Annotated in this window: 60 protein-coding genes and 1 pseudogene (1 of these 61 only partly in view); 27 read left to right on the plus strand and 34 right to left on the minus strand. The window is 57.2% G+C overall.

The window, feature by feature from the left end; translation table 11 throughout:
* Positions 1–262: 262 nt before the first annotated feature.
* Genes ACIQZK_RS05090 through pdxH form a run of 4 tightly spaced genes read right to left on the minus strand, consistent with a single transcriptional unit; the run spans position 263 to position 2,930 of the window.
* Positions 263–544: a hypothetical protein gene (locus tag ACIQZK_RS05090; protein ID WP_397575182.1), complete on the minus strand. Its 282-nt coding sequence runs from the start codon at positions 542–544 to the stop codon at positions 263–265.
* 35 nt (positions 545–579) lie between these two features.
* The gene (locus ACIQZK_RS05095) at positions 580–1,377 is read right to left on the minus strand and encodes a PhzF family phenazine biosynthesis protein (RefSeq protein ID WP_397575183.1); all 798 of its coding nucleotides are present in this window, start codon (positions 1,375–1,377) and stop codon (positions 580–582) included.
* A complete protein-coding gene (locus ACIQZK_RS05100) occupies positions 1,370–2,323 on the minus strand; it encodes a cation diffusion facilitator family transporter (RefSeq protein WP_397575184.1) in 954 nt (317 codons plus the stop codon). The genes ACIQZK_RS05095 and ACIQZK_RS05100 overlap by 8 nt, the downstream gene beginning before the upstream one ends.
* Positions 2,324–2,333: 10 nt before the next feature.
* Positions 2,334–2,930, minus strand: coding sequence for a pyridoxamine 5'-phosphate oxidase (gene pdxH / locus ACIQZK_RS05105; protein ID WP_397575185.1), 597 nt, complete (start codon positions 2,928–2,930; stop codon positions 2,334–2,336).
* 51 nt (positions 2,931–2,981) lie between these two features.
* Here pdxH and ACIQZK_RS05110 point away from each other — a divergent pair, with 51 nt between their 5' ends.
* From ACIQZK_RS05110 to ACIQZK_RS05135, 6 genes are all read left to right on the plus strand, one after another.
* Positions 2,982–3,449: an ABA4-like family protein gene (locus ACIQZK_RS05110; protein ID WP_397575186.1), complete on the plus strand. Its 468-nt coding sequence runs from the start codon at positions 2,982–2,984 to the stop codon at positions 3,447–3,449.
* A 56-nt stretch (positions 3,450–3,505) separates the two neighbouring features.
* A complete protein-coding gene (locus tag ACIQZK_RS05115) occupies positions 3,506–4,423 on the plus strand; it encodes a DnaJ C-terminal domain-containing protein (RefSeq protein WP_397575187.1) in 918 nt (305 codons plus the stop codon).
* Positions 4,416–5,378 (plus strand): YihY/virulence factor BrkB family protein, encoded by a 963-nt coding sequence (locus tag ACIQZK_RS05120; protein ID WP_397575188.1) that lies wholly within the window; start codon positions 4,416–4,418, stop codon positions 5,376–5,378. Before ACIQZK_RS05115 ends, ACIQZK_RS05120 begins: the two co-directional genes overlap by 8 nt.
* A 7-nt stretch (positions 5,379–5,385) precedes the next feature.
* Positions 5,386–6,216: an enoyl-ACP reductase FabI gene (gene fabI, locus ACIQZK_RS05125; RefSeq protein WP_306063637.1), complete on the plus strand. Its 831-nt coding sequence runs from the start codon at positions 5,386–5,388 to the stop codon at positions 6,214–6,216.
* 66 nt (positions 6,217–6,282) lie between these two features.
* Entirely contained in the window at positions 6,283–7,359 is a 1,077-nt protein-coding gene (gene aroC / locus ACIQZK_RS05130) for a chorismate synthase (RefSeq protein WP_397575189.1), read from the plus strand.
* 9 nt (positions 7,360–7,368) lie between these two features.
* Positions 7,369–7,833 carry a cupin domain-containing protein gene (locus ACIQZK_RS05135; protein ID WP_397575190.1) on the plus strand — a complete coding sequence of 155 codons (465 nt, stop codon included), beginning with the start codon at positions 7,369–7,371 and terminating at the stop codon, positions 7,831–7,833.
* Here ACIQZK_RS05135 and ACIQZK_RS05140 read toward each other — a convergent pair.
* The 7 genes from ACIQZK_RS05140 to ACIQZK_RS05170 form a co-directional block, all read right to left on the minus strand.
* The gene (locus ACIQZK_RS05140) at positions 7,826–8,488 is read right to left on the minus strand and encodes a glutathione S-transferase family protein (protein WP_397575191.1); all 663 of its coding nucleotides are present in this window, start codon (positions 8,486–8,488) and stop codon (positions 7,826–7,828) included. The two genes, ACIQZK_RS05135 and ACIQZK_RS05140, sit on opposite strands and share 8 nt — an antisense overlap.
* Before the next feature lie 11 nt (positions 8,489–8,499).
* The gene (gene yihA, locus ACIQZK_RS05145; protein WP_333568955.1) at positions 8,500–9,141 is read right to left on the minus strand and encodes a ribosome biogenesis GTP-binding protein YihA/YsxC; all 642 of its coding nucleotides are present in this window, start codon (positions 9,139–9,141) and stop codon (positions 8,500–8,502) included.
* Positions 9,138–10,907: a membrane protein insertase YidC gene (gene yidC, locus ACIQZK_RS05150; RefSeq protein WP_397575192.1), complete on the minus strand. Its 1,770-nt coding sequence runs from the start codon at positions 10,905–10,907 to the stop codon at positions 9,138–9,140. The genes yihA and yidC overlap by 4 nt, the downstream gene beginning before the upstream one ends.
* A 32-nt stretch (positions 10,908–10,939) precedes the next feature.
* The gene (yidD, locus tag ACIQZK_RS05155) at positions 10,940–11,152 is read right to left on the minus strand and encodes a membrane protein insertion efficiency factor YidD (RefSeq protein ID WP_397575193.1); all 213 of its coding nucleotides are present in this window, start codon (positions 11,150–11,152) and stop codon (positions 10,940–10,942) included.
* Positions 11,149–11,484 (minus strand): ribonuclease P protein component, encoded by a 336-nt coding sequence (gene rnpA, locus ACIQZK_RS05160; protein ID WP_397575194.1) that lies wholly within the window; start codon positions 11,482–11,484, stop codon positions 11,149–11,151. Before rnpA ends, yidD begins: the two co-directional genes overlap by 4 nt.
* 23 nt (positions 11,485–11,507) lie before the next feature.
* Positions 11,508–11,642 (minus strand): 50S ribosomal protein L34, encoded by a 135-nt coding sequence (gene rpmH, locus ACIQZK_RS05165; RefSeq protein WP_125230634.1) that lies wholly within the window; start codon positions 11,640–11,642, stop codon positions 11,508–11,510.
* A gap of 115 nt (positions 11,643–11,757) precedes the next feature.
* Positions 11,758–12,099: a hypothetical protein gene (locus tag ACIQZK_RS05170; RefSeq protein WP_397575195.1), complete on the minus strand. Its 342-nt coding sequence runs from the start codon at positions 12,097–12,099 to the stop codon at positions 11,758–11,760.
* Positions 12,100–12,233: 134 nt separating this feature from the next.
* On the opposite strand from ACIQZK_RS05170, the gene ACIQZK_RS05175 reads away from it, so the two are divergent.
* On the plus strand, positions 12,234–12,635 hold the full coding sequence (locus tag ACIQZK_RS05175) for an acyl-CoA thioesterase (protein ID WP_397575196.1): 402 nt from the start codon (positions 12,234–12,236) through the stop codon (positions 12,633–12,635).
* Positions 12,636–12,648: 13 nt separating this feature from the next.
* On the opposite strand, the gene ACIQZK_RS05180 is transcribed toward ACIQZK_RS05175, so the two are convergent.
* The 6 genes from ACIQZK_RS05180 to ACIQZK_RS05205 all read right to left on the minus strand — a co-directional run bounded on the left by ACIQZK_RS05180 (position 12,649) and on the right by ACIQZK_RS05205 (position 18,064).
* The gene (locus ACIQZK_RS05180; protein WP_397575197.1) at positions 12,649–13,419 is read right to left on the minus strand and encodes a phosphoadenylyl-sulfate reductase; all 771 of its coding nucleotides are present in this window, start codon (positions 13,417–13,419) and stop codon (positions 12,649–12,651) included.
* On the minus strand, positions 13,412–13,834 hold the full coding sequence (locus ACIQZK_RS05185) for a DUF934 domain-containing protein (protein ID WP_397575198.1): 423 nt from the start codon (positions 13,832–13,834) through the stop codon (positions 13,412–13,414). The genes ACIQZK_RS05180 and ACIQZK_RS05185 overlap by 8 nt, the downstream gene beginning before the upstream one ends.
* Entirely contained in the window at positions 13,827–15,455 is a 1,629-nt protein-coding gene (locus tag ACIQZK_RS05190) for a nitrite/sulfite reductase (protein ID WP_397575199.1), read from the minus strand. The genes ACIQZK_RS05185 and ACIQZK_RS05190 overlap by 8 nt, the downstream gene beginning before the upstream one ends.
* 1 nt (position 15,456) lies before the next feature.
* Positions 15,457–15,753, minus strand: coding sequence for a DUF2849 domain-containing protein (locus tag ACIQZK_RS05195; RefSeq protein ID WP_397575200.1), 297 nt, complete (start codon positions 15,751–15,753; stop codon positions 15,457–15,459).
* Entirely contained in the window at positions 15,750–16,517 is a 768-nt protein-coding gene (gene cobA, locus ACIQZK_RS05200; RefSeq protein WP_397575201.1) for a uroporphyrinogen-III C-methyltransferase, read from the minus strand. The genes ACIQZK_RS05195 and cobA overlap by 4 nt, the downstream gene beginning before the upstream one ends.
* Positions 16,518–16,678: 161 nt before the next feature.
* A complete protein-coding gene (locus ACIQZK_RS05205; protein ID WP_397575202.1) occupies positions 16,679–18,064 on the minus strand; it encodes a protein adenylyltransferase SelO family protein in 1,386 nt (461 codons plus the stop codon).
* A gap of 37 nt (positions 18,065–18,101) precedes the next feature.
* Between ACIQZK_RS05205 and ACIQZK_RS05210 the strand changes: the two genes are divergently transcribed.
* The gene (locus ACIQZK_RS05210) at positions 18,102–19,250 is read left to right on the plus strand and encodes a glycosyltransferase family 4 protein (protein WP_397575203.1); all 1,149 of its coding nucleotides are present in this window, start codon (positions 18,102–18,104) and stop codon (positions 19,248–19,250) included.
* Between the two features lie 62 nt (positions 19,251–19,312).
* Positions 19,313–20,719: an NAD(P)H-dependent flavin oxidoreductase gene (locus ACIQZK_RS05215; RefSeq protein ID WP_395634705.1), complete on the plus strand. Its 1,407-nt coding sequence runs from the start codon at positions 19,313–19,315 to the stop codon at positions 20,717–20,719.
* 128 nt (positions 20,720–20,847) lie between these two features.
* Here the strand turns inward: ACIQZK_RS05215 and ACIQZK_RS05220 are convergent, their stop codons facing one another.
* Both ACIQZK_RS05220 and ACIQZK_RS05225 read right to left on the minus strand, forming a co-directional pair.
* Entirely contained in the window at positions 20,848–22,158 is a 1,311-nt protein-coding gene (locus tag ACIQZK_RS05220) for an ammonium transporter (RefSeq protein WP_397575238.1), read from the minus strand.
* A gap of 101 nt (positions 22,159–22,259) precedes the next feature.
* Positions 22,260–23,258 carry a 2-hydroxyacid dehydrogenase gene (locus ACIQZK_RS05225; RefSeq protein WP_397575204.1) on the minus strand — a complete coding sequence of 333 codons (999 nt, stop codon included), beginning with the start codon at positions 23,256–23,258 and terminating at the stop codon, positions 22,260–22,262.
* Positions 23,259–23,354: 96 nt separating this feature from the next.
* Here ACIQZK_RS05225 and ACIQZK_RS05230 point away from each other — a divergent pair, with 96 nt between their 5' ends.
* Complete coding sequence (locus tag ACIQZK_RS05230) at positions 23,355–23,840, plus strand: SH3 domain-containing protein (protein ID WP_397575205.1); 486 nt, start codon at positions 23,355–23,357, stop codon at positions 23,838–23,840.
* Between the two features lie 17 nt (positions 23,841–23,857).
* Here the strand turns inward: ACIQZK_RS05230 and ACIQZK_RS05235 are convergent, their stop codons facing one another.
* The 5 genes from ACIQZK_RS05235 to ACIQZK_RS05255 all read right to left on the minus strand — a co-directional run bounded on the left by ACIQZK_RS05235 (position 23,858) and on the right by ACIQZK_RS05255 (position 28,803).
* Positions 23,858–24,118: an ATP synthase F1 subunit epsilon gene (locus ACIQZK_RS05235; RefSeq protein WP_183941657.1), complete on the minus strand. Its 261-nt coding sequence runs from the start codon at positions 24,116–24,118 to the stop codon at positions 23,858–23,860.
* 6 nt (positions 24,119–24,124) lie between these two features.
* Entirely contained in the window at positions 24,125–25,705 is a 1,581-nt protein-coding gene (atpD, locus tag ACIQZK_RS05240) for a F0F1 ATP synthase subunit beta (protein ID WP_324479430.1), read from the minus strand.
* Between the two features lie 27 nt (positions 25,706–25,732).
* Complete coding sequence (locus ACIQZK_RS05245; protein WP_397575206.1) at positions 25,733–26,614, minus strand: F0F1 ATP synthase subunit gamma; 882 nt, start codon at positions 26,612–26,614, stop codon at positions 25,733–25,735.
* An 84-nt stretch (positions 26,615–26,698) separates the two neighbouring features.
* Positions 26,699–28,228, minus strand: coding sequence for a F0F1 ATP synthase subunit alpha (atpA, locus tag ACIQZK_RS05250; RefSeq protein ID WP_397575207.1), 1,530 nt, complete (start codon positions 28,226–28,228; stop codon positions 26,699–26,701).
* Positions 28,229–28,236: 8 nt separating this feature from the next.
* Positions 28,237–28,803 carry a F0F1 ATP synthase subunit delta gene (locus ACIQZK_RS05255; protein ID WP_333568970.1) on the minus strand — a complete coding sequence of 189 codons (567 nt, stop codon included), beginning with the start codon at positions 28,801–28,803 and terminating at the stop codon, positions 28,237–28,239.
* Positions 28,804–29,025: 222 nt separating this feature from the next.
* Here ACIQZK_RS05255 and ACIQZK_RS05260 point away from each other — a divergent pair, with 222 nt between their 5' ends.
* Positions 29,026–29,703 (plus strand): dienelactone hydrolase family protein, encoded by a 678-nt coding sequence (locus ACIQZK_RS05260; RefSeq protein WP_397575208.1) that lies wholly within the window; start codon positions 29,026–29,028, stop codon positions 29,701–29,703.
* Positions 29,704–29,711: 8 nt separating this feature from the next.
* Positions 29,712–30,263, plus strand: a pseudogene (locus tag ACIQZK_RS05265) (methylated-DNA--[protein]-cysteine S-methyltransferase); the annotation flags it as partial.
* Positions 30,264–30,278: 15 nt separating this feature from the next.
* Here the strand turns inward: ACIQZK_RS05265 and truA are convergent.
* Complete coding sequence (gene truA, locus ACIQZK_RS05270) at positions 30,279–31,019, minus strand: tRNA pseudouridine(38-40) synthase TruA (RefSeq protein ID WP_395637794.1); 741 nt, start codon at positions 31,017–31,019, stop codon at positions 30,279–30,281.
* Positions 31,016–31,921, minus strand: coding sequence for a methionyl-tRNA formyltransferase (gene fmt / locus ACIQZK_RS05275; RefSeq protein WP_397575209.1), 906 nt, complete (start codon positions 31,919–31,921; stop codon positions 31,016–31,018). The genes truA and fmt overlap by 4 nt, the downstream gene beginning before the upstream one ends.
* Positions 31,922–31,963: 42 nt before the next feature.
* On the opposite strand from fmt, the gene recR reads away from it, so the two are divergent.
* Positions 31,964–32,560, plus strand: a complete 597-nt coding sequence (gene recR, locus ACIQZK_RS05280) for a recombination mediator RecR (protein ID WP_397575210.1) — start codon at positions 31,964–31,966, stop codon at positions 32,558–32,560.
* Between the two features lie 31 nt (positions 32,561–32,591).
* Positions 32,592–33,149 (plus strand): peptide deformylase, encoded by a 558-nt coding sequence (gene def, locus ACIQZK_RS05285; protein WP_397575211.1) that lies wholly within the window; start codon positions 32,592–32,594, stop codon positions 33,147–33,149.
* A gap of 40 nt (positions 33,150–33,189) precedes the next feature.
* Here def and ACIQZK_RS05290 read toward each other — a convergent pair whose 3' ends face one another.
* Complete coding sequence (locus ACIQZK_RS05290; RefSeq protein ID WP_397575212.1) at positions 33,190–34,359, minus strand: penicillin-binding protein activator; 1,170 nt, start codon at positions 34,357–34,359, stop codon at positions 33,190–33,192.
* Between the two features lie 33 nt (positions 34,360–34,392).
* Between ACIQZK_RS05290 and rsmI the strand changes: the two genes are divergently transcribed.
* The 4 genes from rsmI to ACIQZK_RS05310 are packed head-to-tail and all read left to right on the plus strand — an operon-like array spanning position 34,393 to position 37,193.
* A complete protein-coding gene (gene rsmI, locus ACIQZK_RS05295; RefSeq protein ID WP_397575213.1) occupies positions 34,393–35,223 on the plus strand; it encodes a 16S rRNA (cytidine(1402)-2'-O)-methyltransferase in 831 nt (276 codons plus the stop codon).
* Positions 35,220–35,570 (plus strand): YraN family protein, encoded by a 351-nt coding sequence (locus ACIQZK_RS05300; RefSeq protein WP_397575214.1) that lies wholly within the window; start codon positions 35,220–35,222, stop codon positions 35,568–35,570. Before rsmI ends, ACIQZK_RS05300 begins: the two co-directional genes overlap by 4 nt.
* A gap of 10 nt (positions 35,571–35,580) precedes the next feature.
* The gene (gene gshB / locus ACIQZK_RS05305) at positions 35,581–36,543 is read left to right on the plus strand and encodes a glutathione synthase (RefSeq protein WP_397575215.1); all 963 of its coding nucleotides are present in this window, start codon (positions 35,581–35,583) and stop codon (positions 36,541–36,543) included.
* Positions 36,543–37,193 (plus strand): DedA family protein, encoded by a 651-nt coding sequence (locus tag ACIQZK_RS05310; protein WP_397575216.1) that lies wholly within the window; start codon positions 36,543–36,545, stop codon positions 37,191–37,193. The genes gshB and ACIQZK_RS05310 overlap by 1 nt, the downstream gene beginning before the upstream one ends.
* On the opposite strand, the gene ACIQZK_RS05315 is transcribed toward ACIQZK_RS05310, so the two are convergent.
* From ACIQZK_RS05315 to rph, 4 genes are all read right to left on the minus strand, one after another.
* On the minus strand, positions 37,150–38,034 hold the full coding sequence (locus tag ACIQZK_RS05315) for a tyrosine recombinase XerC (protein ID WP_397575217.1): 885 nt from the start codon (positions 38,032–38,034) through the stop codon (positions 37,150–37,152). The genes ACIQZK_RS05310 and ACIQZK_RS05315 overlap by 44 nt on opposite strands.
* A 15-nt stretch (positions 38,035–38,049) precedes the next feature.
* Positions 38,050–39,210: a radical SAM family heme chaperone HemW gene (hemW, locus tag ACIQZK_RS05320; protein ID WP_397575218.1), complete on the minus strand. Its 1,161-nt coding sequence runs from the start codon at positions 39,208–39,210 to the stop codon at positions 38,050–38,052.
* Between the two features lie 163 nt (positions 39,211–39,373).
* Positions 39,374–40,000, minus strand: coding sequence for an RdgB/HAM1 family non-canonical purine NTP pyrophosphatase (gene rdgB / locus ACIQZK_RS05325; RefSeq protein ID WP_397575219.1), 627 nt, complete (start codon positions 39,998–40,000; stop codon positions 39,374–39,376).
* 74 nt (positions 40,001–40,074) lie between these two features.
* Positions 40,075–40,788: a ribonuclease PH gene (rph, locus tag ACIQZK_RS05330; RefSeq protein WP_395634623.1), complete on the minus strand. Its 714-nt coding sequence runs from the start codon at positions 40,786–40,788 to the stop codon at positions 40,075–40,077.
* Between the two features lie 81 nt (positions 40,789–40,869).
* Here rph and hrcA point away from each other — a divergent pair, with 81 nt between their 5' ends.
* From hrcA to ACIQZK_RS05345, 3 genes are all read left to right on the plus strand, one after another.
* A complete protein-coding gene (hrcA, locus tag ACIQZK_RS05335; protein WP_397575220.1) occupies positions 40,870–41,913 on the plus strand; it encodes a heat-inducible transcriptional repressor HrcA in 1,044 nt (347 codons plus the stop codon).
* An 88-nt stretch (positions 41,914–42,001) separates the two neighbouring features.
* Positions 42,002–42,577, plus strand: a complete 576-nt coding sequence (gene grpE / locus ACIQZK_RS05340; protein WP_395637593.1) for a nucleotide exchange factor GrpE — start codon at positions 42,002–42,004, stop codon at positions 42,575–42,577.
* Between the two features lie 70 nt (positions 42,578–42,647).
* On the plus strand, positions 42,648–44,045 hold the full coding sequence (locus ACIQZK_RS05345) for an MATE family efflux transporter (protein ID WP_397575221.1): 1,398 nt from the start codon (positions 42,648–42,650) through the stop codon (positions 44,043–44,045).
* A gap of 184 nt (positions 44,046–44,229) precedes the next feature.
* Here ACIQZK_RS05345 and ACIQZK_RS05350 read toward each other — a convergent pair whose 3' ends face one another.
* The gene (locus tag ACIQZK_RS05350) at positions 44,230–44,703 is read right to left on the minus strand and encodes a copper chaperone PCu(A)C (RefSeq protein WP_395634620.1); all 474 of its coding nucleotides are present in this window, start codon (positions 44,701–44,703) and stop codon (positions 44,230–44,232) included.
* 211 nt (positions 44,704–44,914) lie between these two features.
* Between ACIQZK_RS05350 and dnaK the strand changes: the two genes are divergently transcribed.
* Both dnaK and dnaJ read left to right on the plus strand, forming a co-directional pair.
* Complete coding sequence (gene dnaK, locus ACIQZK_RS05355) at positions 44,915–46,819, plus strand: molecular chaperone DnaK (protein ID WP_395637714.1); 1,905 nt, start codon at positions 44,915–44,917, stop codon at positions 46,817–46,819.
* Between the two features lie 68 nt (positions 46,820–46,887).
* Entirely contained in the window at positions 46,888–48,012 is a 1,125-nt protein-coding gene (gene dnaJ, locus ACIQZK_RS05360) for a molecular chaperone DnaJ (RefSeq protein WP_397575222.1), read from the plus strand.
* A gap of 23 nt (positions 48,013–48,035) precedes the next feature.
* On the opposite strand, the gene ACIQZK_RS05365 is transcribed toward dnaJ, so the two are convergent.
* On the minus strand, positions 48,036–50,375 hold the full coding sequence (locus tag ACIQZK_RS05365; protein ID WP_397575223.1) for a patatin-like protein: 2,340 nt from the start codon (positions 50,373–50,375) through the stop codon (positions 48,036–48,038).
* A gap of 93 nt (positions 50,376–50,468) precedes the next feature.
* Between ACIQZK_RS05365 and radA the strand changes: the two genes are divergently transcribed.
* The 4 genes from radA (at position 50,469) to ACIQZK_RS05385 (ending at position 54,693) form a co-directional block, all read left to right on the plus strand.
* The gene (gene radA / locus ACIQZK_RS05370) at positions 50,469–51,833 is read left to right on the plus strand and encodes a DNA repair protein RadA (protein WP_397575224.1); all 1,365 of its coding nucleotides are present in this window, start codon (positions 50,469–50,471) and stop codon (positions 51,831–51,833) included.
* A gap of 117 nt (positions 51,834–51,950) precedes the next feature.
* Positions 51,951–52,475: a CvpA family protein gene (locus ACIQZK_RS05375; protein ID WP_397575225.1), complete on the plus strand. Its 525-nt coding sequence runs from the start codon at positions 51,951–51,953 to the stop codon at positions 52,473–52,475.
* Positions 52,472–52,906 (plus strand): iron-sulfur cluster assembly scaffold protein, encoded by a 435-nt coding sequence (locus tag ACIQZK_RS05380; RefSeq protein WP_395637640.1) that lies wholly within the window; start codon positions 52,472–52,474, stop codon positions 52,904–52,906. Before ACIQZK_RS05375 ends, ACIQZK_RS05380 begins: the two co-directional genes overlap by 4 nt.
* Positions 52,906–54,693 carry a monovalent cation:proton antiporter-2 (CPA2) family protein gene (locus ACIQZK_RS05385; protein ID WP_397575226.1) on the plus strand — a complete coding sequence of 596 codons (1,788 nt, stop codon included), beginning with the start codon at positions 52,906–52,908 and terminating at the stop codon, positions 54,691–54,693. Before ACIQZK_RS05380 ends, ACIQZK_RS05385 begins: the two co-directional genes overlap by 1 nt.
* Here the strand turns inward: ACIQZK_RS05385 and aroB are convergent.
* Positions 54,684–55,353: the 3' portion of a 3-dehydroquinate synthase gene (gene aroB / locus ACIQZK_RS05390; protein ID WP_397575227.1), read on the minus strand. 437 nt of this gene lie beyond the right edge of the window; the window shows 670 of its 1,107 coding nt (coding positions 438–1,107); the start codon falls outside the window, past its right edge — the gene reads right to left on this strand; it ends in the stop codon at positions 54,684–54,686. The genes ACIQZK_RS05385 and aroB overlap by 10 nt on opposite strands.

Raw genomic sequence — 55,353 nt, forward strand, 5'->3', positions numbered from 1 at the left:
TGAGGCCATATTGTTCAGTGCAAGGCGGTAAGCGCCGGACTTAGTGGTTCTAAGTCCAAGCTTGCCAACGCAGCAATGGACAATATGGGTCAAATCCGAAGGACGCCAAAATGGCTTCGATCTCAAAGCAAAATGCCCTTGCAGGCAGAATAACTGCCTGCGGCGGACATTTTACTTCGATATCTTTGCCATTTTGACGCCGCGACGGTGCATTTAATAGGTCCTGACCCTAATATTTTAGGATAGTTTATTTGCCTTGGGCCTAGCCTTGCGTAGGCTCGGGCGGACGCATTGCTTCCATGGCGGTCTTTAGCTCTGCCATCGAAATCTTGTCGTCCTTATCGGTATCGATCATCCCGAAATACTGGACCAATGGTCCCTGTGCTTCGTCCTTAGCGATGAAGCCGTCTTTATTTGCATCGAGAAAAGCAAAGATTTGCTCGGGCTGCGGCACACCACCGGCGGGTGGCGGCGGAGGCGCGTCCTGAGCCATCGCAACTGGGGACAGGACGAGTGCAGCCAGTATGGCCAATGATTTACGCATGAATAATCCTTTGAACAATGGAATGCCTGTGATGGTCAGCCCAAGCTGAACATTCCCTTTACTACCGTAAAACAATGGCCTGACAACCACACACGTTCACCATCAAGACGGCAACCAAGATAACCGCCGCGCGCCGATGCCTGATAGGCAGTAAAATTGTCACGGCCCAGCTCGGCAGCCCAATAAGGCGTCAGTACCGCATGGGCACTGCCGGTAACGCTGTCTTCGTCAACGCCTGCACCTGGAACAAAAACGCGGCTGACAATGTCGGTGTCCTCCCCGCGCGCCGTGGCGGTGAAGCTGTCATCGCCAAGTGTCGCAAGCGCCTTCATATCGGGCTTCAGTGCCAAAATTTCTGCCGCCGTTGCGTACACGAACATATTATAGCTGTCGGGGTTGCTGCGCATCGACAGGGGATTGCCGCCCATGGCCTGCATCATTTCGGGGTTATTCACCGGCTCCGTCGGGATTGCCGGCAATGCAACGGCATAACCATCACCTTCGCGGCGCACTTCCAATATGCCCGCTTTGCGCGTCCGGAATGTCACCCGGTCAAGCGCAGGGTTTTCGCTCAGCACGATATGCCCGCTCGCAAGCGTCGCATGGCCGCAGAGGCGGATTTCAACCTCTGGCGTGAACCAGCGCAATTCATAATCGGCAGCGCCCGTTTCATCGGGCACGTAGAATGCCGTTTCCGCGAAGTTGTTTTCCTCGCCAATCGCCTGAAGCACGGCGTCATCCAACCAGTGCGTGAGCGGCATGACGGCGGCCTGATTGCCCGTGAATGGCCGATCGGCAAAGGCGTCTACGTGATAATAAGGCAAGTCAGTCATGCGTATGCTCGTGATGTTCGATGGTTTCGGATGGGATATAACCCATTTCGTCTTTATGGCCTTCGGGATCGGGGTGGATCAGCACTTCGACGCCGGGGAATTCATCCATCAACGCTTGTTCGACTTCGTCCATGATATGGTGCGCCGCTGCGACCGTCATGTCGGGGTCGACCCAGACATGAAACTGGCAAAAGTCGTGCGCGCCGCTGGAACGCGTGCGCATATCGTGAATGCCGCGCAGTTCCGGGTGGCGCATCGCAACGTCTATGAAGCGCTGGCGCTTTTCCTGCGGCCATTCGCGATCCAGCAATTGGTCCAACGCCAGACGCGCTGCGTTGTAAGCGCCCCACAACAGCCACGCTGCAATCGCGATGCCGAACAATGGGTCTGCTCCGCGCACACCCAACATTGTATCCAGAACGATTGCGACAATGACGGCAATGTTGAGCAACAGGTCGCTCTGATAATGCACATGATCCGCTTGGATCGCGACCGAACCGGTTTTGCGGACAACATAACGCTGATAGGCAAGCAGCCCGAGCGTTGCCACAATCGCGATGAGCGAGACCCCAATGCCATATTCGGGGTGGGATGTCGGCTCCTGCGTTCCGAGCCGGACAATTGCGCGCCATGAAATCAGAATGGCCGACAGTATGACGAGCACAACCTGTACCAAAGCGGACAATGCCTCCGCCTTGCCATGGCCGAAACGGTGGTCGTCATCGGCGGGCATCGCGGCGTAACGGACGCTGAACAGCGTGAGCAACGAGGCAAGAACGTCAAAGCCTGTGTCCGCCAATGACCCAAGCAGGGCAACGGACCCGGTTTCCGCAGCTGCAAACACCTTAAGCGCAAGCAGGAACAGCGCCATCGATACGCTGGCGATGGCCGCACGTTTGGTCAGTTCACCATGCGCCTGGTGATGGTCGCTATGCCCAAGGCTCATGCGCGGCCCTTCATGGATATAACATGCCCGTCGTCCAGCCGTCGCCGTCGCGTTCATATAGCCAGCGTTCGTGCAGGCGGAATTCGCGGTCTTGCCAGAATTCGATGCGGTGCGGGCTGACCATCCAACCCGACCAATGCGGCGGGCGCGGAACATCTTGCCCTTCAAAGCGGGCTTCTACCTCGGCAAAGCGCGCTTCAAATGTCGCACGGTCTGCAAGCGGACGCGACTGGTCCGAAGCCCATGCACCCAGCTGCGAATTGCGTGAGCGGGTGGCGAAATAGGCATCGGCGGTCGCGTCGTCGACGGGGTTCGCTTCCCCCTCAATCCGGATTTGCCGGCGCAACGATTTCCAGTGAAACAGCAGCGCCACCTGCGCATTGTCAGACAATTGCATCGCCTTGCGGCTTTCGAAATTTGTGTAGAAAACAAATCCGCCATGGTCGCCAAGGTCGGGGCCATGACCTTTCAACAGCACCATGCGGACCGAAGGTTGCCCATCCGCGCCCGTGGTCGCCAATGCCATTGCGTTGGAGTCGTTGATTTCGGTGGTCCGCGCTTCGGCAAACCATGCGTCGAACAGGCTAAAAGGATCAGGTCTTTCCATAGCCAACCGATAGGCTAGACTGATGCGCGTTAAAAGGGGCTAGAATATAAAATGAACTGGGAAATGATATTCGGTGTCGCAAATGCGTGGGCGCTGCTCGCTTGGGTGGTGTTGGCGGTCACGCCAAAGCGCGAACGGGTTGTGCCATATGTATTTTCCGCAGGAACGGTGTTGCTCGCATGCCTGTATGCGGGCCTTATCATCCCGCTGATGGCTGGATGTATATCCGATGGCGGTCCCGCAGGCCGCCCGCCTGCGGACTTCACGACGTTAGCGGGGGTCATGGCGTTGTTTGGCTCGCCGGGCGGTGCAACGATCGGCTGGATCCATTATTTGGCGTTCGATTTGTTTGTCGGCACGTGGATTGCGCGAAATGCCGACCAGCACAAAATTGCGCGCTGGCTTCAAGTGCCCATACTCTTCTTCACGCTGATGGCGGGGCCCATTGGCCTGCTGCTATATCTTCTGTTACGCCAGATTACCGGTAAAAAACAGGATGACGCCCTGCTTCCGAGTTGACTTGGGGCACTGTAATACCAATGTAAGACGGATAAGCAGGGTAAACAGGGACAAGAATGGCTGATCCTTATTCGATTTTAGGCGTTTCCAAAGGCGCGGATGAGAAAGCGATTAAATCCGCTTATCGTAAGCTTGCGAAGGAATTGCATCCCGACAAGAACAAGGACAATCCGAAAGCTTCGGAGCGCTTCAGCGAAATTACGCAAGCGTATGATTTGTTATCGGACCCCAAAAAGCGCGGGCAATTTGACCGCGGCGAAATAGACGAAAACGGCCAACCGCGTTTTACCGGTGGCAACCCATTTGGCGGCGGCGGATATAGCCAAGGCGGACCCGGCGGTGGCAATTTCGACTTTGTCAGTGGCGGCATCGACCTTGGCGACATTTTTGATGGCTTGTTTGGCGGCGGCGGTGGCCGTCCCGGCGCTGGCCCACGTCCGCAGCAAGCGCCGCCACCCAAGGGCGCGAATATTGCGTACGAGCATCTGGTGTCCTTCACCGACGCGGCAACGCTTGCGCCGCAGCGCATTATGCTGGGCGATGGCAAGACCGTTGAGTTCAAACTGCCTGCAGGCCTTGTTGCCGGACAACAGATCCGCATTCCGGGGCGTGGTCAGCCGGGGCCTGGCGGCAATGGCGATGCCATGGTCACGTTGAAGCTTGGCAAGCACCCCGATTTGGTGCGCGACGGCGACCATATCCGGATTGATCTGCCGATCTCGATCAAAGAAGCCGTCGATGGCGGCAAGGTGAAGGTTCCGACCGTCGATGGCGCAGTCATGCTCACCGTTCCGCCGCGTACCAATTCAGGTGCCGTGCTGCGGATAAAGGGCAGGGGCTTCACAACCAAATCGGGTGCACGCGGCGACCAGTTGGTCACGCTGATGATTCACTTGCCATCGGACCCTGTGGAACTGGCGCGTCTGGCTGGCGTCCTCTCGGACAGCAGTGTCCGGGACAATCTTAGTGTCTGAAATTTCGCCTCTGTCACCGGAGGCACGGGCACATCTTCCTGCGGCGACACATGCCGATGAAAGCGAAGCGACATGGTTTGCGCACCTTGGGCTGACGGGTCAGGTTGTGGAAGTGACCAAGCGTGTTGCCGTTGGTGTGTATAGCGACGGCTTCATTCATGCGGGCAATTTCGCATATCTGTCGTTGTTGTCACTTTTCGCATTCTGCATTGTCGCCGCGGCCATCGCTGGCGCAGTTGGACAAACCGAGTCCGGGCTGGCGCTGATTGAGGCGTTTTTCGTGACGGTCCCGCCAAGTGTCGGAGCCGCGCTTAAAGAACCCATCGAGTCCGCCATGACCGCGCGTTCGGGGCCATTGCTATGGCTCAGTGCTGCCGTCAGTCTTTGGACTGCGGCCAGCCTAATCGAAACCTTTCGCGATGTGCTCCATCGGTCTTATGGTGCGGCGCCCAGCCGTGCGTTCTGGCATTATCGATTGGGTTCGCTCGGCGCGATCATCGCGTCGGTTATTCTGGCGATGGTCGCTTTTTCGGCGCAGGTTGTGGTGACCGCAGTTGAGGATCTGGTGTATCGCTTCATTCCCACCGCGCAGATGGTTTCAGGCTATTTCGCGTGGGGCCGTATCATTCCATTCATTACATTGTTCGTCGCAATCTATGTCATTTTTGTCGGGCTAACCCCGTCCAAATATCGGTCATCCGCATTTCCCAAATGGCCAGGGCCAGCCTTGGTGAGCATGTGGTGGCTTGGTCTCACGGCGCTTTTGCCGGTTTTCCTGTCGAGCGTCAGCAATTATGACCTCACCTATGGCAGCCTTGCGGGTGTCATGGTGGCGCTCATTTTCTTCTATCTTATTGGGCTAGGATTGGTGACAGGAGCGCAATTAAACGCAGCGCTGGCCAACGCCCATGAAAATGGACTAAAGCAGCGGCAACAAAATTCACCTGACGAATGAGGATTTTATGACAGGATTGATGGCGGGCAAACGCGGGCTGATTATGGGGCTCGCCAATGACAAGTCTCTGGCGTGGGGCATTGCGAAGCGTTTGCATGCCGAAGGCGCAGAATTGGCGTTCAGCTATCAGGGCGAAGTCATGGAAAAGCGCGTTCGGCCATTGGCGGAACAACTCGGGTGTGACTTTCTCATCGATTGCGACGTTGCCGATATGGACAATCTCGACCGCGCCTTTGACACGCTGGCGGCGAAATGGCCCAATATTGATTTTGTAGTGCACGCCATCGGCTTCACCAACAAAGAAGCACTGCGCGGCAAATATTTCGACGTAGGCTTGGACGACTTCCTGATGACGATGAACATCAGCGTCTACAGCTTTACCGCCGTTGCCAAGCGCGCTGCGGCCATGATGAAGCCGCTTGATCCCGAAACCGGTGAAGGTGGCGGATCGATGCTGACGCTCAGCTATTATGGCGCAGAAAAGGTCATGCCGCATTACAACGTCATGGGCGTGGCCAAGGCGGCACTGGAAACGTCGGTCAAATATCTGGCCAATGATGTCGGGCCACAAGGCATTCGCGTGAACGCGATATCGGCTGGACCGATCAAGACGCTCGCTGCGTCGGGCATTGGTGATTTCCGGTATATCCTGAAATGGAATGAACTGAACACGCCGCTGCGCCGCAACGTGACCATTGATGATGTTGGTGCGTCTTCTTTGTATTTCCTGTCCGATCTGGGCGCAGGCGTTACCGGCGAAATCCACCATGTCGATGCGGGTTACCACACCGTCGGCATGAAGCAGGAGGATGCTCCTGATATCGACACCACAAAATGATTGCGGGGCATGGCAACGATCTGGTGCACTATCGCGCGGTCCATATGAAGAAGTCGGAATCAGCAGATGAGCTTTAATACTTTCGGCCGCGTTTTTCGCTTCACGACTTGGGGAGAGTCCCACGGGCCTGCGCTTGGCGCAGTGGTCGATGGTTGCCCTCCCGGACTTGCCTTGTCCGAAGCGGACATTCAGCCATTTTTGGACAAGCGCCGTCCCGGGACATCGCGTTTCACAACGCAGCGGCAGGAGCCGGATGCCGTGCGGATTTTGTCTGGCGTTTTTGAAGGGCGGACGACGGGAACGCCAATCTCGCTGATGATCGAAAATGTTGACCAGCGGTCAAAAGATTATTCTGACGTCGCCAAGGCCTATCGCCCCGGTCATGCCGATTACAGCTATGACGCAAAATATGGCTTTCGCGATTATCGCGGTGGCGGACGTTCAAGCGCGCGAGAAACAGCTGCACGTGTCGCCGCTGGCGCAGTGGCAAGGGCGGTCATGCCGGATGTCGAAATTATGGCTTATGTCGCGGAGATCGGCGGCGATGCCATCGACCGCAACAATTTTGAAGCTGCACAGATCGACAAAAACCCCTTTTTCTGCCCCGACGAAGCCGCTGCCGGTCGGTGGGAAAAATTGGTGGATGAGGCGCGCAAGGCGGGATCATCGCTTGGCGCTGTCATTGAATGTGTTGCTACCGGCGTACCAGCCGGTTGGGGCGCACCTTTATATGCGAAGCTCGACAGCGAACTTGCGTCGGCGATGATGAGCATCAACGCGGTTAAAGGCGTCGAAATTGGCGCAGGCTTTGGCGCAGCGCGTTTGCGTGGCGAAGAAAATGCCGACCGCATGCGGCCTTCATCAGAAGGATCGAACCATCCCGAATTCCTCGCGAACAATGCAGGGGGAATTGCGGGCGGTATCTCCACAGGGCAGCCCGTGCTGGTGCGGGTCGCGTTCAAGCCGACTTCATCAATCCTCACACCCGTGGAAACAGTCACCCGCGACGGCGATGCGACCGACATCATCACAAAAGGCCGCCACGACCCCTGCGTGGGTATCCGCGGCACGCCGGTGGTTGAGGCGATGATGGCGCTCGTGCTGGCCGACCAGAAGCTGCTGCACCGCGCACAATGCGGCTAGAGCCCTCCAGTGCCTAAACTCAACCTCGATGCAATCGCCCAAAGCAATGCAACGGGGTATCCCGCTCCATATGACCGCGAAGTCGAGGGCAGGTGGTGGCGTAGGTTAGCACCGGAAGCCGGCCTTACGCATTTGGGTGCAAGTCATGTGGTACTGAAGCCTGGTGGATGGTCATCACATCGGCATTGGCACCATAAAGAAGACGAAATCGTCATCATGCTGTCTGGCGAAGCCGTATTGATTGAGGATGATACCGAAACGGTTTTGCGGGCAGGCGACGTTGCTGCGTGGGCGGCGGGCGAACCCAACGGCCATCATCTGATTAACCGCAGCGATTGCGATTGTGTCTTCATCGCTATCGGTGCTGGCGATCGCGGTGCAGGCGGTGTCTACGCTGATATCGACATGACATTCGGCGATGCAGGCTATTTCCGCAAAGACGGGACGCCTTATCCCACGGAGCGGATTAAGTAACTGCGTCCTCAATCCGCTGGATCGTCCATGGTTCCTCTGCGGCGGCAGCGTACCATTCTTCCATCCACGGATGCGCCATAATCGTTTTCGCATAGCTTTCGGCGAAGCCGGGCAGGGTGAAGCCATAGGTCACAAAACGCGTCACCACAGGTGCGAACATGATGTCCGCTGCACTGAACGTACCAAACAGATATGGCCCGTCTTTGCCAAAACGCGAGCGGGTTTCGGCCCATATTTGCAATATGCGGACCGCGTCTTTCCGGGTCTCTTCGGATATCGTCACATCGCTAAAGGTCTTGCGCGTATTCATCGGGAATTCGCGGCGCAGGGCGGTATAGCCCGCATGCATTTCCGCCGCCATCGAACGCGCCATGCCGCGCGCGACTTCGTCCTTGGGCCAAAAGCGATCCCGCCCCACCTTGTCGGCGAGATAATCGATGATCGCCAGGCTGTCCCAGACCACTGCCTCTCCATCCCACAAGGTCGGCACCTTGCCAGATGATGGCGCAAGGTCGTCCTCACGTTTGCGCTCTTCCCAGCCATCGGCAAACAGCGGAACAATGATCTCGTCAAAATGCAGGCCAGATTGCTTGGCCGCAAGCCAGCCGCGCAGCGACCAGCTTGAATAGGCTTTGTTTCCGATAATCAGTTTCATAGGCCCTGACCCTAAGAAGCGACGGCTTCCAACACAGCCGCGCGCAATTCGTCAATACCGCCGCGCTTTTCCGCAGATGTCACCGAAAGTTCCGGATAGGCAGCAACATGCTTGCGCAGTTTTGCCATGGTGTCAGCCTCAACCGCCTCGCGTTCGGACGCTTTGATCTTGTCGGTCTTGGTCAGCACAATCCGGTAGCTGATGGCAGCCGCATCGAGCATTTTCATGATTTCATGATCGACTTCTTTGATACCATGGCGGCTGTCGATCAGCACAAACACGCGCTTTAACACCGCGCGGCCACGCAGATAGTCGTTGATTAGGTAACGCCATTGCTGAACCGTCTTGATGGGGGCTTTGGCATAGCCATAGCCCGGCATGTCGACGATGCGAAACAATGCCGGTTCACCCACATCGAAAAAATTCAGCTCTTGCGTACGGCCCGGTGTGTTGGACGCGCGCGCAAGATTGTTTCGGTTCACCAACGCATTGATTAGGCTGGACTTGCCGACGTTCGACCGACCCGCAAAGGCAATTTCAGGGACCGTTGGGTCCGGCAGAAATTCGAGCTTCGGCGCTGATTTCAGGAACGTAACCGGACCGGAGAATATCCGGTTCGGTTCGGCTATTCCCGCAATGACATCTGCGCTCACGACCCCGCCTTGGCTTTCGCTGCCGCTTTTTCTTGCGCATCACGCGCCATCTGCTCACGCAACACCGGGTGGCGTGAATAGAGCCAGCTTTGTTGCGCGATCGAAACGATGTTCGACATGACCCAATAGAGCTGAAGTCCGGCGGCAAATGGCGCCATGATGAACATCAGGAACCATGGCATGACCGCGAATACCTGCTTTTGCACGTCATCCATCGGTTGCGGGTTCAGGCGCTGCATCAGCCACATTGTCACGCCCAGCAATATTGGCAGAACGCCAATGGCAATGAACGATGGCGGGTCAAAGGGAAGAAGTCCAAACAGGTTGATCGGTGTCAACGGATCGGGAGCCGACAAATCCTTCAGCCACAGCACAAACGGCTGGTGACGCATTTCGATCGACAGCAGCAGAATCTTGTACAGTGCGAAGAAGATCGGAATCTGCAGCAAGATGGGCAGGCAGCCCGCGAGCGGATTTACCTTTTCATCCTTATACAGCTTCATCATTTCCTGCTGCAGACGTGGCTTGTCATCCTTCCAACGTTCTTGCAGCGCCTTCAGCTTAGGCTGAACAGCACGCATCTGCGCCATGGACGCAAATTGCTTCTGCGCCACGGGGTACATGAAGCCGCGTACGATGATCGTCAGGCCAATAATGGCCACACCAAAGTTTCCGAAAAGGCCGAACAACCAATGCAGGATCCAGAAGAATGGAATGGCGATAAACCAGAACCAGCCCCAATCGATGGCATAATCGAGATACGGAATGCCAAGATTCTTGGAATAGGCGTCCAGAACAGCCATTTCTTTGGCACCAGCGAACAGACGCGAGCCGCTGTTAAGCACCGCACCGGGCGCGACGCTGGTGTAGCGTGTTGGAATGACTTGCGCCTGATAGACATCGCCGCTGGCACGGAACTTCGCCGATACGGGCGTCTTCTGATCAGGAATGAGCGCGCCGAGCCAATATTTATCGGTGAAACCAAGCCATCCGCCCGTGCTGGTGAATGATGCCTCGCCTTTGTTTTCTTCGACGTCGACATAGCCCCAATCATAATTGGGCTTTTCGTCAAAAACGCCCATTGGACCAATGTGGATATGCGTGAATATGGATCCACCAGACGTCGCGTCGGCTGGCTTGCCAGTGCGGCTGAGCAAGGCAAAATTCGCGATCTCAACTGGGGTACTGCCGCCATTGGTGAATGTCTGCTTCGCAGTAATCATGTAGTTTTTGTCAATCGACAACGCGATTTCGAACTTCTGATTAAGGGGGTTGGTCCAGCTTAATGTAACGGGCGTGGTTGGCGTCAACTTATTGCCGCTTGGCGTCCAGACGGTTTTATCATCAGGAACCGTTACGCCGGTACCAGCCCAACCAAAGCGCGCAAAATAGGCATCTTTTGTGCCCGATGGCGCGAACAGGCGCACTGGCGGCGAATCCTTGGCGAGTGCGGTGCGGTGGGTCAGCAACAAAAGGTCGTCAATTTTTGCGCCTTCAAGATTGATCGAGCCCTTCAACTTTGGCGTTTCCACCAAGATGCGGCCTGTTGACTGCAGCGCGCTGCTCAGCGGAATGGCCTGTGTTTGTGCAGGGGCCGCCGTGACTGGCACGTCCGACGTTGCCGCGCCAGCTGGGCTGGCTGCGGTCGTGGCGCTGCTGGTCACAGGCGCGGGGGTTGGAAAGAAATAGCTGGCGACATAAGGCCATCCGAACAGGATAAGGCCTGTCAGCAAGACTGCAAAAATCAGGTTGCGTTTATCGTCCACGTGTAAATCCCCGTCATTCAATCAATTGGGCGTCATGGCACTGGATCATATCCGTGCCCACCCCAAGGTTGGCAGCGCAATAGCCGTTTGATGGCCAGCCAGCCACCTTTAATTGCGCCGTATTTCTGTAGTGCCGTTATTGCATAAGCCGAGCAGCTGGGGCTGTACCGGCAGGTCGGCGGCAAAATGCGCGACGGCCCGATTTGCCAAGCCCGTGCGCATAAGATGAGCAGCTTTGCGATCATGCGCCGAGCTTCCCCAACGCCTTGACCATATCCGCCCGCAAGGCGTCGAAATCGCGTTCGATGGCGCTGTCGCGACCAATCAGAATATGATCCGCGCCTGCCTTGCCCTTATCGGCGAGCATTTCCTGCGCCAACGCGCGAAAGCGGCGGCGCATGCGGTTGCGGATGACGGCGTTACCGACTTTTTTGGTGATGGTGATGCCTAGCCGGATTGCAGGGCTGTCGTCCCGCCTGTCGCGAACCAGCAAAACAAAACCGGGAGTTGCATATCGCTTCCCCCGGTTGGCGGCCAGAAAGTCTGACCTTTTTTTGATAACGCTGTAACCGCGCATCTCGCGGTCCGCCTGCTCGGGGATTAAGCCGACAGTTTCTTGCGGCCGCGTGCGCGACGTGCGTTCAGGATGTTGCGGCCAGCGGCGGTTGACATACGGAGACGAAAACCGTGGCGACGGGCACGCACGAGATTGCTCGGCTGAAAAGTGCGCTTCATGACTGTAATCCTTAAATTTTTTGCGTCTTGAAATGAAAAGGGCCGCCGAATCTGCGCAGCGACCGCTTCTGTTGCAGTGGCCGATACGGTCCGAAAGGCTAAAAGTCAACACAGGTCAGGGCATTTTCATGTCGATGTCGTCGCGGCGGAACAGGTGCATGAAATCACCTTTCACATCCGGAAACGGTGGACGGTCGGTAAGCTTGCTCCGCCGCAGCGCCCAATTCGCCCATTGTGCATATTCGGGATGCTGCCGCGCCAGCCGTGCGTACCGCTTTTTGGCCCAAAGCGAATTTTTCAGGATGAACGCAAGCCCAATGGGTAAAATGATCAGCGGTCCCGGACCGGGGATCGGGCCTAATAAAGGAGATCCCAGCACCAATATCCACCCAATTGTTAGCATCGTCCAGCGAAAGGCGTTGGTTTGTCGCCAATATGTCCATCCAGATTCACGCATGTCGATAATGTGGGGAACGAAAAATCCCGCGGCAAGTCATGACCGCGAATTTTTGTGATGAATGCATCTATTTATTCCGATTTAATCCGCAATGGGGGTGTAATCTTCATGCTTAAGCCTATCTTGGAAGCATCATGACAAAAACGCTCTCCCACCTTCATCATATCGGCGTCTTGCCTGCCGACATCGACTTCATGGGGCATGTGAATAATGCGCGCTATTTGAACTGGGTGCAGGATGCGGTTTTGGCGCATTGGAACAAGCTTGCCCCGCCTGAGGCGGCTGCAAAATATCTGTGGGTCGCGTTGAAGCACGAAATCACTTACAGGAAGCCGGCGTTTCTCGATGATGTCGTTATCGCGTCCGTCGTTCTTGAAAAAGTGCAAGGTGCCCGGTCCTTTTACGAAACGATCATCAAGCGCGGTGAAGACGTGTTGGCTGAGGTTAAATCAAGCTGGTGCTGCATCGATGCCGAAACGCTTCGTCCCGCGCGTATTGCGGCGGACATTCAGGCCTATTTTTTCCAGAAGGATTGAATGCGCGCGCCGGTTAAAAGATCGGGTCGTTTGCGCTGTCATCCAGTGGCGTGACGGCCGTATGAATTCCGCACTCAACCTTGTCCCAGCCCTTCCAGCGACCCGAGCGCGGGTCTTCGCCTGGTGCAACCTTCGTGGTACAAGGTGAGCAGCCAATCGACGGATAGCCCTGTTCCACCAGCGGATGCACAGGCAGCGCGTATTCGGCCATATAGGCTTCGATTCTGGCCTTGTCCCAATCTGCAATCGGATTGACCTTTAGGCGGCCTTCCTCGATTTCGAACCGTGGCAGCGCCTTGCGGGTTGCGGACTGAAAGGCTTTCCGGCCCGTAAACTGTGCATCAAAGCCCGCAAGCGCAGATTTCAGCGGAAGGACTTTGCGGATTTCGCAGCAGCCATCGGGGTCATAAGACCAGCGCAGGCCCGTTCCGTCCTTTTGCGCCAGATGCGCAGGGTCGGGGGCGATGATGCGCAGGTCCATCAAGCCAAGCATATTCCGCAGTTCCTCGCGATAGGTAATCGTCTCGGGAAAATGCTTCCCGGTGTCGAGGAACAATACAGGTGTGGCGGGGTCGATGCTGGCGATCAAATGCAGCAAAACGGCGCTCTCTGCGCCGAAGCTGGAGACTATCGCCGCATCACCCAACATATTTTCACGCAGTAAAACGGTCAGCATTTCGATCGTATCGCGCCCACGGAACATGTTGTTGAGACGGACGGCGTCCGCCTCCGTGTAACGTGGTGCGGTGTTGATACGGTCGGCGATGCGGACCAGTTCACCCATGCCGTAGCTTCCAAACGGGAACCGCGGAGTCCGCGGCCTTTTGGTAAAACTGGTCATAGGTTGAAAGCGCGCGCGCGACCGCTTCGGGATTTAACGACGCTTCGGGTGCAAAGCTGTCAAAGCCACAACGCCGCATGAACGCAATTTGGTCGACCAGAACATCGCCTTGCGCGCGCAGCTCGCCGGTGTAACCAGCTTCACGCAAGATGCGCGCGGAACTGTAGCCGCGCCCGTCGCGATATTTGGGGAACGCAACTTCGATAAGCGTCAGCCGATCCAGAAACGGGATCAGCGCACGTGCATCATCATCGGGCTCAAGCCGGACAGCGGTGGCGTTGGACTGATCCAAAAAAGCATCGAGCGTCACCGATGGCTGTTCAGTGACTTCATCCGTGCGATAGCGAAACTCAACCATAAATCGCCTCCTTAAATGGTTCGAGGCCGACACGGCGATATGTGTCGATGAAACGCTCATCGCCTTCACGCAGCGTCTTGTAGACTTCCGTGGCCTTTTCGACCGCGTCGACAACGCCGTCTTCATCAAAGCCCGGGCCAATGATTTTCCCGATGCTAACGTCTTCCGCGCCAGAGCCGCCGAAGGTCAGCTGATAATTTTCCACACCCTTCCGGTCGACGCCCAATATGCCGATATGACCCGCATGGTGATGTCCGCAGGCATTGATGCAGCCGGAAATTTTGAGCTTCAGCTCGCCCAAATCGCGTTGCCGGTCCATGTCGGCAAAGCGCGTCGCAATTTTCTGCGCGACAGGGATCGAACGGGCGTTGGCAAGGCTGCAATAATCGAGGCCGGGGCAGGCGATGATATCGCTGATCAGGTCAAGATTGGCATCTGCCAGTTGGGCTTCGCGCAATGCTTGCCACACAGCGTGCAGATCGCGCTTGGCCACATGTGGCAGCACGATGTTCTGTGCATGGGTGACGCGCAATTCGTCGAAGCCATATTGCTCAGCAAGGTCAGCCATCACGTCGATTTGCGCCGATGTTGCATCGCCCGGAATACCGCCAATCGGCTTCAAGCTGATGTTGACGATCGCGTAACCGGCTTGCTTGTGCGGCTTTACGTTCTGATCGAGCCAGACCGCGAAGTCGGGATCACTGCGATCGGGTTCGACGTCTGCTGCATCAAATGTAGGCGGTGCAAAGAAGGCACTGATGCGCTCCAGCTCTGCCAATGGCGGATCGATGCCCAGCGTTTTGACATGGGCGAATTCTTCCGCAACCTGACGGCGATATTCATCTGCGCCAATTTCGTGAACGAGTATCTTGATACGCGCCTTGTAGATATTGTCGCGGCGGCCATAGCGATTGTACACGCGCAAGCAGGCTTCGATGTAGCTCAGCAGATCGTCGGCTTTGACGAACGGATTGATCTCTGGCGCAATCATCGGCGTACGGCCCATGCCGCCCCCTACGAATACGCGCGCACCCAATTCGCCGTTCTGGCGGACAAGCTCTAGTCCGATGTCATGCAAGCGCATGGCGGCACGATCTTCGGGGGATGCGATGACCGCAATCTTGAACTTGCGCGGCAAATAGCTGAATTCTGGGTGGAATGTGGACCATTGGCGCAGCAATTCTGCCCATGGACGCGGATCAGCAACTTCATCCGCCGCCGCCCCAGCATATTGGTCCGACGAAATGTTGCGGATGCAATTGCCGCTGGTTTGAATGGCGTGCATTTCAACCGTCGCCAGCTCTTCCAACAGATCCGCGCATTCCTCAAGCTTGATCCAGTTATACTGGATATTCTGGCGCGTTGTGAAATGGCCGTAATCGCGGTCATATTTGCGGGCGATGTGCGCGAGCATTCGCATCTGCCGGCTGTCGAGCGTGCCATATGGAATGGCGACGCGCAGCATATAGGCATGCAGCTGCAGATACAGACCGTTCATCAGCCGCAATGGCTTGAACTGGTCTTCCGTAATCTCTCCCGCGATACGCCGGTTTACCTGATCACGAAATTCGGCAACGCGCGCATCGACGATCGATTGGTCGAAATGGTCATATTTATACATATCAGATTATCCAGTCGCCTGCCGCTGGGTCAGCGGGTTTCAATGTAAGGTCTGGCCGCACCGTTGGCCCAAGCGCACGGACCCTGTCCTTGATATGCGCGGGGCGGGGGCCTTGGGGTGTTGCAACTGCGTCGATGATGTACGGCGCGTTCACACGGCGCGCGCCTTCCTCGGTATGCAGCACGGCTTCGCCATGTTCACCGACATCAACAGCATCTTCAACATGGAGCGACCAGCCGCTGCCCGTCCACCAGGTTACAGCGCCAGAGCGCAATTCATTTCCAGTAAGTAACTTCACGCAATTTTCTCCGCCTGTTTGGCAAAATGTTTGAGCCGGTTTTTGGCATCTGATTTGAGGACAACGTCGCCCACAACGATGATCGCGGGCGATTGGACGCCCTCACGCTTAATCATGTCGCCCAAATCGGTGAGGATCGTTTGCATCGCACGCGCATCGGGCCGCGTCGCGCGCTCGAGCACAGCAACGGGCGTATCCGGTGACAAGCCATCGGAAATCAGCTTTTCGGTAATATCTGCAGCGGTCGCAACGCCCATGTAAATGACAAGCGTGCGACCTTTACCGGCAAGGCCAGCCCAATTCTGGTCGGTCAGGCCCTTGCACTGGCCAGCAACGAAGGTGACCGCGCTGGAGGCATCGCGGTGGGTGAGTGGCAGCATAGTGGCCGCAGCGCCGCCCATTGCGGCAGAGATGCCGGGCACGACCTCAACATCTATTCCCGCGTCACGGCAGGCTTCGGCTTCTTCGCCACCGCGTCCAAAAATGAACGGATCGCCGCCCTTTAACCGGACAACGATCCGGCCAACCTGCGCCTCACGCACCAGAATGTCGTTGATGCCGTCCTGCGGGACAGAATGGCGGGACCGGCTTTTTGCGACTGAAATCAGCCGTGCGGACGGGCTAATCAGCGCCATAATCGCGGCGTCGACAAGGCCGTCATGCACAACGACGTCGGCCGCCGAGATCAGCCGCGCGGCTTTCACCGTCAGCAGGTCGGGGTCACCGGGGCCAGCGCCCACCAAATAGACTCGTGCTTTTTCCATGGCGCCAAAATGGACGGCAGTCGTCCAAGCTTCAAAACAGGATTAGTTGGCCATGGGTTAGAAGAACTTTATCGGCGCCGCTGTCGCAGCGACAAGTTCACGTTCCGCAGACTTTTCCAACCGACCATGTTTGTCACGACCAATGCGGTTACCCTCGGTGATCAGCCGACATGTTTTAGAGCTTTCGCCAAATCCTGAATATGCGCCAGTTTTTGATATAAAGGCTGCCAGTCATCCTTTTGGGCAATGGCGTCCCAAATCATCTCGACCTCATCGATCAACATCGAACAGACAGGATTGCTTACCCAATAATCGTCGGATGCGTTGACCGGGGAATAATCCCGCAAGATGTCTTCAAATGTCGCTTGGTCTGCCCCCTTGGTTTCGAGTGAACCCGTCCTTCCACCTCTGTAGCCTTGGAAAAATGCGGCGATAGGGATTTGATCGCGGACCATCGCGCGTTCGGCGGCTTCGACAAGGCGCTTATCTTCGTCTTCGCCTTTGGATATTACGCCCAGTCGCCATAAAAATCGGCGAATGACCGATTGTTGGTAGAGGTCGGGAAAGCGTTCGAGTGCAGCAATCAGTGGAGGTGCATCAGATACCAATCGCAATGCCACCGCGAGTTGGCCAAGGTTCCAATGCAATGCTTCGGCTTGCCGCCCGAACGCATACAGTCCGGATTGGTCGAAATAGGCGGCCGTAAAGCTTGGGTCCCATTTTTCGGTGAAACGCCATGGGCCATAGTCAAAGCTCTCGCCCGTGATGTTGATATTGTCGGTGTTGAGAACGCCGTGGACGAAGCCTGCGACCATGTAAGACCCGGCGAGGTCGGCCACGCGATCAACCGCAAGCCCCAACAACTGTGCTGCGGGGTTGTCCGAAACCTCGGCGCAGTAAAGATGTTCGAGGCAATAATGGATGAGCTTGTGCATCAGCGCCTCGTTCCCCTCCGCCGCGATGCGTTGGAATGTCCCGAAACGTATATGGCTATGGCTGAGCCGCACCATGACAGCGGATCTGGTGGGCGAAGGCTCATCCCCGCGGATCAATTCTTCGCCGGTTTCAATCAGTGAGAATGTTTTGGAGGTGTTGACCCCAAGCGCCTCCAGCATTTCGGTCGCCAATATCTCGCGCACGCCCCCTTTGAGCGTCAGCCTTCCGTCGCCGCGCCGGCTGTAAGGGGTGGTGCCCGAACCTTTGGTCCCAAGGTCAAGCAACCGGTCGTGGCCGTCACGCAGCTGCGCGAACAGAAATCCACGTCCATCGCCAATCTCCGGATTGTACACACGGAATTGGTGGCCGTGGTACCTCAGCGCCAAAGGTTCGGGCATGTTATCGGGCAACGGCTCAAAACGCCCGAAATGGCGGACCCACGCGGCGTCGTCATATCCATCCAGCCCAACAGTTGTCGCCCAACGGTCGTTGCGAAAACGCAATATTGTCTCGGGAAAGTTTGCCGCGCGCACAGGATCACCAATTTTTTCGCCCAGACTGGCGATTTGTGGATCAGGACGGTAGGGAGAGTGCATAGGTTCGATAATCATTCACAGCATCTGGGCGGTGCAAGAAAGAAAGGCAAGTATGGCGGCGGTCCGCATCCTCCATTTGCATAGCAGCTTTAACCTTGGCGGTCAGGAATCGCGCACGGTGCGGCTTATGAACCATTTTGGCGATCAGGCCGAACATACCGTCTTGTCGGCGGTTGATGATGCCTTTGGCGCGGCCGAGGCGATTGACCGGCGCGTGAAGATTACGTTCCCGAAAGATTCGGCACCGTCGTTGAAAGGCAGGCCAGCTATTGGGCGCTATCGTCAGCTTGCCCAATATATGAAAAAATTCCATCTCGTTTTGACCTATAATTGGGGTGCGATCGATGCGGTGATGGCGCATACATTGTTCACGCGCAGCATGAACTTGCCGCCACTGATCCACCATGAAGACGGGTTCGATGATGACGAAATCGACCATCTGAAAAAGCGGCGGAACTGGTTTCGTACCATTGCGTTGCAGCGATCGAATGCGCTGGTCGTTCCATCGAAAACGCTGGAGCATATCGCCCGAACCATATGGCATCAGCCGCTGGACAAGATTTGTCGTTTCCCAAATGGCATCGATACCGACCATTTCAATCGCCGTCCGCAGCGCGGATCTTTTCCGGGCTTTCAGAAACGCAATGGCGAGATTGTGGTCGGCGCGATCGCAGGGCTACGTACCGCCAAAAATCTTCCGCGGCTTGTGCGCGCAGTTGCTGCCGCCGGGCCAAGTGTCCGGCTCGCGATTGTCGGCGACGGGCCAGAGCGTGGTGCAATCATGGCAGAGGCAGAACGCCTTGGTATCGCAGATCGTGTGATGATGCCCGGTGTCTTACGTGACCCGGCGCGCTATATTCGCCTGTTCGATATTTTTGCGTTGTCATCGGATAGCGAGCAATATCCGATTGCTCTATTGGAGGCGATGACCAGCGCCCTTCCGGTGGTTTCTACGGACGTTGGCGATGTGCGCACTATCGTCGCGCGTGAAAACCGTCCGTTCATCGTCCCGCGCACCGACGAGGCATCTTTGGCGCAAGCTATCAGGGAGCTGGCAAATGATGCCGGACTTCGGGAAAAACTGGGCAGTGCCAACCGCGCTCTGGCTTGTGCACTATATGATGAAGAGACAATGTTTGCGCGTTATCGGCAGCTATATGGTTCCGCTATGAAACGTGCCGATTTTGCGCGACAAAGCTAGATAATTGCGATAGCGCGCGAGCACGCTGAACGGCGCTTTTGATATAAATATTGGGGGTTGTGATTGTGTTCAAGGGTCTGAAACCCATTATCTATGGTGGCCGCGAAGTTTGGCCGTTGGTCGAAGGTGGCAAGGGCGTTGCCGCTACCAATCACGCAAGTTCTGGCGCATGGGCTGCCGCCGGTGGCATTGGCACTGTATCGGCGGTTAATGCCGACAGCTATGATGAAAATGGCGAGATGATCCCGCAGGTTTTCCACGGGAAAACACGCGCTGAACGTCATGAAGAGCTGGTGGAATACGGCATCCGTGGTGGCATCGCGCAGGTTCGCCTGGCGCATGAAATGGCCAATGGCAAAGGCGCCATCAACATCAACGTGCTGTGGGAAATGGGCGGATCGCAGCGCATTTTGCATGGCATATTGGAAGCGACCAAGGGGATGGTTACCGGCGTCACCTGTGGCGCGGGCATGCCTTACAAGCTTTCGGAAATCGCGGCGCAATATGGCGTATATTATCTGCCTATCGTCAGCTCCGCGCGTGCATTCCGCGCATTGTGGAAACGCGCCTATCACAAGGTACCCGAATGGTTGGGTGCAGTGGTTTATGAAGATCCATGGTTGGCCGGTGGCCATAACGGGCTTTCGAACGCGGAAGACCCGCGTAGCCCCGAAGACCCCTATCCACGCGTAAAGGCGCTGCGCGACGTTATGCGTGCCGAAGGCATTTCGGACGACGTGCCGATCGTCATGGCGGGCGGCGTATGGTTCTTGCGTGACTGGAACAACTGGATTGATAATCCAGAGCTTGGGCAGATCGCATTCCAGCTGGGTACGCGGCCATTGCTCACGCAAGAAAGCCCTATTCCACAGGGTTGGAAAGACGCGCTGACGAAAATTCCTGAAGACGGCGTGCTGTTGCATCAATTTTCGCCAACAGGTTTCTATTCAAGCGCGGTCATCAATCCGTTCCTGCTTGAGTTGCAGGCCCGTTCGGAACGCCAGATTGCGTATGTGCAGGCCGCCGATGCGGAACATAGCGCGCAGTTGGATGTCGGCGTGAAGGGCAAGAATTTCTGGGTGAAGCCTGCGGACCTGATGAAGGCCCGCGAATGGGATGCACGCGGGTTTACGGTCGCTTTGAAGACGCCGGACAACACATTGGTGTTTGTGACGCCGCCGTCGGGCGAAGTCATCCGCAAGGATCAAAAGGATTGCATGGGCTGTCTGTCGCATTGCGGTTTTTCGTCGTGGAAGGACCATGACAATAATTCGACGGGCCGCCTCGCCGATCCGCGCAGCTTCTGCATTCAAAAGGCATTGCAGAACATCGCCCACGGCGCGCCCATAGACGAAAACCTGATGTTCGCAGGGCATAGTGCTTATCTGTTCGGTAAGGATCCGTTCTATTCGAACGGTTTCGTTCCGACTGTGCAGCAATTGATGGACCGCATTCTGACGGGCGATTGACGCTGGGTTTACATTTACAAGAAATTGCCCTTGGTCGCAAAACAACGCGACCAAGGGCTATATAATATTAGGTTGGCTTAGCCGAGCAGCTCCTATGCGCTGATGCATTAGGCCAAGGCAGGACTGGCTTAATCCAAATCCCAAGCGCGTTCGCCATGGCTTGAAATATCAAGCCCGTCACGTTCCTGATCTTCGCTGACCCGCATTGGCACAACCATCGACACCAGATAGCCGATGATGAGCGTGACCACGGCTGAATAGGCACCGACGATGGCAACGGCTTTCACCTGAACCCACAATTGCGATGCCATTCCCGCACCTTCGGCATAGCCAGCGCCGCCAAACGCCTCGCTTGCAAAGACCGCCAGCAGGACGGAACCAAGTATCCCGCCGATACCGTGCACGGCAAAAACGTCGAGCGAGTCATCGATTTTCAGCGTGCCTTTGACAAGGCCAACAAACCAGAAGCAGACGACGCCTGCCAATATGCCGAGAATTATCGCGCCGCCGGGGCCAATCACCCCTGCTGCCGGTGTGATCGTGGCAAGCCCAGCGACTGCGCCAGTTGCAAAGCCGACTGCGGTGGCCTTGCCGACCTTGATACGTTCAATCATCAGCCAGACAATCGCAGCCACCGAAGCCCCGACATGGGTGTTGATAATTGCGCTGGCGGCCGCATCATTTGCCGCCAAAGCCGATCCACCGTTGAAGCCAAACCAGCCAACCCAGAGGAGGCCCGCACCGGCCACTGTGAGCGCTGGGCTGTGCGGGAGCATCAGCGTTCTGGGAAAGCCAATGCGCTTGCCAAGCATGAGCGCGACAACAAGCGCTGAAATGCCAGCCGTGGTGTGCACAACAATGCCGCCGGCGAAATCAATGACGCCCTGGTCGGCCAGAAAACCGCTACCCCAAACCCAGCGGGTCACGGGGACATAGACAAGCAGCGACCATAAGGCGCTGAACGCCACGACCCAGCCAAAGCGGGCGCGTTCCACCCATGCGCCGACGATCAGGGCAGGGGTGATGATGGCGAATGTCATCTGGAACAGGGCAAAGGCAAGCTCTCCTGTCGTCTGCCCCTCACGGACAGAATCGAGCAAGCCATTGAACATGACATTTTCAAGCGATCCAATGAAGCCGTTGCCGTTCACGGAAAAGGCGAGGCTGTAGCCAATGACAATCCAGATAACCGAGGCAATAGCGGCAATCGCGCCGCATTGAACGAGGACCGACAAGAAGTTTTTGGCGCGAACCAGTCCGCCATAAAAAAGGGCAAGGCCAGGAAGCGTCATCATCAGCACGAGGGCTGACGCGGTCAAAATCCACGCGCTATCGCCACTGTTGGTTTCAGGGATAGCGACCATGCCCGTCTGTGCCATCGCTGGCGCTGACATGGCTGCGCTGAAAACCAGCGCTGTTTGCACAAATTTCTGGATCATAATCTTCCCCGCCCGCTTAATCGCCTCGTCTCTAGGCGCGGCGTCATAAAGCCTCAAGGCACAAAATTACGAGTAACTTACCGCAATCGAAAGAAAATTGCTTATTGCCAGCCCTCAAGCACCTGATCTGGCGGTCGGTGGCCGTCGGCCCATACGCGGATATTTGTAATCACGCGCTCGCCCGATGCTTCGCGCCCCTCGACTGTGGCGCTGCCCAAATGCGGGAGTAGCACCGCGTTGGGGATGCTCAAGAACCGCGAGTCTACGGCGGGTTCATGCGTGTACACATCAAGCCCAGCGCCCGCGATACGACCAGTTTGCAGTGCCTCGATCAATGCGTCTTCATCTATCAATTCGCCGCGTGAGCTGTTGATGACATATGCATTGGGTTTCATGTGCGCGATGCGATCGGCATTGATGATTTTGTCGGTGTCCGCCGTTAACGGGCAGTGCAGCGTGATGATGTCCGAACGGGCCACCAGCCGGTCGATGTCGGGTTCGAACGTGACGCCCAGTTCATCCTCAACGCTGGCGGGCAAACGGCTGCGTTTGTTGTAAATGATATTCATGCCAAATGCCTTGGCACGCATGGCGACGGCCTCTCCAATACGGCCAAGGCCGATAATGCCGAGTGTCTTGCCACCAATGCGGTGACCCAGCATGCCTGTGGGGCTCCAGCCGCTCCATTCACCATTGCGCATGGCACGGTGCCCTTCACCAAGCCGGCGGGGTACGTTCAGAATGAGCGCCATCGTGAGGTCAGCGGTATCGTCCGTAAACACGCCGGGCGTGTTCGTCACCATGATGCCCTTGGCCTTGGCTGCGGCCAAATCGATGTGATTAACGCCAGCACCATAGCTCGCGATCAATTTCAGGCGCGGCGGGGCGGCGGCGATGATGCTGGCATCGATGGAGTCCGTAACAGTCGGCACGAGCACGTCGCAATCCGCCATCGCGGCAACAAGCGCATCGCGGGTGAGGGGCACATCATCAGCATTGAAACGAGCATCGAACAGTTCCGCCATGCGCTTTTCAACAGCAGGAAGAAGCGTGCGGGTGACGCGGACAGACGGACGTTCAATGCGGCTAAGTTCGGGCATGGCAGTGACTAAAGCCGATTATGCGACAAGGTCAAGACAGGATGGTTGCGCTGCGCGCTGCGCTTACGGTATAGGATGAACACGGTGGTAAAAAATATGGTTAATCAACACAATTCGATCGTGCGTTGCGGTGCATTGGCGCTTGCGCTTTTTGGTGCTGCGTCCGCCGCCGGGCAGGCCCAACAAAAGCCGCCTTATTGGGCGTCAATTTCGAAGCCAGAGGCGCGCATGCGTACGGGTCCAAGCACTGAATTCCCCGTTACATGGGTGTATAAGCGCGAAAACCTGCCCGTGAAGGTCGTGGCGGTGCACAGCGTATGGCGCAAGGTCCAAGACCCCGATGGCGAGCAGGGATGGCTGCATGTCCGCTTGCTGAGCCCCAAGCGGGCTGCCATCGTCATCGGTAAAGAAATTGGCGCATTACGTGACGCGCCTGAAGCCAACGCGCATATTTCATGGCGCGTTGAACCCGGTGTGGTCGGGCTTATCGAAGAATGTGAAAAGGGCTATTGCCGCTTCGAAACGGAAGGCCGCTATGGCTATATTGAAACGGCGCGCATCTGGGGCGACGAAGCCCCCTAAGTCGTAACGCGCGAGGCTTAAGCCTCGACGCGCTCCGCCAGAACGGTCAGGCCGTTCTCATTCACTTCTGCAAAGCCACCAGCGATGATGAGGCGCTCGGGCGTCGCACCCTGCGTCGCGTAAATCTCAAGCGCGGCATCGTTACGCAGCGTGCTCATCATTGGGCTGTGGCCCTCAAGCACACCAAAATCGCCCTCACTACCCGGAACGACGACCATATAGACGTCGTCTGAGCGGTAGAGCTTTTCAGGTGTTACGAGTTCGAAACGAAGTGCCATAATGGCTTACGCCGCCTCCGCCGCAAGCTTGGCTGCCTTGGCAACGGCGTCTTCGATGCCGCCAACCATGTAGAAGGCTGCTTCTGGAAGATGGTCATATTCGCCGTCGACAACTGCCTTGAACGACTTAACCGTGTCTTCGACCTGAACGAACTTGCCGGAAATGCCGGTGAAGACTTCAGCAACATGGAAAGGCTGCGACAAGAAGCGCTGGATCTTACGCGCACGGGTAACAGTCAATTTGTCGTCTTCCGACAATTCGTCCATGCCCAAAATCGCGATGATATCCTGAAGCGACTTGTACTTCTGCAGCGTTTCCTGAACGCGGCGTGCCGTGTCATAATGCTCTTGGCCAACAACGGCTGGTGTCAAAACGCGGCTGACCGAGTCAAGCGGGTCAACGGCTGGGTAGATACCCAATTCCGAAATTGCGCGGTTCAACGTGGTCGTCGCGTCCAAGTGAGCGAACGACGTTGCTGGTGCAGGGTCGGTCAAGTCATCTGCAGGAACGTAAATGGCCTGAACCGAGGTAATCGAACCCTTGGTGGTTGACGTAATACGCTCTTGCAACTGGCCCATGTCAGTTGCCAAAGTTGGCTGATAGCCCACAGCCGAAGGAATACGGCCAAGAAGTGCGGACACTTCGGAACCGGCCTGCGTGAAGCGGAAGATGTTGTCGACGAAGAACAGAACGTCCTGGCCTTCTTCATCGCGGAAATATTCCGCCATGGTCAGACCCGACAAAGCAACGCGTGCACGCGCACCGGGAGGCTCGTTCATCTGGCCGAACACCAGCGCAACCTTCGAACCTTCTGGGGTTGGGTTGCCGTCGGCGTCCTTGGCGATAACGCCAGCGTCGAGGAATTCGTGATACAGATCGTTACCTTCGCGGGTACGCTCACCCACGCCAGCAAACACCGAAACGCCGCCATGGCCCTTTGCGATGTTGTTGATCAGTTCCTGAATAAGAACGGTCTTGCCAACGCCGGCACCGCCGAACAGACCGATCTTGCCGCCCTTTGCATAAGGCGCGAGAAGGTCGATAACCTTAATACCGGTGACGAGAATTTCAGCTTCGGTCGACTGGTCGGTGAACAAAGGCGCTTCTGCGTGGATTGGGTTCGACTTTGCAGCGCCAACAGGGCCACGCTCGTCGATGGGCTCGCCGATAACGTTCATGATGCGGCCAAGGGTCATGGGACCAACTGGAACCGAAATCTGCGCACCGGTGTCACGCACGGGCTGACCGCGGGTCAAACCTTCGGTCGCGTCCATTGCGATCGTGCGAACGGTGTTTTCGCCAAGATGCTGCGCAACTTCGAGGACAAGGCGGTTGCCGTTATTGTCGGTTTCAAGTGCCGACAAAATGGCAGGCAGCTGGCCAGTGAAGGTTACGTCGACAACAGCGCCGATGACCTGCGAAATGCGGCCCGTTGCACCGGCGACGTTAATCGCGGTTTGGCCAGCACCAGCCTTTGGAGCGGGAGCCTTGGTTGCAGCAGCTTTTTTCACAGGCGCTTTTTTAGCGGCTGCGGCGGGTGCTGCGGCCTTTTTTGGAGCGGCGGTCTTCTTCGGGGCGGTTGCCATTTGCTTCTTCCTTGCCTTTGGATGTCGTTAAAGCGCTTCTGCGCCTGCGATAATTTCGATAAGTTCAGTGGTAATCGCCGCCTGACGCGTGCGGTTATATTGAATAGTCAGCTTGTTGATCATGTCGCCCGCATTGCGCGTTGCGTTGTCCATTGCGGTCATTTTCGAACCTTGCTCGGACGCAGCATTTTCGCGGTTTGCGCGAAGCAGCTGAACGGCAACATTACGCGGCAGCAAGTCAGCGAGGATTTCTTCTTCGTCTGGCTCATATTCAACCGTCGCAGAAATGCCGACGGCATCGCCTTCACCCGCGGTGACGGCAACGGGCATCAGCTGGATTTGCGTTGGCGTTTGCGTGAGGACGTTTTCGAACTTGCTGAAGAACAGATGCGCGACGTCAAATTCGCCCGCTTCAAAGCGTGCGGTCAGATCTTCGCCCCATGCTTGAACATCAGCGTAAGTGAGCTTGCCCAAATCGCCTGGTTCAATGCTGTGGATGATATCGCCACGGAACGTCCGGCTGAGCTGATCGCGGCCTTTCTTTCCGATGGTGTAGAATTTGACGATCTTGCCTTCGGCCTTCAATGCTTCTGCCTGACGGCGGGCAAGACGGACGATATTGGTGTTGAACGCGCCAGCAAGGCCCTTGTCGCTGGTGGCGACAACGAACAAATGCACGTCGCTGTTGCCTGAACCAGCAAGCAGCTTTGGCGATTGAGGACCGACCGTTACCTTCGACGCGATGCTCGATACGACCGCTTCCAGTCGTTCGGCATATGGGCGTGATGCTTCAGCTGCTTCGGTTGCCCGACGCAGCTTCGCAGCAGCGACCATTTTCATCGCCTTGGTGATCTTCTGGGTCGACTTGACCGAGTTGATCCGCATTTTGAGGGCTTTTAAACTTGCCATCTTGGTTCCCGTGTTCCCCGGCGCAGGCCGGAGTCCAGTTTATCGTTGTGATCTGTGCCCCGACCTTTGCCGGAGATCAGTGAATTAAGCGAAATTCTTCGTGAACTTGTCGAGAGCGGCCATCAGCGCCTTCTTGCTGTCGTCGCTGAAGTCGCGGCTGTCGCGGATTGTCTTCAGGATGCCAGCATGGTTGGCGCGAAGGTCAGCCAGCATAGCTTCTTCGTAGCGGGTCACGTCGGCGACTGGGATGCCGTCGAGATACCCGTTTGTACCAGCGAAGATTGACGCGGTCTGCTCTTCGAAAGGCAGTGGCGAGAATTGCTTCTGCTTCAACAGCTCGGTTAGGCGCGCACCGCGGTTCAGCAGCTTTTGCGTCGACGCGTCGAGATCCGAGCCGAACTGCGCGAACGCAGCCATTTCGCGATATTGTGCAAGCTCAAGCTTAATCGAGCCCGATACCTTCTTCATCGCCTTTGTCTGTGCAGCCGAACCAACGCGGCTAACCGACAGACCAACGTTAATCGCAGGGCGGATACCCTGGAAGAACAGGTCGGTTTCAAGGAAGATCTGACCGTCGGTGATCGAAATCACGTTGGTTGGAATATATGCCGATACGTCACCAGCCTGTGTTTCAATGATCGGCAATGCCGTCAACGAACCACCGCCATTGGCGTCTGACATCTTTGCAGCGCGCTCGAGCAAGCGGCTGTGGAGATAGAAAACGTCACCAGGATACGCTTCACGGCCTGGAGGACGACGCAGAAGAAGCGACATCTGGCGATAGGCAACAGCCTGCTTCGACAAATCGTCATAGACGATGACGGCGTGCATGCCGTTGTCGCGGAAATATTCGCCCATCGCAACGCCGGTGTAAGGCGCGAGATACTGAAGTGGTGCAGGCTCCGAAGCGGTTGCAGCAACAACGATGGAATATTCCATCGCGCCTTGTTCTTCCAATGCCCGAACGATTTGCGCAACGGTCGAACGCTTCTGACCAACGGCAACGTAGATGCAGTAAAGCTTCTTCGATTCGTCAGTGCCCTTGTTCACTTCCTTCTGGTTGATGAACGTGTCGATGGCGACAGCGGTTTTACCGGTCTGACGGTCACCGATGATCAATTCGCGCTGGCCACGGCCAACAGGAACGAGTGCGTCGAGCGCCTTAAGGCCGGTCTGAACAGGTTCCGAGACCGATTGACGCGGAATGATGCCGGGCGCTTTGACTTCAACGCGGCTGCGCTGTGTGGTCTTGAGCGGGCCCTTGCCATCAATTGGGTTGCCAAGGCCGTCAACGACGCGGCCAAGCAGTTCCTTGCCGACAGGAACGTCAACGATGGTGCCGGTACGCTTTACAACGTCGCCTTCACGAATTTCGCTGTCGGTTCCGAAAATAACGACACCGACATTGTCCGCTTCAAGGTTCAAGGCCATGCCCTGAATACCATTAGCGAACTCGACCATTTCACCAGCCTGAACATTGTCGAGGCCGTGAATACGGGCGATACCGTCACCAACTGACAGAACGCTACCGACTTCCGAAACCTGAGCTTCGGTGCCGAAATTGGCGATCTGGTCCTTAATGACCTTGGAAATTTCTGCGGCGCGGATATCCATTTTGCTACTTAGCCTTTCATCGCGTTAGCGAGGGTGTTCAAACGGGTTTTAATAGAAGTGTCGATCATCTGGCTGCCGATGCGGACAGTCAGGCCACCCAAAATGGATGGATCGACTTTGGTTTGGATGGCCACGTCGCTGCCGACGCGTGCCTTAAGGTTTGCGGAAAGCGTCTTCATCTGCGCTGCGCTCAAGGCGTGCGCTGAAGTAACTTCGGCGGTGACTTCGCCGCGATGGGCGGCCGCAAGCGACGAGAAAGCCCGCGCGACTGATGCGGTTTCGCTGAGCCGGCGGTTGTCGGCAAGCACGCCCAAAGTCTTGGTCGTCAAAACATCCAACTTCATTGCCTTGGCAACAGCAGCGATTGCTTTTTTTGCGTCCGTCCGCGTCAATACTGGGTTGGTGGTCAGCGACTTAAGGTCTGCCGATTCGTTCACAGCTTTGGCGACCGACGTAAGGCTTTTTTCAACGGCGTTGATGGAGTTGGCGTCGCGCGCCAACTCGAACAATGCCGTCGCGTAACGGCCAGATAGACTGGCTTGTATATTAGCGCTTGTGCCGCCGGAATTATCCACGCGTTGAAGTCCTTAAATGTACAACTGATGTATTTGCTGAACCAGCCGAAAGGTTGCCCTGTCTCTAGCGTCGCCGCGCGCCTAGCAGGGCTTTTGTTGCGATGCAAGATTGGGAATTCAGTTCATTGCACACTGTTGCCGTCACAAACTCGTTCTGGTGGTGCAAACGGGCGTTGCACGGCAATCGAAAACACGTGAAATGCGGCAGGAGAGGAGACCAAGATGGGTGAAATGATTCGGATGGCAATGTCGGACGGCGCGGAGATTGCCGTCTACCATGCCGTACCAGATGGTGAGCGGCGCGGTGGCCTTGTGCTCGTGCAGGAAATTTTTGGCGTGACGGATCATATCCGCGAGCTGTGCGACGAATATGCCGCAGATGGGTATGAAGTTTTGTCACCAGCTATTTTTGATCGCGAGCATCCGGGTTTTGAAGCCGCCTATACGGGGCCCGATTACAACCGCGCCGTGGAATTGGCGCGTGATCTTCATCCATTCGCACAGTCGCTGGATGATGCGCAGATGTGCATTGACGCGTTAAAGGATAAAGGCCCCGTTTTCATCACCGGCTATTGCTATGGCGGGTCGGTGGCGTGGGCACTTGCGGGTATCAGCGATGATCTTGCGGCCGCCAGTTGCTATTATGGCAGTCTCGTACCGACAATATATGCAGACCAGACGCCCAAATGCGCCACAATCGCGCATTTCGGCAGATATGACCAAGGCATCCCGATGGAGGGTGTGGAGGCACTTATCGACAAGGCGCACCCCACCGCGCAGATATTTGTGTACGACGCCAATCATGGGTTCAATTCTGACCGGCGGAAAGACTATCACGAAGAAAGCGCCGATCTGGCGCGGGAGCGGACCTTGGCGTTGTTCCGCGCATGTGGCGGCTAGGCTGGATAGCAAAGGGGCATGTGGGCATGACACCAAGCGCATGGAAAAATGGTGGGGCAGGCGTCGAAATCCGCTGGGCGGTGGTTGATACCGCATTGGGCAAGATGCTGCTTGCCGCCACCGATAAAGGCATCTGCCGTCTGTCATTCGATGAAGATGAAGCCGCGCTGCAACGCCGGTTCCCGAATGCAGACATCATTGCCGGGGGCAGCGCGCTCCAGCATCTGGTAACAGGCGCCATTGCGGCCGTTGAGAACCCTGCTCAAATGCCGGACTTGCCGCTGGATGTGGGCGGCACCGCATTTCAACAGGCTGTCTGGAACGAGCTCAAGCGCATTCCGGCCGGTGAAACCCGGACCTACGCCGAAATCGCCGCTGCGGTCGGTAGACCTAATGCTGTTCGGGCAGCGGGAAGTGCCAATGGCGCAAATAACGTCGCTGTCCTCATCCCCTGCCACCGGGTTATACGAAGTGACGGTTCTCTTGGCGGCTTTGCATATGGCCTTGAACGAAAACAAGCCTTGCTAGACAAGGAACGCGCACAAGGACGATTATTGTAATCCGCGCCTGTTGGCTTAAGGGTAGATTGCCCGCACAAAATACAGGCCTTCGGGCGGCGCATTTTCCGCCAAGGCAGAGCGGTCTGCCGCATCCAGCGCAGCCTGCAAATCGTCGGCGGTCCAACGGCCAAGCCCCACGGCGACAAGGCAACCCACCATCGACCGCACCTGATGATGTAGGAACGACAAGGCCGCAGCCTCGACGATCACATGCTGCCCTTCGCGACGGACGTTCAACCGTTCGAGCGACTTGACCGGGCTTGCCGATTGGCATGCCGTCGACCGGAAGGTCGTGAAATCATGCACGCCCACCAAAATTTGCGCCGCTGCGTGCATTGCGTCGGCATCAAGGTGCGGACCAACGCGCCACACCCGACCCTTTTCAAGTGTGAGCGAGGCGCGGCGATTGAGGATGCGATATTCATAGGACCGGCCAATGCAACTGAAACGCGCATGCCAGTCATCGGCGACTTCCTCGCAATGCAATATCGCGATGGGGTGCGGCCGCAAATGGGCGTTGATGGCTTCCATCAATCGGAAGGACGAAAGTCCTTTTTCAACATCGACATGCGCGCGCATGCCCAATGCGTGGACGCCGGCATCGGTGCGGCCTGCGCTATAGACCAATGTCTTTTCGCCAGTGGTTTTGAATATGGCCTCTTCGATGGCGCCTTGAACCGAAGGGCCATGGTCCTGCCATTGCCAGCCCATATAGGGGCCGCCGTCAAATTCGATGGTGAGGGCAAAGCGAGTCATTGCAGAATCGTGCCCGCCGGGATTGCCTTGCCACGCAGCAAGTCTGCGGTCGGCATTGCGGGTTTGCCTGCGCGTTGGATGATTGTGGGACGGATCGCATTAACGCCACATGCGATGGTCAGTTGATCGTCCAAAACCGCGCAGGCTTTGCCCGTATCGGCAACGATGTCGGCGGCAAGCACACGATATCTTTCGCCTTCAAATTCGAACCATGCACCCGGCGCGGGGTTATATGCGCGTATCTGTCGCTCGACCACTTCAGCGGACATTGAAAAATCCAATTTGGTTTCTGCCTTGTCGATTTTGGCGGCATAAGTCACGCCATCCTCCGGTTGCGGCACACAAGGGTGTGCGTCGAGGTCCGATAATACGCTTACCATCAATTCTGCGCCAAGCTCGGCCAGCTCACTCGTGAGGATGCCCGTGGTTTTGTGCCCGATTTCGATTTCCGTCGTCGCACGAATAGGACCGGTATCGAGGCCTGCTTCCATTTGCATGACCATGACGCCTGTTGTGGCGTCGCCTGCCAGTATGGCACGCTGAACCGGCGCAGCACCGCGCCAGCGCGGCAGCAGCGATCCGTGAATATTCAGGCAACCATGCCTTGGCGCCTCCAAGATCGATTTGGGCAGGATAAGGCCATATGCCGCGACAATTGCGGCGTCGAGGTCAAGCACGGCAAATTCCGCTGCGGCATCATCCTGTCGCAGGGAAAGCGGCGTGCGTATATGCAAACCCAGTTCTTCGGCACGCTGTTGCACGGCGGATGGCGTAAGCTTTTTACCGCGGTTGGCGGGGCGGGGCGGCTGCGAATATACGGCAACCACATCATGCCCAGCGGCAACCAGCGCGTCGAGCGCGGGCACGGCAAATTCGGGTGTTCCCATGAAGGCAAGACGCATCGTCACTTTTCCTTTGTTCGAAAGCCCCCTAAGACCCACTGCATGGCATCGCAAGAAATAGACGCATTGGCACAGGCATTGTCGAAATTGCCCGGACTTGGCCCCCGCTCGGCACGGCGGGTTGTGCTGCACCTTATGAAAAAGCGTGAAAGCGTGTTGATGCCGCTTTTGCGCGCGTTGGAGCAGGTCGAACAAAGGCTGGTCGTCTGCAGCACGTGCGGGAATATCGATACCGGCAACCCCTGCGGCATTTGCGTCGATCCGCGCCGCGACATCCGCTCCATCTGTGTTGTTGAAGACGTATCCGATTTGTGGGCGCTGGATCGTTCGCGGCTATTTCCGGGAAAATATCATGTGCTGGGCGGCCGGTTATCCGCATTGGATGGCGTCCGGCCGGAGGATTTGAACATCGAAGGCTTAGTTAGCCGTGTTGCAGCCGGCGGCGTCGATGAAGTCGTCTTGGCCATGAATGCCACTTTGGAGGGGCAGACGACCGCGCATTATCTCGCCGAACGGCTTGAACAATTTCCGATACGCTTGACCCAATTGGCGCATGGCGTGCCCGTTGGCGGTGAGCTGGATTATCTGGACGATGGCACTTTGGCGCAAGCATTGCGCGCCAGACGTCCAGTCGGTTGATTTATCGTACGACCGTCCCTATCTGCGACCCATGGCCATATTACCTATTCTTGAAGTGCCCGATCCGCGGCTGAAAACCATTTCGACGCCTGTCGAGACATTCGATGCGGATTTGAAAACGCTCGTCGATGACATGACCGAAACGATGTACGCCGCGCCCGGTATTGGGCTGGCCGCTATTCAGGTCGGGGTTCCCAAGCGCCTGTTGGTCATCGATTTGCAGGAAGAGGAAGGCGAGGGTAATGAACCCGTTCGCAATCCGCGGGTATTTGTAAATCCGGAAATATTGGACCCGTCGAACGAACACAGCCTGTACAACGAAGGTTGCCTTTCGGTCCCTGATCAATATGCAGAGGTCGAACGCCCCGCGCAAATCCGCGCACGTTGGCAGGACCTTGATGGCAAGTTTCATGAAGAGACAATGACGGGTCTCATGGCGACCTGTCTCCAGCACGAGATGGACCATCTCGAAGGCATCTTGTTCATTGACCACCTGTCGCGGCTAAAGCGTCAGATGGTGCTCAAGAAAATCGAAAAAGCCCGCAAAATGGGCGGCGGCCATGTCCATAATGAGCATTGCCGCCACTAAATTGCGTTCGCCGGACAAGTTCCCGGCTTGATCCGCCGCGTTACTTTGCGAATTGAGTCGGTGCTGGGCTGATTGTCACGAACTTGCCCGACTGAATTTCCTGCACCTCAAGCATGCGCTCGGTCAGGCCACTGGGCATGAAGCGGAATGCGCCATCAACACCGATGAAGCCTTGCGGGTCAGTCAGCTGCACAACGGGAAATTTCGTCCCCGGACGCCAGTCACGCGCCACCCGCGCGATCAAAAGCACCGAATCATACCCAAGGCTGGATAGCCGCAATGGCGCCTTGCCAAAGCGTGCCCGATATTTGGCGGCATATTGGGTATAAAGGGTGTCGGAGACGCTCGCAAACCAACCGCCATACATGGCCGGGTTGCCCGCCAATGACCCATCGATATTCCACAAATCGGTGCCGAGAATTTTTGCATTGCGCATCCCGTTGCGCCGAAGCGCTGGCACCAATACAACGCCGGCACGGCCACTGTCGGCAATCAGGACAGCATCAATCTGCCCCAATTGCGCCAACCGGCGCGCCGCTGCATCGGCAGACGCTGTTGTTCCATTAGATTCTTCGATGGCAACAAGCGTTCCGCCCGCGCTGCGCACGGCAGAGGTTAGGTTCGATTGCGCACGCTGGCCATATACATTGGTCGAAACGACGCCTGCAAAGCGGTTATAGCCTTGCGAACGGGCGTAGCGGACAACGCGGTCGATGGATTGATTGGGTAAATGGCCAAGCAAGAATACATTTTGCCCGGCAACACCGACATCGTTGGAAAAGCTGATGATGGGCACAGCCGTGGTGCGCGCGACTGCGGCGGCCTCCACAACATCGTCGCCACGCAGCGGGCCCAATATGACCTTGTTTCCATCCGCAATCGCGCGCTTTGCGGCTGCGGCGACGCCGGTGCTGGTGTCATAGGTGATCATGCGAATATTAGTCGCTTTGGTGTCCGCCAGTGCAAGCGCGGTTGCGTTGGCGATGGATTGGCCAACGTCGCCGTCTGGACCAGTCACTGGCAACAGCAACGCCACGCGGTGCATGCCGTCCAGCGGGTCCTCGGACACCACAGGGGGTGGCCCTTTACTCCCACGCGGGGCGGTGGCGCAGGCCGCGAGCAAAACGACCGAAGCCAAAACCAGCAGCTTTTTGATCTGTCCTGCTAAAGCTTGCGGCGTTGCGCCGCTTGCTGCATTGGATGCGCTCATGAATTTTCCCTTGGGTAGAAGCATATAAATCAGATGATGTTCGAATCGGGCTTATATGTCGTTGCGACACCAATCGGCAACCTTGCAGATATGTCACAACGGGCGATTGATCTGCTGGAAGCCGCAGAAATTGTGGCTGTAGAAGACAGCCGGGTAACCGGTAAATTGTTGCATCATCTTGGCCTGAAGAAAAAGATGCGGCGATATAACGACCATAGTGGCGAGGCCGAGCGTGAGTCACTGGTCGCCGCTGCGCGGGGCGCGGTTGTTGCGCTGGTGTCGGACGCAGGCACACCGCTGATTTCAGACCCCGGTTACAAGCTGGTGCGCAGCGCACGCGAGGCAGGCGTTCCGGTATATACGATCCCCGGTGCAAGCGCGGTTACGGCGGCTTTATCGATTTGCGGCTTGCCGACAGACCGCTTTTTGTTCGCCGGTTTCCTTCCCAATAAAGCCAAGGCACGTGTCGAAACGTTGACGGAGCTGGGTCAGGTAAAGGCCACGTTGGTTTTTTACGAGGCAGGGCCGCGTCTTGCCGCGTCGCTTTCCGCCATCGCGGAGACGTATGGCGACCGTGAAGTCGCCGTCGCGCGGGAACTGACCAAGAAATTTGAAGAGGTTGTAACGGGCACCGCATCCGAACTTGCCGCGCGTTATGCGGCGCAAGAGCCAAAGGGTGAAATCGTCCTGATCATCGGTCCGCCGGCGGATGACGTTGCCTATGACACCGGCGATGTGGACACAGCCTTGCGCGAAGCACTGGATACCATGTCCGCCGCCAAGGCCGCTGGCGTCATTGCCAAGCGTTTCGGGCTGGAGCGCAGCGACGTTTATACGCGCGCTACGCAACTGAAGTCGCAGTGAACCGGTTGGCCGCAGAAAAATTGGGACGGCGTGGTGAAGCCATCGCTGCCTGGTTTTTGCGGTTAAAAGGGTGGCGGGTTGTTGCAACGCGGGTGAAAACGCCGCGCGGCGAAGTCGACTTGATCGCACGGCGCGGCAAAACCATTGCGTTCGTTGAGGTAAAAGCGCGCGCAAATGTGCGTGACCTCGCCACCGCGATTGACGCCTACAGATTACGCCGCGTTGCTGCTGCGGCCGAAATTCTGCTCCCGAAATATGGAAAAGAATGCGAAAATATGCAGATAGACGTGATTATGGTTGCGCCATGGCGTTGGCCGAACCATCTGCCAAACGTCTGGCACGGATAAGGACAAGCAAATGGCAATACAAATGGCGGTCCAGATGGACCCGATGGACGGCATCAATATTCATGGCGACTCCAGCTTTGCGCTGATGCTTGCGGGCCAATCGCGCGGCTATGATATTTGGCATTATGATGTGATGTCATTGACGCTCGACGCCAACGACCGGCTGACCGCGCTCGCACATCCTGTGCATGACCTTCAGCGCGTTGAGGGCGCACATTATCGGTTCGGCGCGCCACAGCGCATCGATCTGGGCTCTGACATTGACGTCGTGCTGATGCGGCAGGACCCGCCATTTCATGTAGGCTATATCACCGCCACCCATTTGCTTGAACGCATCGAGCATGAGACGTTGGTGGTCAACAATCCTGCCAGCGTGCGGAATGCGCCGGAAAAGGTCATGGTGCTCGACTATCGCAAGTTCATGCCACCGACGCTGATTACGCGTTCACTCGATGAAGTGCGCGCGTTTCAAAAGGAACATGGCGCGATTGTCGTAAAGCCACTGCATGGCAATGGCGGCAAGGCGATTTTCCGCATTGAAGCCGATGGCAGCAATGTCGGCGCGCTGTTTGAGGTGTTCAATTCGACATGGCCCGAACCACATATGGTACAGCCATTCCTGCCCGACGTTGCCAAGGGCGATAAGCGCATCGTTCTGATCGACGGCGAAGTCACAGGGGCCATCAACCGCCGTCCGGGTGAAGGCGAATTCCGGTCGAACCTTGCCGTGGGTGGTAGTGCCGAAGCGACGTTGTTGACCCCGGAGGAGCAAGAAATTTGCGCTGCGATGGGGCCGCGTTTGAAAGAACTCGGGCTGATATTCGTCGGCATTGATGTCATCGGCGGAAAATGGCTGACGGAAATCAACGTAACCTCGCCAACCGGCATCGTCGCGATTGACCGGTTCAATGGCACCGATACCGCTGCCAAAATACTGGACGCCATTGAACGCAGGCTTGCCGGCCGCGCTTAATGGAAGACTGGATTATCAGGCTCGTTGAATGGGGGCATTATTGGGGCGTCGCCCTGCTGATGTTGCTGGAGACCGTTTTTCCGCCCGTCCCGTCCGAGGTCATTATGACCGTGGCGGGTGTGTCCGCGGCGCGTGGCAATATGAGCCTTTGGGGCACGATCGCGGCCGGAACCGCAGGCGCAATGCTTGGCAACTGGCTGTGGTATTGGTTGGCCATCAAGTTTGGCGAAGCGCGCATGCATGTTTTTATCGACCGCTACAGCCGTTGGCTCACGCTTGACTGGGCAGAGATTGAACGCGGACATGGGCTGTTTCGCAAGTATGGGCCGATCATCGTGCTCGTGGCGCGTATGTTGCCGACGCTGCGTTCTTTGATTTCGATTCCCGCTGGTTTGTTCGGTATGTCGCTGCGCCGTTTTCTGGTTTTCTCTACGATTGGAACGGTGGGGTGGAGCGCGGCTCTCGCCTGCGCTGGATATTTCTTGGGCTCACAATTTGACGATATCGAAAAGTGGCTTGGGCCTTTGTCGACCGTCATCATGGTCGGCATATTGGGGTCCTATGTCTGGCGTCTGGCGCGCTGGAAGCCCAGTCCTAACCCCGCGCCTAAGCCCTCGGATGGGCGTTCTGATACTCATCCAGAAGCATAGCCGTATCGACAGCGGTATAGATTTGCGTTGATGATAGGCTGCTATGGCCCAGCAATTCCTGAAGACTGCGCAGATCTGCACCACCCGCAAGCAAATGCGTTGCAAAGCTGTGGCGCAAGGCATGCGGCGTCGTGCGTTCCGATAGGCCAAGCCGCATGCGCGCGCCTTGCACCGCGCGGCGTACAAGTGCCGGCGCCAATGGCCCGCCGCGCGCGCCGCGAAACAATGGTTGGTCGGCAGCCATTGGATAAGGGCACAAAGCAATATATTCCTGAATAGCGGTGCGGACTTGATCGAGCAGCGGCACGATGCGCGTCTTGTTACGCTTGCCGGTGACGCGCAGTGTCGTACCAAGCGGCAAGATATCGCCGAGCAGCCCCGTCGCTTCGCTCACCCGCAGGCCGCTGCCGTAGAGCAGGAGAAGCAAGGCCCAGTCACGTGCGCCGACCCAGCCATCGTTCGCGCTTTCTGCGACGTCATCCGCTAGCGCCAGTACGTCGTCGGGGTTTACGGGGCGCGGCAGGCTGCGTTGCACGCGCGGGCCCTTCATGGCGGGCAGGGTTGCGTTTTCGCCCAGCGCAAAGCGCAAAAAATGACGGGCGGCGGACAATTCACGGGCGGTGGACCGGTTGGTCAGTCCATCGCCACGCCGGTCCGCCAAAAAGGCGCGCATGTCAGCGGCGGAAATTTTCATCAGCGTTGCGCGGTCGACTGCCGCCCCCCAATGCAATTGCAGAAAACCGGTAAGCCGATCTGCTGTGGCATGATAGGCGCGGACGCTATGCGGCGACATCCGGCGATTGTCGGTCAGGAACGTTAGATATTCGGCGAGCAGTGACATTATACCGTCATGCTATCAGGCGGCAGCATCCGCCTCAACCGCTACTATTTGCGGCAGGATCGCATCCAGCAACGGCATGCCTTGCGGCGTGACAGTCACGCGGTCCCCGTCGCGGGTGATGAGGCCAAGGCGTGCGATTTTGTCGACAGCCTTGAAATCCAGCATCTTGTCTGGCGCAATACCGGTGCGCGATGACAGGCGCTCAAGGCTGATACCCTCGCTCAACCGCAGTCCCATCAGCAGGCTCTCGGTTGCACGGCTTGCGGGATCGAGATGATCTTCACTGCTGATGCCATGCGCGTTTCGGCCCACAGAAGAAAGAAAATTCTCTGGTTTTTTATGGCGTTGTGTCGCACACTTCAGACGGCGTCCATGCGCGCCGGGGCCAATGCCGATATAATCATCATAGCGCCAGTAACTCAAATTATGCCGGCTTTCATGACCCACCCGCGCATGGTTGCTAATCTCATAGGCGGCCATGCCTGCTGCGCGCGTCATGTCCTGCGTCATTTCATAGAGGGTCGCCGCATCGTCATCGTCGGCGGGGGTGAAGTGCCCAGTGCGAACGAGCGTTTCGAACCGTGTGCCCGCCTCAATCGTCAACTGATATAGCGACATATGATCGGTGCCGAAGGACAATGCGCGCCGAAGCTCCGCCTCCCATTGCTTGGCCGTTTGTTCGGGCCGCGCATAAATCAGGTCGATATTGACGCGGTCGAAATGCTGCTGCGCAACCGTGAGGGCATCGAGGCTCTCCGCAACCGAATGCGCACGCCCCAAAAAGGCCAAGGCGGCGTCATCGAGCGATTGCAGGCCAAGCGACACGCGGTTGACGCCCGCTTTGGCCAAGTCGGCGAAGCGGGATGCCTCAACCGAGGACGGGTTCGCCTCCAGAGTAATCTCGATATTGTCGGCAAAGCCCCAATGTTGCGCAGCGGCTTCAATCAGTACCGCGACCGTTGACGGCGGCATCAGCGACGGCGTGCCGCCGCCGAAGAAAATGGAACTGAGCTTGCGGCCGGGCGTCAACGCCGCTTCGTAGGCCATGTCCGCCAACAGTGCGGCGCACCACGCGTCTTGGTCGACGCTTTCCCGCACATGGCTGTTGAAGTCACAATAAGGGCATTTGGAAACGCAAAAGGGCCAGTGGATATACAGGGCGAGCGGATTTGACATTCGAGGCTTACCGTAGCCCTGAGCCGGCAGTGCGGAGCACTGCCGAAAAGTCGAAGGGTGCGTCTCGTTCAACCACCGTGCTTGACTGATGCCCGCCCTTCGACGGTCGCAGCCACTGCGTGACTGCTCCTCTGGGCTTCGGTCTGGTCAGAGTTGGCGCTTGTCAAAAAACCGCCTCAACCAATTTGTCGAACGCATCTGCCCGATGGCTCATGGCATGTTTCTCCGCCGGGTCCAGTTCCGCAAAAGTTTGCGTCCGGTCGGTTGGCACGAACACCGGATCATAGCCAAAGCCCAACGTTCCGCGTGGAGGCCATGTCAGGCTGCCCTGTACGCGGCCTTCGAACAATTCTTCATGCCCATCGGGCCATGCAAGCGCGAGGGTGCAGATAAAGTAGGCGCTTCGGTCGGTATCCGGGCCAAGCTCGGCCAATTTGCCCTCGACTTTACCCATCGCCATGTACCAGTCGCGGCCTGGTCCGCCTTCGAACCGCTGCTTTTCAGCCCAATCTGCGGTGTACACTCCGGGCGCGCCACCGAGTGCGGCCACGCAAAGGCCGCTGTCATCCGCCAAGGCAGGCAGGCCTGAACCTTGGGCAGAAGCATGTGCTTTCAGAAGCGCATTTTCGGCGAAGGTCGTCCCTGTCTCTTCGGGCTCAGGCAAGCCAAGCTCACCCGCCGAAACCGGTTCGATGCCAAACGGCGCCAGTAAGGCGCGGATTTCACGCACCTTGCCCGCATTGTGGCTGGCGATGACAAGCTTGCCGGGCTCCAATTTGCGATGGGTCATATATTCTTGCCTTGAACCATATTGTCACCCACGCTTTCGCGGGAATGACATGGACGTTTTATTGCAACAAGCGGTTACTTCACCGCTTCCGCTTGCACCGCAAAGATCCGGTCGGTGCCCATGCGTGCGAGACGGAGCAAGCGCATTAGGCTTTCCTCATCATAAGTCGCGCCTTCGGCAGTCGCTTGTACTTCAGCGATCTGTCCGCCTTCAATGAGGACGAAGTTCGCATCAGCATCAGCGCTCGAATCTTCGATATAGTCGAGGTCAAGGACGGGCGTGCCGTTGACGATGCCGCAGCTGATGGCGGCGACGCGGCCACTGATCGGATCTTCCTTGATCGCACCCGAAGCAAGCAGGCCATCAACCGCAAGCCGCAAGGCGACCCACGCGCCAGAGATCGCCGCTGTGCGTGTTCCGCCGTCGGCTTGCAACACGTCACAATCGATCGTGATCTGATGCTCGCCGAGCTTTTTCATATCTACGACAGCACGTAAAGAACGTCCAATAAGACGTTGAATTTCTTGTGTTCTGCCTGACTGTTTGCCCTTTGCCGCTTCGCGCTGGCTGCGGGTATGCGTCGCACGTGGGAGCATGGAATATTCTGCCGTCACCCAGCCTTCACCCTTGCCACGCAACCATGGTGGAAGGCGATCTTCGATGCTCGCGGTGACAAGCACGCGGGTGTCGCCAAAGCAGATGAGGCAGCTGCCCTCTGCATGCTTGGTGAAATGGGTTTCAATCGAAATGGCGCGCATTTCGTCTGGCGCACGGCCTGATGGTCGCATGATAGTCTCCTGATAATGGGTCGAAGGCAGCAATAGCTTGCCCCGCTTGCTTTGCAAGCGCGCTGCGCTAAACCAGCAACCGTGAGCCAAATTCCAATCAATGAATTGAACGATCGCACGCGCGTCATCTTCCGGATGGTGGTTGAAAGCTATCTGGACAATGGCGCGCCCGTGGGGTCGCGAACGCTTTCCAAATTTGCGGGCCTGAATTTATCGCCCGCCTCGATTCGCAATGTGATGCAGGATTTGGAAGAGGCAGGCTTGCTTGCCTCACCGCACACCAGCGCTGGCCGCGTGCCCACCGAAAGCGGTCTTCGTCTTTTTGTCGACGGCATGATGCAGTCGGCCGAACCATCCATGGAAGAACGCCGTGCGATTGAATCGCAAATCATGGGCGATGGGCCAATTGAAGAAGCGTTGGCGGCGGCAACGTCGGTGTTGTCGGGGCTATCGGCCTGCGCCGGAATCGTGCTCGTCCCCAAACGTGATGCTGTGTTGAAGGCATTCAACTTTGCGCGCCTGTCGCCGACGCAAGTTTTGGCCATCATGGTCGGATCGGACAACAGCGTTGAAAACCGGTTGGTTGCGATTGACCCAGCTGTTTCCGATTCTGCGTTGGTTGAGGCGTCCAATTATATCTCGGCCCGATTGTCGGGTTTGACCTTGTCAGAGGCGCTGGAGCATCTTGACCGCGAAATTCGTGCTGAACAGGCGGAGCTTGATGCGGCAAGCCAGAAGCTCGTGCGCGATGGGCTGGCGATCTGGTCGCTCGATGCCAATGACCGGCCGGTGCTCATTGTGCGCGGCCAGTCGAACCTGATTGATGATGCCGCAGCGGCGGACCTTGACCGGGTGCGCCAGTTGCTCGACGAATTGGAAAGCAAGGAAGAAATCGTGCGATTGGTTGACAGTGCCCGCGATGCGCAATCGGCTCGCATCTTCATTGGTTCAGAGAATAATCTGTTCTCGCTGTCCGGCTCCTCCGTCATCGCTGCGCCATATCGCGAGGCGGGTGGTAAGGTGGTCGGTGTCGTGGGCGTCATTGGTCCGACACGGCTCAATTATGCCCGCATCGTGCCGATGGTCGATTTCACGGCGCAGGCGCTCAGCCGCTTAATAAAGTGACGCACGGCTTGATGAAACCGAATTGGTTTCTATATGCGCAAAGCAACAGGCGGCATCCGTGCCGCAACAATCATGGGTTAATCAGGTTATGACGGACAAGAACACTGTATCCGCAGATGCAGCAGCAGAAAAGGAATTGGAAGGCGTGCCAGAGCATATGAAGGATGACGCCTCAGAAGCGACCGACACCGCCGACGCCAAAATTGCCACGCTCGAAGACGCGCTCGCCACGGCGCAGCAGGAAGTTCTGTATGCGCAGGCCGAAACGCAAAATGTGCGTCGCCGTATGGAAAAGGAAGCGCAAGATGCGCGCGCTTATGCCGCAACCGGCTTTGCCCGCGACATCCTGTCCGTCTCCGACAATTTGGCGCGTGCATTGGAAGCCATTCCTGCGGAGATGCGCGAAAGCGAGTCGATGAAGCCGCTCGTCATTGGCCTTGAAGCCACTGGTCGCGAACTCGACAGCGTCTTTGCCAAAAACGGCATCACCCGCATCGCCGCAATGGGCATGCCGCTTGATCCGAACCAGCATCAGGCGATGGTCGAAATCCCCAGCGCAGATGCGGAACCCGGCACGATCGTGGCCGAGATGCAGGCGGGTTATATGATCAAGGATCGCCTGTTGCGCCCTGCATTGGTTGGGGTGGCAAAAGCGCCGGAGTAATTCCTGACGCATCATGGCCATCACACCGGGGGTGGTCTAACCGAACGCGCTCCGCTATCCAGCGCGTCCCATGACCACAGCGGCATTCTCTTTGGACCGTCAGTCCCCTTGGCGCGATGAATTTCGCGCGACATTGTCGCTTGCCTGGCCGTTGATCCTGACCAACTTGTCGATGTCGTTGATTGGCGCAACCGATGTGGTGATGGTGGGGTGGCTGGGGCCAACCGAGTTGGCGGCGGCGTCACTGGGGTTCAACCTGTGTATGACGGCGGCGATTTTCTGCATGGGTCTCGTTACCGCGACAGCGCCGATGATGGCGAGCGAGCGCGGCGCAAAGGCCCATTCGGTGTGCGATATCCGCCGCACATTCCGGCAAGGATTGTGGGTCGCGGTTGCGATCATGATTCCGATCTGGTTGGTCCTGTGGCAGGCGGAGACAGTGTTGCTGACGCTTGGTCAGCAAGCCGAGCTTGCGTCCAAAGCGCAAAGCTATGTGCGGGCCTATATGTGGTCGATCCTGCCATTTTTGTGGCTGATTGTCGCACGTAATTTCCTGTCGGCGTTGGAGCAGCCCATGTGGTCGCTCGTGATGGGCATATTGGGCGTTTTTGCCAACGCGGCATTCAACTATGTCCTGATTTTTGGTAAGCTTGGTCTGCCGCCTTTGGGACTGGTCGGCGCGGGCATCGGCAGTATTCTTGCCAATATGTTCATGTTTTTGGGCATGGTTGCGGTCATCACTTATCATCCCAAATTCCGGCGATATCATCTTTTCGGACGTTGGTGGCGCAGCGATTGGCCGCGTTTTCGCGCGCTGTGGAAACTGGGCCTTCCGATTGGCGTGACGATGGGTTTGGAAGGTGGCGTGTTTGGCGTTGCCGTTATGCTCATGGGGTTAATCGACACTGCCTCGGTCGCAGCGCATGCCATTGCGCTTCAGGTCGCAAGTGTGACGTTCATGGTGCCGATGGGCCTTGCGCAGGCCGCGACAGTGCGTGTGGGCATTGGTTATGGCCGACGCGACCCTTCGCTGATCCGCCGTGCCGGTTGGACCAGCTTCGTCATGGGAACCGGGTTCATGGCGGCTATGGCCGTGTTGATGTGGCTGTCGCCTGACTTACTGATTGCGCTATTCATTGATCGCGACGCCGCGGTCAATGCAGAGGTTGTGCGGCTTGCCGTCAGCTTCCTTGCCATTGCAGCTTTGTTCCAGATTGTTGATGGCGCGCAAGTCGTCGGCGCGGGCATGCTGCGGGGATTACATGACACCAGTGTACCCATGTTGTTCGCGGCCTTTGGCTATTGGGTGGTCGGCATTGGCGTGGGTGCGTGGTTGGCATTTTCGCAAGGGTGGAACGGCGTTGGCATTTGGGTCGGCTTGGCGAGCGGGCTGGGCATTGTTGCCATACTCATGCTCGTCCGCTGGTCGCTGCGCGCGCGGCTCGGGCTGCTGCCTTCAGAAGCTTAACATACCGTCAGATTGCGACAAAGGCGGCGCCCCTGCGACCTTTGCACCGTTCCGCCAACGCCCGTTCGCGGATCGTTTCAAACTCCGTTTCGTCATCCTGAACTTGTTTCAGGATAACGCGCCACCGTTGTTTGTTATCCCGAAACAAGTTCGGGATGACGACAATATCGGAAAAGGGTACGCCCTAGCCGTCGATTGCCTTTTTCTCGTCCGGGTCAGTGCCGTCGACTTCCTGCACGCGGGCCTTTACCAATATGCGCACATTGTTGGAGAACAGAAATTCCGTTTCGATCACGCCAAGCCGGCGGGGGATAAGGTTGACGCCCCACATCATCACATGCTTGCCACCTTTTTTGAAGGCGACGGTTTCGTCTGCGGGGATCAGAACACGGTTCAGGGGGGCCATGGACACTGCCCCTGTTTTCGGATCCACCGTCACATCGTGCATTTCAACGCGGATGGCGGACGGCGAACTGACGCGCAGCAAATAGACATCTTCGGGGCCGCCATAGACGTTGAAGTGCAATGCCGACGGATTGCTGTCGACTGGCGATAGCGTGAGCACGGCCTCTTTGACCTTTAGCTGCGGTGTGGGGCCGCACGAGCCCAGCAATAGTGCACTTGCTGCGGCTGCAACTGTGAATATCCGTCGGTTCATATGATCCTCATTTGGTATCGGCTTGGCTTTCCAAGGCCGGGGCTGTGTCTACTTTTTCCCCTATCTAGGGTTGCCGAAGTCTTGTGCCAAGAGATTTGGCACCTATATCGCCGCTACAAGGTTGCATTACGGGAAAACACCGGTGCCTGATAGGGCCGGACCGGAAGTGACCATTGAGAGTTCAATTTTAAAATTTCGGGGTAAAGTTTTTATGGCTAAAGTTATTGGTATCGACTTGGGCACGACAAACAGCTGCGTTGCGGTAATGGACGGCGGCAAGCCCAAGGTCATCGAAAATGCTGAAGGCGCGCGTACGACGCCATCAATCGTGGCCTTTGCTAAGGACGGTGAGCGCCTTATTGGACAACCGGCAAAGCGTCAGGCCGTCACCAATCCGGAAAGCACGATTTTCGCAGTGAAGCGCCTTATCGGCCGCCGCTTCGATGATCCAATCACCAAGAAGGACACAGAGCTTGTTCCTTATAGCATCGTCAAGGGCAAGAATGGCGACGCTTGGGTAAAGGCTGGCGGCGAAGATTATTCGCCATCACAAATTTCCGCATTCATCCTTCAGAAAATGAAGGAAACGGCAGAGGCGTATCTTGGCGAAACCGTAACTCAGGCCGTTATCACGGTCCCAGCTTATTTCAACGACGCCCAGCGTCAGGCGACGAAGGATGCTGGCCAGATTGCGGGTCTTGAAGTTCTGCGTATCATCAACGAGCCAACCGCTGCGGCGCTTGCATATGGCATGGACAAGGATGAGAACAAAACCATCGCGGTCTATGACCTTGGCGGCGGTACGTTCGACATCTCGATCCTCGAAGTTGGCGACGGTGTTTTTGAAGTGAAATCGACCAATGGCGACACCTTCTTGGGCGGTGAAGACTTTGACAGCAAGCTTGTCGAGTTTCTGGCAGCAGACTTCCAAAAAGCCGAAGGCATTGACCTGACCAAGGACAAGCTCGCGCTGCAGCGTTTGAAGGAAGCCGCTGAAAAGGCGAAGATTGAACTGTCATCGACACAGACGACGGAAGTCAACTTGCCGTTCATCACCGCTGACCAAAATGGTCCAAAGCATTTGGTGAAGACGATCACCCGTTCCGACCTTGAGAAACTGGTCGATGACCTCATCAAGCGCACGCTGGAGCCTTGCAAAAAGGCTTTGGCTGACGCTGGCCTGAAGGCGGATGCCATTGACGAAGTCGTCATGGTTGGCGGCATGACCCGCATGCCAAAGGTACGTGACGTTGTTAAGGCGTTCTTCGGCAAGGAGCCGCACACCGGTGTGAACCCTGACGAAGTTGTTGCCATGGGCGCGGCCATTCAGGCAGGCGTGTTGCAGGGCGACGTGAAGGACGTGCTGTTGCTTGACGTAACGCCGCTGTCGCTTGGCATCGAAACCTTGGGCGGTGTGTTCACCCGCATGATCGACCGGAACACGACGATCCCAACGAAGAAGAGCCAAGTCTATTCGACTGCGGAAGATAACCAGAATGCGGTTACCATCCGCGTGTTCCAGGGCGAGCGTGAAATGGCGGCGGATAACAAGCTGCTCGGCAATTTCGACCTTGTTGGAATTCCACCCGCACCGCGCGGCGTGCCGCAGGTTGAAGTGACATTCGACATTGATGCCAACGGCCTTGTCAGCGTAACCGCCAAGGACAAGGGTACGGGCAAGGAACAGCAGATCAAGATCCAAGCTTCGGGCGGTTTGTCCGACGCTGACATCGATCAGATGGTCCGTGATGCCGAAGCATTCGCTGAGGAAGACAAGAAACGTCGTGAAGCGGCGGAAGCCAAGAATAATGCCGAAAGCCTTGTGCACAGCACGGAGAAGCAACTCGAAGAGCATGGCGACAAGATTGACGCTGCGCTGAAGGGCGAAATCGAAGCGGCTGTTGCGGAAACCAAGACTGCCATCGAAGGCGGTGATGCAGAAGCGATGAAGGAAAAGGCAACTGCCTTGGCGCAAATCGCGATGAAGCTTGGTGAAGCCATCTACAAGGAAGAGCAAGCTGCGGCATCGCCGGGCGCTGCGACTGAAGAAGCCCCTGCCGACGACAATGTTGTCGATGCAGAATTCTCCGAAGTCGAAGACGACAAGAAAGACTGATGTTGAAAGTTCCCGACCGTCGCCGCCGAAACGCAGCGACGGTCGGGAAGCCGGGGGGGTAGTCAGTCATGAATCTTGACATCGATTATTACGAATTGTTGGAAGTCGAGCGGACAGCGGACGAAAAGACGCTGAAGTCCGCCTATCGCCGGATCGCGATGGAATGCCATCCCGACCGCAACCCCGGCTGCGACCAATCCGAAGCCAGATTTAAAGCGGTCAGCCAGGCCTATGATGTCCTGAAAGATCCGCAAAAACGCGCGGCCTATGACCGTCTTGGCAAAGCCGCGTTTGAGAATGGCGGCATGGGTGGCGGCGGCCAAGGCGGCGGCGGATTTGGCGACTTTTCCGATATATTCGAAAGCTTCTTCGGCGATGCCTTTGGCGGACGTCAGCGTGGCCCCGCACGCGGTGCAGACTTACGCTATGATCTCGAAATTTCACTCGACGAAGCCTTCCACGGCAAGGATGCCGAAATCACCATCGACGTGGCGACGGCTTGCGGCACCTGTGAAGGTTCCGGCGCAACGCCTGGTTCGGGCAAGCGCCGTTGCAACCTGTGTGCTGGTCACGGCAAGGTGCGCGCGCAACAAGGTTTCTTCGTTGTCGAACGGACATGTCCAACCTGTCATGGACGGGGCGAGGTTATCGAAGACTCCTGCCGTGTCTGTGCCGGCGAAGGCCGTAAGGATGAGCGCAAGACTATATCCGTAAATATTCCCCCGGGCGTGGATGAAGGCACCCGCATTCGGGTTGCGGGCAAAGGCGAAGCTGGGCCTTATGGCGCGGGCGCCGGTGACCTTTACATCTTCATCCATCTGTCGCGGCACAAGGTGTTTGAGCGTGACGGCACGACATTGTTCTGCCGTGTGCCCGTAAGCTTCACCACAGCGGCGCTGGGCGGCGAAATCCGCATTCCGGGTCTGGATGGTGCCGAGCACCTCATCATCGTTCCAGAGGGCATTCAGTCGGGCAAACAGCTGCGCCAGCGCGGGGCAGGGATGCCCGTCCTCCAAGGACGTGGACGCGGTGACATGGTCATCCAAATCGATGTTGAAACGCCGTCCAAGCTGTCGGCGCGGCAGAAAGAGATATTGCGTGAGTTCCGTGAAACCGAAACCGGTGAGGAATGCCCGCAATCGACTGGCTTTTTTGATAAGCTCAAAGGGATTTGGGACGGCATCGCGACGTGATTGCGATATGGTGAAATGATCGGTCAGATTTCCATCTGATCAATTTCGTTCCGCAGTGATGCGATGAGGGGCTGGACATATTTCAGCCGATCTTGCTCCTTATCCAATATCGCATGGAAGACGAGCCTTTTGTAAGCCCGCACCCTGTTTTCGGCGAAGTCATGACCGGCGGGAAGGGACGACACCAAAATGTCGATGAGCCGCTCCGCCCCGTGCAACCGCCCCCACAGATAATCATTCTCGCGATAGGACCGGCTGAAAAACGCGCCGAAATTGTTGAATTCGATGCCTTTCAACGTGGCTGCTGCGCCGCCTTTGCGGATGGAGTTGCAGTCTTCGGGTGATATGCGGTCCACTTTGACAGGATCAAATTCGTCGAACCCTTCGTCCTGCAATAATGGCAAGGTCGCGATATCGTAGAGGGCATAACCCAGATAGCCGAGCAGCATTGCCCGGCGGGCCTCGACGGGCAGTGCCAGGAGCGCTGCGCACAATATCCCATCAACATTCAAGTCCGTTTGGACGAGGTCGCGCTGTGCCGCCAATTGGTCCATGAGCTCGGCCGGATTGGTGACGCCCGCCTTTGCGGCAATGGCGAAATCGACGCCGAGAAATTCCGCCGTTTCCAGATCCAGATACATCGCCAGACAGCGATAAATGGCATCACGTATCTGCGTGATGTCCTTTTCGGGTACGTCGATGACATTTTCGACTTCTTCCGTCAGATGCCGTGCAAGGAAACGGAGCCTGCGAATTCTGAATCGGAGATCATGCGTGCCAAAAAAGGCGATGGACTGTTTGGTCGCTTGCTTACCGCTGTCATGCGGCATGCTGTCCAATCCCCGTGTCCTGATTTCGGCCCATAAAGCCGCTCTCAAGTCCCGGAAAAACCCGTTATTGGCATCGGGCAAGCTGCGACGCGCGGTCGCCACAATATCGTCGACGACGCCCGCAAGCTTCAGATGGCCATAAGCCCGATAGCTGAAGCCAGCGGCAAGTATCGCCTTTTCCTGCGCAGATTGACGCCATTTCTGCATACGGACGGCGGTCGGCTGGCTTAGGAACCAAGTCTTACCCAGCAGTGCCTCGACGGTGGTTTCGACTTCGTCCCTTAGGCTGTCGATCACCTGCCGCATCCGTTCGATCCGTTCCGACCGGCCTGTGATTTTTTCCAAGCTATCGCGGATAGGTTGCTCCCGCGGGATGTTTGATGTCGCGCCAAATATCGTTGCGAAAAAGCCGGGCGGTTTGCGCGGGGTGTCGGCGCTGCCATCGGCTTTGCGCCGACCGAAGCGGAAACTTGGCCGGCCGGGCTTTGGGTCAATATAGACAAAGCGGCGGTCGACTTCGCGGCGCGCGGGGCGGTTGCGCAGAGCAGCTATCGCCTGATTAAACGGCGCATTGGCGAGCACGGAACCGTCAATCAGCATTGTGTCTTCGGCTGCATTGGCGGCAAATTGCTGCGGCAATATGCGTTTCAGAAATGCGTTCCGCCCCAGCCACGGCACATTTTCGCGCGCAAGCAATCGGTCAAGTTCACGCACCGAAAAGGGCGGGAAGGCCCCCGGGAAGCTGGCGGTTGCGCGTGCCGCAAAGATGAGCTCGGCCATATCGGCAAGGCCCGTCCGGCCGCGCGTCGAGAAGTCGACGGTGATCCGGTGCTCCGACTCGGTCACCTCGGGCGGGCTGTTCAGGCGCAAGATTTGATCATGTCCGTTAAAATCCGTGACCGTCACAAACAGGTCGAGCGGTTGGTTGATAGGCAAAAGCGGCGATCCGGCTTTGCTTGCCTCCATCGCCTTCAACGCATCCAACAATAGCTTGGAAAAGACATTGCCGCCAAAGGGCGGCGCGAACCAGCGGGCACGAATGAAGCGCGACAGCTTGGTTGCCACCTCTTCCTGTGCTTCTTTCGCGACGGTCCGTTCGACAGTGCCGCCGCGCCGCCGCAATATCATCCACGCAATCGGCGTCGCCCAAAATTTGGAGAAGCGCGACAGCGGGCGGGCGTCGGGGTCCAGCAGGACGTCGACATCGGCCATTTCAAGCCACATGTCGGTCAGCGGCTCCAACGACTGCCCTGTGACAATAGCTTGGGACAGAAATATGCCGTTAATGCCGCCTGCGCTTGACCCGGCGATAATATCGGTCAGCACGCGCAACTTTGTTCCGCTGACCTGCGACATTTCGGCGAGGAGGTCGTGATAGACGGACTCGCTGCCCCGGGCGGCAGGCGCTGCATCATGGAACGCGCGGCTGGCGCGGACCAAATGCCAAATCTCGCGGGTGACGCCATGCATGTAAATGGCAAGGCTTACCCCGCCATAACAAATGAGCGCCAGCCGAAGTTCTTTTTCACGCATGCCGATGGTGTGACACCGCCAAAGGTCGTGCGCAAGCACCGATGCGTGCTTTTTACGGCTTGAGTTCTTGATATGTTCTGATAGTTTCCGTCCATGGCAAAGGCAAAGCGCAAATATGTGTGTCAGGCATGCGGTTCAGAAGCGAACCGTTGGCAGGGGCAATGTGACGACTGCGGCGAATGGAATACGCTGGCGGAAGAGGCGAGCGCGACGGTCTTTGAGCTGAAGCATCATTTGCACTCCGGTGGACGTTCGGTCGAACTGTCGGGGCTAAATACCGATATCAAGCTACCTGATCGCGCCTCGACCGGCATCGCTGAATTCGACCGTGCGCTGGGTGGCGGCCTTGTGCCGGGTTCAGCGACTTTGCTGGGTGGTGATCCGGGCATTGGTAAGTCTACTTTGCTGTTGCAGGCGGCGGCCAATCTGGCGCGACGCGGGCTGAGCGTTGCGTATATTTCGGGTGAAGAGGCGGTCGACCAAGTGCGTTTGCGCGCACGGCGGCTTGGGCTCGGCGATGCGCCCGTGCAATTGGCTGCGGCAACCTCGGTCCGCGACATATTGACGACGATGGGAAAGGGCGCGCCTCCCGCCTTGCTGGTGATCGACTCGATCCAGACGATGCACAGCGATTTGATTGAAGGCGCCCCGGGCACCGTCAGCCAAGTGCGGGCGTCGGCGCAAGAGCTGATCCGTTTTGCCAAAGAGCGTGGATCGGCATTGATGCTCGTGGGGCATGTCACCAAAGACGGAACGATTGCCGGACCACGCGTGCTTGAACATATGGTCGATACGGTGCTGGCGTTCGAAGGTGAGCGAAGCCATCAATATCGCATATTGCGCGCATCGAAGAACCGCTTTGGCGGCACCGATGAGATTGGCGTTTTCGCGATGGCGGAAGAGGGCCTGACAGAGGTTGGCAACCCAAGCGCATTGTTCCTGACCGACCGCGCCGAACAAGTGACCGGCGCAACGGTATTTCCTGGGTTGGAAGGGACGCGGCCAGTGCTCGTTGAAATTCAAGCGCTCACTGTGCGTCTATCCAGCGGTGCGACGCCCCGGCGCGCGGTGGTCGGATGGGACAGCGGACGGCTCGCCATGATATTGGCGGTGTTGGAGGCGCGCTGTGGCCTTAGCTTTTCGACGGCTGAAGTATATCTGAACATCGCTGGCGGATATCGCATTTCGGACCCGGCGGCGGACCTTGCGGTCGCGGCGGCGCTGGTATCGGCCCTTGCCGAGCGGCCCTTACCGTCTGATGCTGTTCTGTTTGGAGAAGTCGCCTTGTCTGGCGAAATTCGTCCCGTTGCACATGGCGCATTGCGCTTGAAGGAATCGGCCAAGCTTGGCTTCAGCCGTGCACTTGTTCCGCCATCGGTGAAGGGACAGTCGGGAATTTCAACGCAAGAGTTCCGCACGCTGGCCAATCTCGTTGACCATATGCTGGGACGTCACTAAATCTGTTTTCAGGCCATGTCATATGCGACAGAAATCAAGCGGCTTTGCGGCTTGAATGGCGATATTGGCGCACTGCGGACGAGGTGCGCCGGATTATAGATTGGGCAGCAGCTTCACATGACCGCATTTGATATCATTGTATTTTTCCTAATCGGCAGCGGAGCCGTTTTCGGCTTATTGCGCGGTTTTGTGCAAGAGACGCTGTCGATGATTGCATGGATATTGGTTGTCGCTGCCGTCCGCGTGCTGCATGCCCCTGCCACGTCTGCACTGGCGGAAACCATTGGTTTGGAAACAAGCGCGGCCATTGTGGCGTTTCTTGCGATTGTTATCGTCATTTATGCGCTGGGCAGATGGATCGCGAAATCGCTTGGCGCGCGATCGCGCAAATCGCTTTTGGGGCCATTTGACCGGGTTTTGGGCTTTGGCTTTGGAATGTTGAAGGGGCTGATGATGGCGACGCTGATGTTCCTGTTGCTTGTCATGGGTTATGGCATGTTCTTCGGCGCGGATGAGGCGCGCCCCGAATGGATGACAGGATCACGCACCTATCCACTGCTGAACGCCAGCGGGACAGCCATGTCTGATTTCGTTCGGGAGAACCGCGGGACCGAGGACGAAGCCGCGGGAACAAACGAGTGAGCGATTCCGCTCTCTACAATCGCGACATACTCCGCCTCGCGACCGCGTTGGTCCCGAATGACCGCCTTGAAAATCCCAACGGGTCGGCAGAGGTTCGCTCCCCCGTTTGCGGAAGCCGGATGCAGGCGGATGTCATGACCGACGCAGGCGGGCATATATGCGGGCTGGCGTTGCGCGCGAATGCCTGCGCCTTGGGGCAAGCCTCGGCCGCCATTTTACGGCAGAACGCCGACGGTTTGAGCCTATCGATACTCAATGAACTGCGCGATGGCATTGCCCATGCATTAAAGCGTGAGGGGGACATGCCGGCCATTTGGCCTGAACTCGATCTGCTTTCGGCAGCCAGCGATTATCCGTCGCGACATGCGGCGATCTTGCTGCCTTATGATGCGGTTCTGGCTGCGGCGCAGAATATCCAAGATAAAAGCTGATGGAGCACGCGCCGCATAATCTTGTTGCAGACGTGATGCTCGGCGGGGTTGTGTTGCTCGGTGCAGCGCTGATTGCCGTGCTTATTTTCCGCCGTTTGGGCCTTGGTGCTGTGCTCGGGTATCTGGTCGCCGGTATCGCCATCGGTCCAGACGGACTTGGCCTGATTGACGCGCCTGAGACGATATTGGCCTATTCCGAAATCGGCATCATATTGCTTCTGTTCCTTGTCGGGCTGGAGCTATCGCCCAGCCGATTGTGGCTTTTGCGCAGGGATATTTTGTTATTTGGTCCGCTGCAGGTGACGCTCTGCGGCCTTGGCATGTTTGCGATCATTCGCTTCGCCATGCCGACCTTCAGTTGGGAAGCGGCGTTGGTGCTTGGCCTGCCGCTTGCTTTATCCTCAACCGCGCAGGTGCTGCCGCTGCTGCAATCGCGTGGCCGGATGAAAACCGATTATGGCGAAAAAAGCTTTTCCATCCTGTTGTTTCAGGACATTTCGATTGTCCCATTGCTGACGATAGTGGCCGCATTGTCCCGTGCGCCGGCTGATGAAGGCGCCATCACGGGCTGGCGGCTGGTTCTATATGCTGTCCTCGCCATATTGGGCTTGGTGCTCGCCGGGCGCTATTTGCTGTCGCCATTGTTGCGGCTTGTCGGCAAGATTTCCGAACGGGAACTGTTCATTGTCACTGGGCTGTTCACGGTTTGCGTCAGCGCCGCGGTCATGCAGGCGATTGGTGTATCGCCTGCGTTGGGGGCGTTTGTTGCAGGCGTCATGCTGGCAGAATCGCCGTACCGGCATGAGCTTGAGGCGGATATTGATCCGTTTCGATCGATCCTGCTGGGTCTGTTTTTCCTTGCGGTCGGCATGTTGCTGGATGTCGATGTCATTCTCGCGCAGCCGCTATTTGTGGCGGGCCTTGCGCTGGCGTTGGTTGCGGTCAAAATTGCCATCATCTTTGCACTTGGCCGTTTCTTTGGATTGAAGAGCAAGCCGTCCATCATCATGGCCATGCTGTTGAGCCAGGGCGGCGAATTCGCATTTGTGTTGTTCACTGCGGCGCAACAGGCGTTGTTGATTGAGCCGGAGGCTGCGAGCCTATTTGGCGCGGTTGTAACGCTGTCTATGGCGTCGACGCCTTTCCTTATGATTATTGCGGGCAAGCTGGCGGCACAGAAGCCCAAAGGCGCAGCGCAGCTTGATGACCCCGCGTTGGCGTCACGAGCCAATGTTATCATCGTTGGCCATGGCCGGTTCGGGCAACAAGTGTCGCAGATCATGCAGGCCGCAGGGCGTTCGGTGACGCTCATCGATATCAACCCACGGACAATCGACATAAGCGGCGAATTTGGTGTCAAAGTCTTCTACGGCGATGGAACACGCATTGATTCGTTGCAGCGGGCGGGTGGCGAGGACGCGCAGGCGATATTCTTCTGCATCGACGACCGGCACATGACCGCAGAGTCATTGATGCCGGTGCGTGAGACATTCCCGCGCACCAAGCTGTTTGTGCGCGCATATGACCGGCAGCAGGCGCTGGCGTTCATGGAAGATAATGGCATCAGTATCATCCGCGAGCTGTTTGAATCGTCGATCCGCATGTCGGTCGATGCGCTTAAGTTCTTCGGAACTGACCGCGAGGCTATCCATGAAATCATCGCCGAATTCCGCCGACGCGACCGAAGCCGGCTAAAGGCGCAGTTTTCCAGCGGCGATATGCATGCCGGTAAACGTCACAGTTTTGGTGGTGATGATTCGGATGATTTCCTGATCGCTCAGGATTGAGCTTCGTCGTCGAGGAAGGCGGCAACGTCATCCAGTACAACGTCCTTGGACAGGAAAGTTTGGCCTATGCCTCGCGCCAGCAGGAAGGGCAAAGTGCCACCGCTCATCTTTTTGTCATGCCGCATATAATCCGCCAGCAACGCGCCATTCGCGGTAACGCCAGCATCTGAAAGCGTGGTGGGTAAGCCCGCCGCCTTCAGTAGCTGCGACACGCGCCGGGCATCCTCTGCGGCGCACAGGCCAAGCCGAACCGAATAGCGAAACGCCAGCGCCATGCCCGCGGCGACGGCTTCGCCATGGAACAGTCTGTCCGAAAAACCTGTGTCGGCTTCCAACGCATGGCCAAAGGTATGGCCCAGGTTCAACAGGGCGCGCGTGCCCGTGCGTTCGGTCTCGTCAGCGGCGACGATACGCGCTTTGGATTGAACCGATGTTATGATGGCCCGTGCGCGAATGGCGGGGTCACCGGCAAAAAAGCTATCCAGATTGTCTTCGCAATATAAGAAGAAATCGGGGTCATCGATCAGGCCATATTTGACCACTTCGGCAAAACCCGCCGCCAATTGGCGCGGCGGTAGCGTTGATAACAATTCAGGGTCGATCAGCACCAATGCAGGTTGATGAAATGCACCGACGAGGTTTTTGCCGGCTTCGCTGTTG

This window comes from Sphingorhabdus sp. (assembly GCF_044338195.1).
Classification (GTDB): Bacteria; Pseudomonadota; Alphaproteobacteria; order Sphingomonadales; family Sphingomonadaceae; genus Sphingorhabdus_B.

What these genes read in the sequence shown, in the direction of transcription:
- ACIQZK_RS05210 (WP_397575203.1), top strand. Translation starts at nt 18,102, where the DNA reads ATGGCGGCGGTCCGCATCCTCCATTTGCATAGCAGCTTTAACCTTGGC.
- grpE (WP_395637593.1), top strand. Translation starts at nt 42,002, where the DNA reads ATGACGGACAAGAACACTGTATCCGCAGATGCAGCAGCAGAAAAGGAA.
- ACIQZK_RS05385 (WP_397575226.1), top strand. Translation starts at nt 52,906, where the DNA reads ATGGAGCACGCGCCGCATAATCTTGTTGCAGACGTGATGCTCGGCGGG.
- dnaK (WP_395637714.1), top strand. Translation starts at nt 44,915, where the DNA reads ATGGCTAAAGTTATTGGTATCGACTTGGGCACGACAAACAGCTGCGTT.
- dnaJ (WP_397575222.1), top strand. Translation starts at nt 46,888, where the DNA reads ATGAATCTTGACATCGATTATTACGAATTGTTGGAAGTCGAGCGGACA.
- rnpA (WP_397575194.1), bottom strand. Translation starts at nt 11,484, where the DNA reads ATGCGCGGTTACAGCGTTATCAAAAAAAGGTCAGACTTTCTGGCCGCC.
- rdgB (WP_397575219.1), bottom strand. Translation starts at nt 40,000, where the DNA reads ATGACCCATCGCAAATTGGAGCCCGGCAAGCTTGTCATCGCCAGCCAC.
- atpA (WP_397575207.1), bottom strand. Translation starts at nt 28,228, where the DNA reads ATGGATATCCGCGCCGCAGAAATTTCCAAGGTCATTAAGGACCAGATC.
- fabI (WP_306063637.1), top strand. Translation starts at nt 5,386, where the DNA reads ATGACAGGATTGATGGCGGGCAAACGCGGGCTGATTATGGGGCTCGCC.
- fmt (WP_397575209.1), bottom strand. Translation starts at nt 31,921, where the DNA reads ATGCGTCTTGCCTTCATGGGAACACCCGAATTTGCCGTGCCCGCGCTC.
- truA (WP_395637794.1), bottom strand. Translation starts at nt 31,019, where the DNA reads ATGACTCGCTTTGCCCTCACCATCGAATTTGACGGCGGCCCCTATATG.
- cobA (WP_397575201.1), bottom strand. Translation starts at nt 16,517, where the DNA reads ATGGAAAAAGCACGAGTCTATTTGGTGGGCGCTGGCCCCGGTGACCCC.
- gshB (WP_397575215.1), top strand. Translation starts at nt 35,581, where the DNA reads ATGGCAATACAAATGGCGGTCCAGATGGACCCGATGGACGGCATCAAT.
- ACIQZK_RS05345 (WP_397575221.1), top strand. Translation starts at nt 42,648, where the DNA reads ATGACCACAGCGGCATTCTCTTTGGACCGTCAGTCCCCTTGGCGCGAT.
- ACIQZK_RS05310 (WP_397575216.1), top strand. Translation starts at nt 36,543, where the DNA reads ATGGAAGACTGGATTATCAGGCTCGTTGAATGGGGGCATTATTGGGGC.
- ACIQZK_RS05205 (WP_397575202.1), bottom strand. Translation starts at nt 18,064, where the DNA reads ATGATTATCGAACCTATGCACTCTCCCTACCGTCCTGATCCACAAATC.
- yidD (WP_397575193.1), bottom strand. Translation starts at nt 11,152, where the DNA reads ATGATCGCAAAGCTGCTCATCTTATGCGCACGGGCTTGGCAAATCGGG.
- ACIQZK_RS05180 (WP_397575197.1), bottom strand. Translation starts at nt 13,419, where the DNA reads ATGGGTGAACTGGTCCGCATCGCCGACCGTATCAACACCGCACCACGT.
- ACIQZK_RS05225 (WP_397575204.1), bottom strand. Translation starts at nt 23,258, where the DNA reads ATGCCCGAACTTAGCCGCATTGAACGTCCGTCTGTCCGCGTCACCCGC.
- ACIQZK_RS05235 (WP_183941657.1), bottom strand. Translation starts at nt 24,118, where the DNA reads ATGGCACTTCGTTTCGAACTCGTAACACCTGAAAAGCTCTACCGCTCA.
- hemW (WP_397575218.1), bottom strand. Translation starts at nt 39,210, where the DNA reads ATGTCAAATCCGCTCGCCCTGTATATCCACTGGCCCTTTTGCGTTTCC.
- ACIQZK_RS05375 (WP_397575225.1), top strand. Translation starts at nt 51,951, where the DNA reads ATGACCGCATTTGATATCATTGTATTTTTCCTAATCGGCAGCGGAGCC.
- ACIQZK_RS05290 (WP_397575212.1), bottom strand. Translation starts at nt 34,359, where the DNA reads ATGAGCGCATCCAATGCAGCAAGCGGCGCAACGCCGCAAGCTTTAGCA.
- rpmH (WP_125230634.1), bottom strand. Translation starts at nt 11,642, where the DNA reads ATGAAGCGCACTTTTCAGCCGAGCAATCTCGTGCGTGCCCGTCGCCAC.
- pdxH (WP_397575185.1), bottom strand. Translation starts at nt 2,930, where the DNA reads ATGGAAAGACCTGATCCTTTTAGCCTGTTCGACGCATGGTTTGCCGAA.
- ACIQZK_RS05110 (WP_397575186.1), top strand. Translation starts at nt 2,982, where the DNA reads ATGAACTGGGAAATGATATTCGGTGTCGCAAATGCGTGGGCGCTGCTC.
- def (WP_397575211.1), top strand. Translation starts at nt 32,592, where the DNA reads ATGGCCATATTACCTATTCTTGAAGTGCCCGATCCGCGGCTGAAAACC.
- atpD (WP_324479430.1), bottom strand. Translation starts at nt 25,705, where the DNA reads ATGGCAACCGCCCCGAAGAAGACCGCCGCTCCAAAAAAGGCCGCAGCA.
- ACIQZK_RS05365 (WP_397575223.1), bottom strand. Translation starts at nt 50,375, where the DNA reads ATGCGTGAAAAAGAACTTCGGCTGGCGCTCATTTGTTATGGCGGGGTA.
- rsmI (WP_397575213.1), top strand. Translation starts at nt 34,393, where the DNA reads ATGATGTTCGAATCGGGCTTATATGTCGTTGCGACACCAATCGGCAAC.
- ACIQZK_RS05175 (WP_397575196.1), top strand. Translation starts at nt 12,234, where the DNA reads ATGACAAAAACGCTCTCCCACCTTCATCATATCGGCGTCTTGCCTGCC.
- ACIQZK_RS05095 (WP_397575183.1), bottom strand. Translation starts at nt 1,377, where the DNA reads ATGACTGACTTGCCTTATTATCACGTAGACGCCTTTGCCGATCGGCCA.
- rph (WP_395634623.1), bottom strand. Translation starts at nt 40,788, where the DNA reads ATGCGACCATCAGGCCGTGCGCCAGACGAAATGCGCGCCATTTCGATT.
- ACIQZK_RS05315 (WP_397575217.1), bottom strand. Translation starts at nt 38,034, where the DNA reads ATGTCACTGCTCGCCGAATATCTAACGTTCCTGACCGACAATCGCCGG.
- ACIQZK_RS05260 (WP_397575208.1), top strand. Translation starts at nt 29,026, where the DNA reads ATGGGTGAAATGATTCGGATGGCAATGTCGGACGGCGCGGAGATTGCC.
- ACIQZK_RS05115 (WP_397575187.1), top strand. Translation starts at nt 3,506, where the DNA reads ATGGCTGATCCTTATTCGATTTTAGGCGTTTCCAAAGGCGCGGATGAG.
- ACIQZK_RS05185 (WP_397575198.1), bottom strand. Translation starts at nt 13,834, where the DNA reads ATGGTTGAGTTTCGCTATCGCACGGATGAAGTCACTGAACAGCCATCG.
- ACIQZK_RS05090 (WP_397575182.1), bottom strand. Translation starts at nt 544, where the DNA reads ATGCGTAAATCATTGGCCATACTGGCTGCACTCGTCCTGTCCCCAGTT.
- ACIQZK_RS05245 (WP_397575206.1), bottom strand. Translation starts at nt 26,614, where the DNA reads ATGGCAAGTTTAAAAGCCCTCAAAATGCGGATCAACTCGGTCAAGTCG.
- ACIQZK_RS05350 (WP_395634620.1), bottom strand. Translation starts at nt 44,703, where the DNA reads ATGAACCGACGGATATTCACAGTTGCAGCCGCAGCAAGTGCACTATTG.
- recR (WP_397575210.1), top strand. Translation starts at nt 31,964, where the DNA reads ATGGCATCGCAAGAAATAGACGCATTGGCACAGGCATTGTCGAAATTG.
- ACIQZK_RS05190 (WP_397575199.1), bottom strand. Translation starts at nt 15,455, where the DNA reads ATGTATAAATATGACCATTTCGACCAATCGATCGTCGATGCGCGCGTT.
- ACIQZK_RS05220 (WP_397575238.1), bottom strand. Translation starts at nt 22,158, where the DNA reads ATGATCCAGAAATTTGTGCAAACAGCGCTGGTTTTCAGCGCAGCCATG.
- radA (WP_397575224.1), top strand. Translation starts at nt 50,469, where the DNA reads ATGGCAAAGGCAAAGCGCAAATATGTGTGTCAGGCATGCGGTTCAGAA.
- ACIQZK_RS05140 (WP_397575191.1), bottom strand. Translation starts at nt 8,488, where the DNA reads ATGAAACTGATTATCGGAAACAAAGCCTATTCAAGCTGGTCGCTGCGC.
- ACIQZK_RS05170 (WP_397575195.1), bottom strand. Translation starts at nt 12,099, where the DNA reads ATGCGTGAATCTGGATGGACATATTGGCGACAAACCAACGCCTTTCGC.
- ACIQZK_RS05100 (WP_397575184.1), bottom strand. Translation starts at nt 2,323, where the DNA reads ATGAGCCTTGGGCATAGCGACCATCACCAGGCGCATGGTGAACTGACC.
- ACIQZK_RS05230 (WP_397575205.1), top strand. Translation starts at nt 23,355, where the DNA reads ATGGTTAATCAACACAATTCGATCGTGCGTTGCGGTGCATTGGCGCTT.
- aroC (WP_397575189.1), top strand. Translation starts at nt 6,283, where the DNA reads ATGAGCTTTAATACTTTCGGCCGCGTTTTTCGCTTCACGACTTGGGGA.